The organism is Streptomyces sp. Q6 (genome assembly GCF_036967205.1).
GTDB classification, from domain to species: Bacteria; Actinomycetota; Actinomycetes; order Streptomycetales; family Streptomycetaceae; genus Streptomyces; species Streptomyces citrinus.
In genome coordinates this window covers 4146298-4203270 of the sequence record NZ_CP146022.1, presented here as the reverse complement: position 1 = coordinate 4203270, position 56973 = coordinate 4146298, and the positions used below count along the sequence as shown (strand labels likewise).

Genomic DNA, 56973 nt, shown 5'->3' with positions numbered 1-56973 from the left:
GATTCAGCGAAGGGTGGGGCGCGCGACCGCGGGGACGAACAGGCCACAGACAGGCGGCCGGACCACAGGGAAGCGACCGGGCCACAGGTATGCGGCCAGGACGCGTCCATGCCGTCTGGCACATGTATGCGGCGAGGAAGCGGTTGCGCGCGCGTGCCGCACGGCACACCTCACCCCACGCAGTACGTGGTGGAGTACGGGCGCCGTTCAGGCAGCGAGACGGAACGTGTCCGCGGCGGGCGGCCCGCGCCGGCTCACGGAGTGCTGAAGTACCGCGGCCCGCAGGACGGGGGGCGCGGCGAACCCCGTACGCGGCAGCCCGCGCGACAGCCCCCGGGCGCACCCGGGAGACCCGCGCGCAGGGCGCGTACGAGAGCGAGGGCGGCACGCAGGGAGCGGATGGGAGCCCCGGCCGCGACGCCGTGCGCCGACACCTTAGAGAGCCGCACGATCCGGCCCAGGGCGAGGTCGCCGTGGCGCATCAGCCACCCGGCGCCGACCGCGGCCAGCAGGTGTCCGATGAGCATGGGCAGCGACGGCAGCAGCGCCATCGACGGACCGGCCGCGCCTCCCATGTCGTGGTGGACGGCACCGGGCGCCACGCCCGCGTCGTCGAGGATCCGCCGCGCCTGCGCCGGGCTGAGCGCCGAAGCGCCGGCCCCGCACATCAGCCGCGCGGCCCGCTCCACGACGGAGGGTTCCGTCGCGCTCATGGTCATGGAGCCGTGCTGCCCCAGCCCGAACAGGCTGTGCAGGCCGATCTGCCCGATCCCCAGCGTGCAGGCGATGCCCGCCAGCGACCGCTCGCGGCCGGCCAGCGGGGTGGCCACACAGAAGGCGCCGAGGAAGCCCAGGACGAGCGTCCACGGGGCGACACCGGCGGTCGAACCGAGGACGTGCCCCGCCGCGGACAGCACGACGCAGACCGCGGCGAACACCGCGGCCCTCAGCAGCCGGAGATCGGCCGGGCTGTGCGTCTGGCGCTGGTGGGGGGCAGGCATGGCGGGCTCATCATCCCACTGGGCCCGCCCGCTCCGTACGGCAGGTCCGCAAGGTCCGGAATCTTCCGTACACCGCCGCCCGGGGTGCGCGCGTCGGCCGTATGGGCGGTATCACGTCAACTCCCTGATTGCGCAGGGCCGATGATGGCAATACGTATCGGTATGTCGAGCCGCGGCCAGGAGGCTGGAGCATGAGCATCTGGTGGTCCCTCCATCTGCGGCGCGAGGCTGCGAGCGTGCCGCTGGCCCGACGCCTCCTCATGGGCACCATGGAGACCGCGGGGGTCGATCCGGAGATCTCCTACGACCTGTCGGTCGCGCTCAGCGAGGCGTGTGCGAACGCGGTCGAGCACGGCGGCGCCGCGGCCGGTCCCGGGGAGACCTCGGGCGCGTACCGGGTCACCGCTTACCTGGACGGCGAGAAGTGCCGCATCGAAGTGGCCGATTCGGGCCCGGGGTTCCCGGCCCTGCGCGGCCGCGCGGTCGTCCGCCCGGCGCCCGACCAGGCGGAGAACGGGCGCGGGCTGTGTCTCATCCAGGAACTCGCGGACCACGTGCGCTTCGTGAACAGACCCGGCCGGGGCGGCGCCGTGGTCAGCTTCGACAAGATCCTCAAGTGGCGGGAGGACGCACCGCTCGTGGCGGTGTGACGAAGGGCCGCGGACATCCTTCGTCCACGGCCCCTCAGCGAACGCGTCGCTTTAAGTCGCGATCAGCCCTTCAGGCCGGCCATCCACGCCTCGACCTCGTCGGCCCGGCGCGGCAGCCCGTCCGACAGGTTCCGGTTGCCGTCCTCCGTGACGAGGATGTCGTCCTCGATCCGGACGCCGATGCCCCGGTACTCCTCGGGCACCGTCAGGTCGTCGGCCTGGAAGTACAGACCGGGCTCCACGGTGAGGCACATGCCGGGCTCCAGCGTGCCGTCCACGTACGCCTCGGTCCGCGCGGCCGCGCAGTCGTGGACGTCCATGCCGAGCATGTGGCCCGTGCCGTGCAGCGTCCAGCGGCGCTGCAGGCCGAGCTCCAGGACGCGCTCGACCGGGCCCTCGACCAGACCCCACTCGACGAGCTTCTCGGCGAGCACGCGCTGCGCGGCGTCGTGGAAGTCGCGGTACTTGCCGCCCGGCTTCACGGCCGCGATACCGGCCTCCTGGGCCTCGTACACGGCGTCGTAGATCTTCCGCTGGATCTCGCTGAAGCGGCCGTTGATCGGCAGCGTGCGCGTGACGTCGGCGGTGTAGTACGTGTGCGTCTCCACACCGGCGTCGAGCAGCAGCAGGTCGCCGGAGCGGACCGGGCCGTCGTTGCGGACCCAGTGCAGGGTGCAGGCGTGCGGGCCGGCGGCGCAGATCGAGCCGTAGCCGATGTCGTTGCCCTCCACGCGCGCGCGGAGGAAGAACGTGCCCTCGATGTAGCGCTCGGACGTGGCCTCGGCCTTGTCGAGGACCTTCACGACGTCCTCGAAGCCGCGCACCGTGGAGTCGACGGCCTTCTGGAGCTCGCCGATCTCGAACGCGTCCTTCACGATCCGCGCCTCGGAGAGGAAGACCCGCAGCTCCTCGTCGCGCTCCGCGGTGACCTTGTCGGTCAGGGCGGCCTCGATGCCGGCGTCGTAGCCGCGGACGACCCGGACCGGGCCGGTGGCGCCGCGCAGCGCGTCGGCGAGCTCGCGGACGTCGGAGGCGGGGATGCCGTACAGCTTCTCGGCCTCGCCCAGCGAGTGGCGGCGGCCGACCCACAGCTCGCCCTGGCCGTCGAGCCAGAACTCGCCGTTCTCACGGTTCGAGCGCGGCAGCAGGTAGATGGTCGCCCGGTGGCCGTCGGCCACGGGCTCCATGACGAGGACGCCGTCCTCCGTCTGGTTGCCGGTCAGGTACGCGTACTCGACGGAGGCGCGGAAGGCGTACTCCGTGTCGTTCGAGCGGGTCTTGAGGTTGCCCGCGGGCACCACGAGGCGCTCGCCCGGGAAGCGCGCGGACAGCGCGGCACGGCGGGCGGCGGTCTCGGCGGCCTGGGCGATCGGCCGCAGGTCGTGCAGCTCGGTGTCCGCCCAGCCGGACTGCATGTTCTCGGCGAGCTCGTCGGACACGCCCGGGTAGAGGCCGTTCTTGCGCTGCTTGATGGGCTCTTCGTCCGGGGTCTCCGGGGTGAGCTCCTCCGTCACGGTTCCTCCTGAATTACGGCCTGAGTACGGCAATGGACCCCCTCCATCGTACGAGCGTACGGAAGGGGGTCCAGGGCCGGAGGGCCTGTTACACACAGCTCCGGGAGGTCACTCGAAACGTGCCGCGAGCAGCACGACGTCCTCGTCGCTGTCGACCGCGTCGAGCCCGTCGGGCAGGACCGCGCGCAGCACGTGGTCGGCGATCGCGCCGGGGTCGTCGCGGAGCGGCTTGGGGACGCTCGCGGCGGCCGCGTGCAGCCGGGCGAAGGAGCGGTCCATGGGGTCACCGGTGCGGTGCAGCAGGCCGTCCGTGTAGAGCAGTACGGTCTCGCCGGGCTCGGGCGTGATCTCCACGCTCGGCGCCTCCCAGCAGGCGAGCATCCCGAGCGGCGCCGACAGGGTCGTCTCCGCGAACTCGGTGCGCCGCTCACCGATCACCAGCGGCGGGCTGTGCCCGGCGCCCGCGAGGACGATCTTCCGCTGGGCGGGCTCGCAGTAGGCGAAGAGGGCGGTCGCGCTGCGCGCGGGCTCGGTCAGGCGCAACAGGAGCTCCAGGTCGGACAGGACCGCGACCGGGTCCTCGCCCTCCATCACCGCGTACGCCCGCAGGGAGGCGCGCAGCCGGCCCATCGCGGCGACCGCGCTCGCGCCGGAGCCGGTGACCGAGCCGACCGCGAGCCCGAGCGCCCCTCGGGCAGCGGCAGCGCGTCGTACCAGTCGCCGCCGCCGCGCGGTCCCGTGCGGTGCCGCACGGCGAGCTGCACGCCCGCGACGCGGGGCAGCCGGGCGGGCAGCAGCTCGTCGGACATCGTGCGCGACCACGCGCGCGTGCGTTCGAGTTCGAGGAGGCGGGCCAGGTGCTCGGTGGCGTAGCGCGCGTACAGGCCGATGAGGTGGCGCTGGCGCTCGACGGGTTCGGCCGGCTCGTCGTAGAGCCAGACGGCGGCGCCGAGCCGGCCCGCGGCGTCGGTGGCGAGCGGCAGCGCGTAGCTCGCGGCGTAGCCCAGGCGCGCGGCGACCTCGCGGTGGCGCGGGTCGAGTCCGTCCTCGGAGAGCAGGTCGGCACGGGACTCGGGGTCGGTGGTGAGCCCGTCCAGGATCCGCCCGAACGACGTCGCGCCGCGCGGGACCGTCTCGATGTGCCCGAGGTCGGGCCGGGACAGGCCGAGGCCGACGGTGGTGTCGGGGCCGAGACCGTCGGCCGGTTCGAGCACGACAAGACCGCGCCGGGCGCCCACCAGGGCGGCTCCGGCGCGCAGCAGTTCGTGCAGTGCGTCCTCGAGTGCGGCCGTGCGGGCCAGCCGTTCCGTGAGTTCGTGCAGGGTCGTGAGGTCGGAGACCCAGCCGGCGAGGCGGTCCTGGATCACCGCGGTGGGGGCCGTGGGGGAAGGAGCGACCACGGGCGCCACAGGCGCGGGCGCGACAGTGTGTGCGGGTGGGGGAACCGTTGAATCGATTCCAGCCACTTTCGGGAGGCGTGGGGTTGTCATGGCTTCCGGCTTTCCGACCGGCCCATATTGCTCGATAGCATCGCAAACCCCCATGTCAGCCTATCCAGCGCTGCGCCGCTAGCAATGTCTCCACATCTACACGCACTGGAGAGGGGATGTCCAGCATTGTCCTGCTGGGATTCCTGGTGTCCGTGGTGTTCAAGTGCCTTCTGAGGTAATGCGATCTCTGTTCTCCCTCGCGATCTCGTCCTGATCTCGATCATCCCAAGATGGCCAAAAACTGACGCAGCGAACGGCATATTGCGGTCGACTGGCATTGTTCGACAGAGCGTCATGGCGGCCGCGATGGGTACGTACTCGGTGAAGACCAGGGGCAGTTGGGATCCACCCGGAACCTGGTGAAGGACCCGGGCGTCATAACCATCGACGACCGTGCCCCATCCTCCCGTGGGGGAGGCGGCGAGAAATACGCGGGACGGCAAACGCCAGGCGCCGCCACCCCACGCCAGGCTTTTCAAGGACGCAGCAGGCGCTCGGACTATAGGGGTTCCCCCTGTCTCAGGCCGGTGACTCAGGCTGGGTCAGGCGCTCCAAACACGTACGCGCAGTGACTGATCGACACATGATGTGATGTGGCCCACAGCGTTCTCTTCGGTCAACGGAAAGGAACGAGCGCTCATGCGCGAGATCCTCGGAAGGCGACGCAGGCTCCTGTCCAGGCGTGACAGCGGGAAGTCTGACCTGATCAGCGCGGCCCTCACGTTCGCGACAGCGTGGCAGTGGCCGGTTCTGCCGGGCATAGGGCTCGAGGCGGCGGGACGTCGCGACGGCGTCCGCTGCGCCTGCCCCGACCCGGAGTGCACGGTGCCCGGCGCGCACCCCTTCGACCCGGGGCTGCTCGCCGCGACGACCGACGAGCGCATGGTCCGCTGGTGGTGGACCAACCGTCCCGGCGCGCCCATCGTGCTCGCCACCGGTTCGCCGGCGGGGGCCTCCGGGGGGCGCGCACCCTGCGCGGTGAGCCTCCCGGCGGTAGCGGGCGCCCGTGCTCTCGCGGCACTCGACCGCACCGGCATCCGCCTCGGCCCGGTCGTCGCGACCCCGGAGCGGCTGTCGATCCTGGTGGCGCCGTACTCCATGGAGCAGCTCGGCGAGCTCCTGTACGCGCAGGACTTCGTACCGGGATCGCTGCGCTTCCACGGCGACGGCGGCTACATCGCCCTGCCGCCGTCCACCACGGGCGTCGGCCAGGTGCGCTGGGAGCGTGCGCCGCTGCCCGGTTCGGCGGCGCCGTGGGTGCCCGATGTGGAGGCCGTGGTCGGCGCGGTCGTGGACGCGCTCACTCGTACGGGTGTGAGCGCGCCCGAGTTGTAGCGGTATCGGGCGCGCGGCGCCCTGTCGCGAGGGGTGTGCGCCGATATCTTCGGCGCATGCCTGCCTCGCGCCTTCGTCTGTTCGGACTTCTCGCCGTGGTGGTGCTCACCGCCGCGCTTCCGCTGGCGGGCGCGTCCGCGGGACCCACGGACGACGATCCGGGGCGGCCGACCGCGGAGAAGGCCGAATCAGTACCCGCCGACGCGGGATCGGCGCCCGCCGGCACGCGCGACACGGTCGACGACAAGCTCGACGGCACACCCCGCGACAGGGGCGGCGACGCGGACAGCGACACGGACGGCGAGGGCGGCGAGCCGGACCGTCCGGACTCCCTGCTGAGCGGTCTGGGCCTGTCCACCGCGGCCCAGTGCGGTCCGCAACTCTCCTCCCCGGACGGCATCGAGGCGCAGACCTGTGTGCTCACTCAGGGTCGCGACACCTGGGCGCGCACCTACTACCGCAACGCGACCGGCGCGAACCTGAGCGCCGTCCTGACGCTGATGGCGCCCGGCGGACGCACGGTCCAGATCAATTGCGCGGTGGGCGCGGAGGACGAGCCGGGGATGTGCGAGACGCCGCGCGGGCGGACGCGGGGGAAGCCCGCGCGGTACGCCGCCGTGGCGGAGTACGCGACCGGCGGGGAGGGACCGCTGCTGCTGCGGTCGGGGAGCAACTCGGCGCCGTCGCACGGGGGTTGAGGCATCCGGAGCGGGCGCGGACATGAAAGCGCCCGGTTGCTGGCGACGGGGGATGCACCAGCAACCGGGCTACTTGAACGGTAACAAGAGATCGGCAGTTAGCAAATTCGATCTCTTCTATTCGGACATGGATTTACCTGCAACTACCGCGAGTTGTGACCGGAGTCACCCATTCCGAGTGGGTTTTCCGGGGCCTTTCGAGACCCCGGGCGGCTGACCGGTCGGTCAGTCCGGGCGGACGCTGTGCGTCAGCTGAGCGTCACCTGTCGGTTGGTGAGTCCGCCGCGCGCCCGGCGCTCGTCCGCGGACAGCGGCGCGTCCGTCGCGAGCGCCCCGGCGAGCCGCTCGGCGAACTCGGCGGCGGGCTTCTCGATGTCCTCGGCCTTCATGGAGCTGGGCAGGTCCCACACCGGCACCGTCAGACCGTGCGCCCGGAACGAGCCCACCAGGCGCGTGCCCTCGCCGAGCGACGACGTCCCCGCGGCGTGCAGCCGCGCGAGCGCGTCGAGGAGCTTCTCCTCCTCGTGCGGCATGACCCAGCGCAGATGGTTCTTGTCCGGCGTCTCGCACCAGTAGGCGCTGTCCACACCGGAAAGCTTCACGGTCGGGATCGCCGCGTCGTTGGCCCGCTCCAGGGAGGCGGTGACCTCCGTCGACGCGTTCTCCGAGTCGGGGACCCAGAATTCGAAGCCCGTGTGCACGACCGGCTCGAAAGCGTCCTTCGGGTCGAGCACGTCCTGAAGGCGCGGCCCGTCGGCGGGGGCGCGGCGGGCCTGCACCGGGTTGCCCGGCTCGGCCTCGAGGGCGCGCAGCAGGGTGTCGGCCAGGTCGCGGCTGATGTCGCCGGAGGGCGTGTCGTTCTGGAGGCCGATCAGGACCGAGCCGTCGTCGCGGCGCAGCGCGGGCCACGCCATGGGGAGCACGGTCGCGAGGGTGACGGACGGGATGCCCTCGGGCAGTCCGTCCTTCAGGGCCAGCTCGACGGTCGCGGCGGGCACCAGCTCGCGCAGCGCGACCCAGTCGCCCTCACCGGCGAGGCCCTCGAAGGGGCGCTGCACCAGCTCGGTCACCGCGTGCGCGGCGGCCCGGCCGTGGCAGGCCTTGTAGCGGCGGCCGCTGCCGCAGGGGCAGGGCTCGCGGGCGCCGACAACCGGGATCTCTCCACTGGTGACTTGCGACTTGCCCTTGGTCTGGGGGCGCTTCTTGGCCATCTTGGACGTCTCCCGGATACGGCTCTCGTACGTACGGGCGCGAGCCTATCCGCTCGTACTGACAAGGGTGGGATTCGGCCCAAGTGCCCCGCGCCCGGCGGCGGTCGGGCCGGATCGGTCGGACCGGTCGGGCCGGATCGGTCGGACCGGATCGTAGGTCGTGCCGGTGAGGGCGGAAAGTCGCTCGGGCCGGATCGTCGGTCAGGCCGGATCGTCGGTCAGGCCGGTTTCTCAATCAGGCCAGATCGTCGAAGGCGTCCGCGAAGTCGAGGCCCGCCAGGTCCGAGACCGGTGGTGACGCGATGCGCGACGCGAAGTCGTCCCTGCGGTGCGCGGCCGCCTCCGCGTGCACGTCCTTGTGCACGACCACCCAGACGGTGACCTCGCCGCGCGCGTCGTCCCGTACGCCCCAGTCGTCCGAGAGCGCCGAGATGATGTTGAGCCCGCGGCCGCCGTGCGCGGTGACCGAGGGGGTGGCCGGAACCGGGCGGGTCGGGCCGCCGCCGTCCGTCACCTCGACCGTGAGACAGCCACGGTCGTCGACCCGCCACGCGGCGCGTACGTCCCCGTCACCGGCCAGGTCGTCGCCCAGTGGCCTGCCGTGCCGGCAGGCATTGCTGAGAAGTTCGGAAAGGATCAGAACTGCGTCGTCCACGACCGACTCCGACACTCCGCTCATACGCAGTTGATCGCGCATACGGTGTCGTGCTTCGCCCACGCCCGCAGGGCCATGGGGAACGGCCATGCTCGACGACGCGGGCACCTCCTGTGCCACCACCAACGCCACCCCCGAGACCTCCTTTGCCCCACGCCACGGTGTGGATGCCCCAATGGACTGGACCGGAAACCGGCCAACGCACCCGCGGTGACGCACTCGTAACGATCGAACACGGAGCGAACGCGCCGGAGCACTCCCCGTGACGGCTCGGGGTGAAGGTGGCCGGATCTAGTCCCTTCCCAGGCGGCGCAGAACCGCCGCGGGCCGGTTGGTGATGATCGCGTCGACGCCGAGACGCGCACACAGGTCGATGTCCTCCGGCTCGTTCACCGTCCAGACGTGGACCTGGTGACCCGCGCGCGTGAGCTTCTCGATGTAGGCGGGGTGGTTGCGTACGATCCGGATCCCCGGGCCCGCGATGTGCACCCCCTTGGGGAGACGGCCCTCACGGTGGCGCGGCAGGACGAACTGCATCAAGTAGACCGTCGGCAGCGTCGGGGACGCCTCCTGGACGCGCGACAAGGAACGGGCCGAAAAACTCATCACGCGTACCGGCGACGGCTCGTCCGGGGGCGGCGCGTCCAGACCGAACCGCTTGAGCAGGAGCAGCAGCCGCTCCTCCACCTGGCCCGCCCAGCGCGTGGGGTGTTTGGTCTCGATGGCCAGCTCCACGCGGCGGCCCGCGTCGGCGACGAGTTCGAGGAGCCGCTCCAGGGTCAGGACCGAGGTGTCGGCGGCACCCCCGGTGGAGCCTCCCGTGCGGTCGGGCGCCTCGTCGCGGTCCAGGTCCTTCCAGGAGCCGAAGTCGAGGGCGGCGAGATCCGCGAGTTCCAGGGCCGAGACCGCGCCTCGGCCGTTCGACGTACGGTTGACGCGGCGGTCGTGCACACAGACGAGATGGCCGTCCGCCGTGAGCCGCACGTCGCATTCGAGGGCGTCGGCGCCGTCCTCGATCGCCTTCTTGTATGCGGCCAGCGTGTGCTCGGGGGCGTCCTCCGAGGCACCGCGGTGGGCGACGACCTGGATGCGTTGCTGTCGTGCGTGGGTCACCGCGTCATGGTGCCACCGCGCGGCGGGGCGCAGGGAAAACTCGGCCTAGCGGATGCGTCCGTTTCGCCGGACATAAAGGATGGCACCGGACGCACAGGAACGTCTTATGGTGCCCTGACGTCCGGTGGGAAAAGCTGACGACGTACAACTGCACAACCGGACCGTGACAGGACCATGCCGGAACGGCGGGTGACAGCGACTGTCCCGGGACCGCTGTAGAGATCGGGTTCGATCGAAACAGACCGGACCCGAGGCACCTTCCACCAGACCCGACCGGCGAAGACAGCCGTGGATCGAGGAGAGAAAGCTGTGAGCACCGAGAACGAGGGCACTTCGGTCCCCCCGGCCCCGTCCGCACCTCCCGTGCCGGTGGACGCTCCCGCTGCTCCCGCGCCGGCCCCGGCCGGACCCGCGCCGTCGGCCCCGCAGGGCGCCGGACACGACACGGTGAGCCAGGGAGCGGTGCCCGCCGGCCATGAGGCGCCCGCCGCGGCGGCCCCCGGCGAGCACTACGGAGCGGGCGGACCCGCCCCGGCCGGCGACTGGCCGCCCCCGCCGCCGGCCGTGCCGGCGTACGCGTCGGGCGGTGGCGGCGGTTCGTGGGGCTCCTCCTACCAGCAGCCGCAGCCCAAGCCGGGCGGCCGCCGCGGCGGGCTCCTCGCCGGGGTCATCGCGGCCGCGCTGATCGCGGGCGCGGTCGGCGGCGGCGTGGGCTACTGGGCCGCCGAGCGCGGCGACGACGCGGGCACCGGCTCGACGACCGTCTCCGCCTCCAACCCGGCCGACCTCAAGCGCGACCCGGGCACCGTGGCGAACATCGCCGCCAAGGCGCTGCCCAGCACGGTCACCATCGAGGCCGAGGGGTCCAACGGCGAGGGCGGCACCGGCACGGGCTTCGTGTACGACAAGGAAGGCCACATCCTCACCAACAACCACGTGGTGGCGGAGGCCGTCGACGGCGGCAAGCTGTCGGCGACCTTCTCGAACGGCAAGAAGTACGACGCCGAGGTGATCGGCCACGCGCAGGGCTACGACGTCGCGGTCATCAAGCTGAAGAACGCGCCGGACAACCTCAAGCCGCTCACGCTCGGCAACTCGGACCAGGTCGCGGTCGGCGACTCGACCATCGCGATCGGCGCGCCCTTCGGCCTGTCGAACACGGTGACCACGGGCATCATCTCCGCCAAGGACCGCCCGGTGGCCTCCAGCGACGGCTCGGGCAGCAGCAAGGCCTCGTACATGAGCGCCCTCCAGACCGACGCGTCGATCAACCCGGGCAACTCCGGCGGCCCGCTGCTCGACGGCAACGGCAGCGTGATCGGCATCAACTCCGCCATCCAGTCCGCCTCCAGCGGTGGCCTGGGCGGTTCGGGCCAGTCCGGTTCGATCGGCCTCGGCTTCGCCATCCCGATCAACCAGGCCAAGATGGTCGCCCAGCAGCTCATCAAGACCGGCGAGCCGGTCTACCCGGTGATCGGTGCCTCGGTCTCCCTGGAGGAGGGCACCGGCGGCGCGAAGATCACCGAGCAGGGCGCGAGCGGCTCCGCGGCGGTCACGCCGAACGGTCCGGCCGCCAAGGCGGGACTCAAGTCCGGCGACGTGATCACCAAGCTGGACGACCAGGTCATCGACTCGGGACCGACCCTGATCGGCCAGATCTGGACGCACAAGCCGGGCGACACCGTGAAGCTCACGTACACGCGCGACGGCAAGGAGCGCACGGTCGACGTGACCCTCGGCGAGCGCAAGGGCGACAGCTGACGGACCCCGCGACCGGACCCGCTACCCTGGTCCCGCGCTCACGACGGTCGGCACGACCGTCGAGGGGGCGCGGGGTGGGTTGCCCGAGCGGCCTAAGGGAACGGTCTTGAAAACCGTCGTGGCGCGAGTCACCGTGGGTTCAAATCCCACACCCACCGCACGCAGGTCAGCGTAGACGCTGGTCAGAAGGGGTGCCCCGGTCTCCGGGGCACCCCTTTCGCGTTGAGCCTGTCTCACCCTTTCTCGCCGGTATCCCACCGTTGACCAGTACGTATGGGCCATCTGTGGGCCAGGATCAGGGCGCTTCGTCCTCGTCGAGCGCGCGGGCGATCAGGTTGTTGGAACGCTGCTGACCGCCCTTCAGGATCTTTGCGTAGAAGCGGTACAGCACAGCGATGCTGTGGCCGGCGCGCGCGGCGACCTCCGCAGGGTCGACCCCGGATTTGATCCAGAGGGACACGCAAGCGTGCCGCAGGGAGTAGGGAACCTCGGCCAGGGGGGACTCGACCTCAGCTTCGGTGAGCACGGCCTCCCGCGCTCTGTCCCAGATGAAGCAGTACTCAGTGGACGCGACACGGCCACCCCGGGAGGCATGGAAGAGCCGGCCGTCCTCTGCGATGCCGTATCGGGCGATGTGCTCGCGGAGCAGGTGAACGAGCACGGGCGGAATGGGGACGGTGCGCGTGGCACCACTCCGGCGGTGCTTGAGACCGCGCTTCTCATAGGCCGTGCCCTCGTCCGTCCAGCCCCTGCCGACTTCCGGGCGGCTCTCACCCAGCAGCAGCTCCCCCCACTCGTCCACGCTGTCGGGAGAGTTGGGAGGCAGGACGCAGTCCGACCGCTTGAGAGCGACGATCTCGCCAGGGCGCATCGCCGCGTAGTAGAGGCACCCGAAGAACGCATGCAGATGCGCGCCGCGCGCGCTGTGGTCGCGGACGGCTCCAAGGAGAGCGCGTGCCTGAGAAGGGCCGGGCACGAACCGGAAATCGATCTCGGCATCGGTCTCGGGCGGAGTCCAGTCGATGCGGAGCAGCGGGTTCGCTCCGAGGAGCCCCTTCTCGTCCACGGTGTAGCGGAGCAAGTTGCTCAGCACCATGCGCTTTCGCCTCACGGTGTTCTCGGCAGCGTCCTTGCCGTCCAGTCGAAGGGCGAGAGCTTCAAGGCCGGGCCGGAGGAGCGCGGGGTCTTCGAGGTCTTTGACCTTGCGCGAGTTCTCGGCGATCCAGTCGAGCGCGGCCCGTATTTCGGCCGGCGGTTCCTCGGCGAGGTGCCGCGGGACCCAAGTTCCTTCAGTTCCCCGCATGGCGCGGAAGGCCCATTGGTACAACGCCGCGCGGAGTACGGCGGGTTGGGGAAAACCCCGCTTGCTGGTGACAAGCGTGGGGGTCACTACGGCGAGCGATTCCGCGATGCTCGCTCGGTGCTTCGCGGCGGCGCGGGGCCACTTCATGAGTACGTACTCGGTGGCGTGCTCGAACCACGTGGGGGACGTACGTGCCATCAACTCGGCTGCCGGGAGACCTGTCTCCTCGTCGAATTGCTGGTGCTCGCGGAGCGCGGTCATCAGCTCTGCTCGACGTCCGTCGGCTTGCGGCTTGCGGCTTGAGCTTGAAGCTCCGGGAGTGCGGACGCTCGCCGACGCGCCACCAGAGCTCACAGTCGCCGACTGTCACGTAGATAGGTCGACGAAAGTTCGGACCCCTGAGGTTCTTCCAATCTGTAGGCGGAGCCCGCCAGCCGGTTGCCCCCGGGGCGCGACGCTGCATCATTGCGATCGCGCAGGCCACCGTCGCCCCTTCATCTCGCCGCAGCCCCAGAATGGAAAAGCCACCGAACCGCCTAGACGAAATCTGGAACCTCACGTTCCCCTCAAGGAATTCCAAGAGATCTTGCTTCTTGGTGAATATCGCTACAGGATCAGCAACCGCGACCGGGGGATCGCTTCGGGCACCCCCCCACGCCCGACCAACAGGGGGAATTTAATGCGCATCACACGATCGGCTGCACTGCTGCTTGCGCCAATTACTGCAATAGCCGCACTGGCTACGGCCGGCCAGCATTTTCCGCGGACGGTACGCCGGAGCCAGTGATTGTCGAGACGGCACCTCCGGCGGAGCCTGAGGAGGCGGACCTCGATGAGGCGGGGGCCAGCGAGGCGGACCAGGTGCCCACAGAAGCGCCGCCGAAGGCCCCAGAGGTTCCGCCCAAGGAGGCGTGCGAGGACGACTATTTTTGGGAGTCCACAGCAAAGTACAAGGACTACCGCAAGGGTGTAGGTGCTACGCAGGTGAACACCAACGCCACATCGCGCACCGGCAAGTCGTCATTCACCTCTGAAGCGACTGGGACTGTCACGGTTGGCGTCAGTGGCAAGCTAAAGACCAAGGCATCCATAGCGGTTGCCGAGATCGAGACGGAGTACAGCGTCAATCTCTCCGTCAGCCTTACCGCCAAGATCGGAAATACGTACACGATTGACACTCCGCCCCACACCACAACAAATGCCCGGTGCGGGGTGTACCGCTTGAAGACGGCCGGTTACAGCCAGTATCATTACGCAAACTGCACCAAGGGCGTAAAGCACAACGCGACTCTTTATTCGCCTCATGAAATTAGCTGGTATGTATGGGAGGCGAAGGCATAATGCCCCGAAAGGCTCTCGCGGGAGTCAGCCTCATCGTTGCAGCCTCTCTGCCAATGGCCACCGCGTGCTCGTCAGATCATTCCAGCACTAGCCGTACGCCTTCAAAATCCAGTGAGACGGCCACTCCCGGCGAGCCGAAAGCTGAAACGCCTACCGGCCCCCCTGTTAGCGTCCCACCAGAATTGGATCGGGGCGAGTCATTCGCCGCTCGCCGTGGCGAGACCCAGGGAAACAAAACCTTTCCATTTTCCAGCGGAAAAAAGGGTGATGCCCTCATTGTCGCCGTACGATGTCAAGGCGCGGGAACGCTGAAGGTAGCGGTCACCACGAGGCACACTAGTTTCCCCCTTGTATGCGCAGACGGGGAAGTGAAAACCACCTACAACATGCTCAACGTGCCAGGAGCAGAAAAGAGCGGAAAGGTCACGGTGGCGGCCCCCTCAGGGGTGCATTGGTCCATGACCATAGGACGTGGCGATCCACCGCAAAGCGAAGGTTAGGGCTCAGCCCGGGGTGTGCATTAGCCGAGAATCGTTCCATTCCAAGGACGCCGGCACCACGGGCTACGCCGAGGTCATGCGAAGCCGAAGCTGTTTGAGGAGCCCTGATTCCCGGCGTGTGGGCCAGAAGGCGTCACTGAGTGGTCGCTTCCTCCCCTGACCTGCGCATACGCACGGCCTCCTCGCCGGTCGTGAAAACCGTCGTGGCGCGAGTCACCGTGGGTTCAAATCCCACACCCACCGCAGCAGGTTGAAGGCCCCCGACCGGGAATCGGTCGGGGGCCTTCGCCGTGCCGGGGCGGCGGGAGTCAGCCGCCCGTCGTGAGGCGGGCCGCCGAGGCGATCGTCGAGCGGGCCTCGCGTTCCGTCAGGCCCGTGCGGACCGCCGCGTCGGTCAGGGCGTCGGCGAGGGTGTCGCCGAGGCCGCTCTCGTAGGCGCGGCAGGCCGCCCAGAAGAGGCGGGTGTTGCGCTGGCCCTCGTGGGCGCCCAGGACGAACTGGACGAGGCCCGCGCCGTGGTGGCCGGGCGGTCCGGGCGTGGGATGGTGCGTGCGCGGTGGGGGCGTGAGCAGGCGCAGAAGCGCCGGGGGGCACGGCGCGGGCGGCAGGTGGGCGGTGCCGGGGACCGTGCTGTAGACGCCGTGCTCGGTGCGGGAGCCGGGGCCCACCAGGTAGCCGCCGGCGCCGCGGATGTCGATGCCGGGGGCGAGACGGCCCGCCGAGTTGGGCACCACCACGTCGGGCGGACCGGAGAGCCACAGATGGCGGCCGCCGCTGGGGGTGGCCACGACCACGGTCTCCGGGATGGTGAAGAGGTGCCGTAAGGCCAGCTCACGCAGTGAAGCGGAGGAATCCGTACCGGACTTGGTGTCGAGGTCGACGCCGATCAGGTGGTGCGGGGGCAGGCCGCACGCGATGCCGTAGCCGGTCGCCCGGGGCGCGGCGGCGAACAGTGCGCGGATGCGGCGCGGATCGGTCGTCGCGTCGTACACGCCATGGCCGGGAAGCCCGCACTCGCCGTGGCAGCGCGGCTTCCAGGGAGGGTCGTCGCGGTGGGGGGACGGCAGCGCGGGGAGCTTCGTGCGGGAGAGCGGGATGACCGCGAGCCCGCGTTCCGCGGCGGACAGCGCGTGCGCGAGGGCCAGGGTCGTCAGGGCCGCGGAGGACGCGGCGGGGACGGAGAAGGGCGGGTGCCGGTCGGTGGTGGCCATACCCCTATGTTCGTACGAGTGTTCGAAAGAGGGAAGGGGGGTGGTCCGTACGAGGAGGCTATTTACCAAAAATGTGCCGAAACGCTTCATCCCGTGGGGGGACCGGACGGTGATCGTCCGCAAGTGGCGCACTCACGGCTGAGCTGGGGGTTTGTGGGCGTGAAGCAGGTTTATCGACTTGTCCTCACGCTTGCGAGGGAATGGGAGCTTCCGGGGTGGTTCGCCGGGGATTCGGTGGGCAACTCTGGTCTCGCGACGTCGTGAACATCACCGAGGCGGTCGGCCAACTGCCTTGGAACTACCCGTAATTCCCCGGGGCGCCGGACCCCCCGTCCGGTCACCCGGTGCGTACTTCCTTCTGGAGGAACAGACATGGCTTCCATCCGTACCGCCCGCGTCATCGCCGCCGTCTCCGCCCTGCCCCTCGCCGCCGCTCTCTTCTCCGGGGTGGCGATGGCCGACAATGGCTCGTTCGCGGACAACGGATCGAACGCGGGTGTGGCGACGGTCAGCGGCAGCGGCGTCGGGCACGACAACAACGGCAACTCGTCCACCACGCAGCAGCAGGCCGTGGGCAACGGCGCCTCGAACCAGAACAACACGGCTCAGGTGAACGGTTCCGCGTTCACCGCCATCGAGCAGGGGAACTCGAACATCCAGGTGAACTTCACCGAGCTCTGGTAGCCCTGGCACCCTCGCCCGGCGGGGGACTTCCGTGGGGTGTGTGACCGTCCGCGCGGCGGCGCTTCGGCGCCGCCGCGCAGGCGTGTCCGCGGCCGCCCGGCCGGCCGCGCGCGGTGCGGTCGATCTCTTGACACCCAACAGTATCTGACGGACAGTCAGAAACCCTTGGGCGTACGAGCCGACCTCGTACGCGGTCCGTCCGGGAGGTCGTCGCCGTGCACCTCGCCCCCACCGCGCGCCAGCGCGAGCTCCGTGCCCGACTGCGCGCGCGTTTCCGTACGTTGATGCCGGACGGGCCGCCCGCGAGCGACGACGTCGCCGGTCAGCGCGCGGTGCTGCGCAGGCTCGGCGCGGAAGGGCTCCTCGGGCTCGGCTGGCCCGTCGAGTACGGCGGCCAGGGGCGCGGCGCCGACGAGCAGTTCGTCTTCTTCGACGAGGCGTACCGCGCGGGCGCACCGGTCTCCATGGTCACGCTCAACACCGTCGGTCCTACGTTGATGAAGTACGGGAGCGAGGAGCAGAAGGCCTTCTTCCTGCCCCGCATCCTCAGCGGCGATCTCGTCTTCGCCATCGGCTACAGCGAGCCGTCCGCCGGTACCGACCTCGCCGCGCTGCGCACGCGCGCGGTGCGGGACGGCGCGAGCGGCGACTGGGTCGTCGACGGCCAGAAGGTCTTCACGTCCAACGCCCAGAACGCCGACTGGATCTGGCTCGCCTGCCGTACCGACCCGGACGCGCCCAAGCACCAGGGCATCTCGATCATCCTCGTGCCGACCGACGCCCCCGGGTTCTCGTGGACGCCGATCGAGACCGTCGGCGGGCTCACCACGACGGCCACGTACTACGACGGGATCCGCGTGCCCGGCTCGAACCTGGTCGGGGAGGAGCACGGCGGCTGGGGTCTGATCACCAACCAGCTCAATCACGAGCGGGTCGCGCTCGCCGCGATCGGGATGCAGGCCGAGGACTTCTACGCGCGGGTGCTCGCCGCCGCCCGTACCCCCGATCCGGTGACGGGCGAGCGCCGCGTTGACTCGACTTGGGTCCGTTCTCAGCTGGCCGAGGTGCATGCCCGGCTGGCGGCGACGCGCCTGCTCAACTGGCGTCTGGTCCAGGACGTGGGGGCCGGCCGACTGGCCCCGGGGGACGCCAGCGGCGTGAAGTTCGCGGGAACGGAATCGGCGATCGAGACGTATCGCATGTGTCAGCGGATCGCGGGCGATGCTGGATGGGTGCGGGCCGGATCGCCGGGGGCGTTCGGGGGGACGGGTGACGGGGACGACGGGGGGAGCGCCGTGGGGGACGGCGAGTTGGAGCGGATGAACCGGGCGGCGCAGATCAACACGTTCGGGGGCGGGGTGAGCGAGGTGCAGCGGGAGATCGTGGCCACCATGCGGCTCGGGATGAAGCGGGGGAGGCGATGAGCGTGGTGTCGTCGGCGCGGCAGGGGGAGCTGTCGTACGAGGAGTTGCGGGGGTTCGAGGGGCGCGTCGCCGCCACCGCGAGTCCGGGCAAGGACCCGGTGAACGCGCCGATGATCCGGCACTGGTGCGAGGCCATGGGCGACACCGGTCCGGCCTACCAGGGGCCGGACGCCATAGCGCCGCCGACCATGTTGCAGGCCTGGACGATGGGCGGCCTGTCGGGGTACGAGGGGCGCTCCCCCGCCCACGACGAGCTGTTCGCGCTGCTCGACGGGGCGGGATACACCTCGGTCGTCGCGACCGACTGCGAGCAGGAGTATCTGCGGCCGCTGCGGCCCGGGGACGAGATCACGTACGACTCGGTGATCGAGTCGGTCTCCCCGCTGAAGACGACGAAGCTGGGGACGGGGCACTTCGTCACGACCCGGATGGACGTCCGGGCGAACGGCGAGCTCGCCGGGACGCATCGGTTCCGGATCCTCAAGTACGCGCCCGCGGGGAGGGCTGGTTCGCGTACGGCGACGGCCGGTTCCGCCGTGGCCGGCGCCGAGAGGAAGCTGCGGCCGCGGCCCGTCGTGAACCGGGACAACGCGGGGTTCTGGGAGGGCGTCGCGGAGCACCGGCTGCTCATCCAGCGCTGCCGGACCTGCGAGACCCCCCGCTTCCCGTGGCTGCCGGGGTGCAACGCGTGCGGGGGGCAGGAGTGGGACGCCGTCGAGGCGAGCGGCCTGGGCACGGTCTTCTCGTACGTGGTCATGCACCACCCGCCCTTCCCCGCCTTCGACCCGCCCTACGCGGTCGGGCTGGTGGAGCTGGCCGAGGGGGTGCGGATCGTGAGCAACGTCGTCGGGGTGCCGTACGACAAGGTGCGCATCGGGATGCCGGTGCGGCTCGAATTCCTGCGCGTGGACGACGAGTTGGAGCTGCCCGTGTTCCGCGCCGTCGAGGGCGGTGAGGCGTGACATGGACTTCACCCCCACCCCGGAGCAGGAGGCGGTACGGGACCTGGCCGCGCGGATCTTCGGCGACCTGTCCACACCGGAGCGGCTCGCGCGGCTCGACGGCGGCACGGACGGCGAGCTGTGGAAGGCGCTGGGCGGCGCGGGCCTGATCGGCGCCGTGGAGGAGACGGGACTGCTCGGGCTCGTCCTGATGCTGGAGGAGCAGGGCAGGACGACGGCCCAGGTGCCGTTCGCGGCGAGCTGTGTGTTCGGGCTGCTCGCGGTGGCCGCGCACGGTGACGCCGAGCAGCGGGAGCGGCTGCTGCCGGGGTTGCGGGACGGCTCGGCCGTGGCGGCGGGGGCGTTTCCCGCGCGCGGTGGGATCGCGGTGGCCCACGGTGAGCATGGTGGGGATGGCGATGCCGGTGGGGATGCCGGTGGGGATGGCGGGGTCGGCGATGGCGGTGGGGATGGTGGGGACGGTGAGGGCAGCGGGGGCGGCAGGGCGCGGCTGACCGGAGTCGTGCCGTGGGTGCCGTGGCTGCGGGACGCGACGCACGTACTGGTGGCGGTGCGTGAGCCGGGTGCGGGGCCGGTGGTCGTGCGTGAGCGGGTTGGGGAGCCGGGCGCGGTGGGCGAGCCGGTTGGGGGAGATGCCGTGCGTGAGCCGGGTGCGGGGGCGCGAAAAGTTGCCCACAGCCTGTGGATGGCGCGCGCGGACGACATCCGGTGCGAGCCGGTCGAGCTCACCGCGCCCTGGTCGGCGGGGCGGCTCGTGCTCGACGGCACGCCGGCCGAGCGGATCGGGGGCCCGCGGGCGTACACGGAGGTGCTCGCGGCGGCGCGGACCGCGTTCGCCGGACTCCAGGCCGGGGTCGGTGCGGGGTCGCTGGCCAGGGCGGTGGCGTACACGAACGAGCGGGAGCAGTTCGGTCGGCCCCTCGCGGTCAAGCAGGGCGTCCAACTCCGCGCGGCGGAGGCGCACATGGACGTCGAGGCGATCCGGGTCACCGCCTACGAGGCGGCCTGGCGGCGGGACGAGGGACTCGCGTACGAGAGCCACGCGCTGACCGCGGCCTGGTGGGCGGCCGAGGCGGGCAAGCGCGTCGTGCACACCGGCCAGCATCTGCACGGCGGCATGGGCGCCGACCTGGACCATCCGGTGCACCGTCACTTCCTGTGGGGTCGGCAGCTCGACGGATATCTGGGGTGCGGGCCCGAACTCCTGCAAGAGCTGGGTGAGTTGGTCGCCGCGAGAGAAGACGTGCCTGTGGGAGGCGAGGTCGCATGAAGACGGGCGAGGAACTGCCGCCGCTGGAGATCCCGATCACCCGGACCCTGATCGTCGCCGGAGCGATCGCCTCGCGCGACTACCAGGACGTGCACCATGACGCGGAGCTCGCCCGGCAGAAGGGCTCGCCGGACATCTTCATGAACATCCTGACGACGAACGGCCTGGTGGGGCGCTACGTCACCGATCACTTCGGCCCCACCGCGACGCTCCGCAAGGTCGCGATACGGCTCGGTGCGCCCAACTATCCGGGAGACACCATGGTGTTGAGCGGACAGATCGCCGAGGTGGACGGGGACACGGCCCGGATACGCATCACCGGCAGGAACGGCATCGGCAACCACGTCACCGGCACGGTCACGGTCACCGTCCCCCAGGGGAGCCCGTCATGAGCGTACGAACCAGGGACTCGCTCGGCGGCCGCGCGGCCATCGCCGGGATCGGCGCCACCGAGTTCTCCAAGGACTCCGGGCGCAGTGAGCTGAAGCTCGCGGTGGAGGCGGTGCACGCGGCGCTCGACGACGCGGGCCTCGCCCCCGCCGACGTGGACGGCATGGTCACGTTCACGATGGACACCAACCCGGAGATCACCGTGGCGCAGGCGGCGGGCATCGGGGAGCTCTCCTTCTTCTCGCGGGTGCACTACGGGGGCGGCGCGGCCTGCGGCACCGTGCAGCAGGCGGCCCTCGCGGTGGCGAGCGGTGTCGCCGAAGTGGTCGTCTGCTACCGGGCGTTCAACGAGCGGTCGGGGCGGCGCTTCGGGTCGGGTGTGCAGCGGCGGGAGCCGTCGGCGGAGGGCGCGGCCCTCGGCTGGAACCTGCCGTTCGGGCTGCTCACCCCCGCGTCCTGGGTGGCGATGGCGGCGCAGCGCTATCTGCACACGTACGGGCTGACCCCCGAGGCGTTCGGTCACGTCGCGGTGGTCGACCGCAAGTACGCGGCGACCAACCCGGCCGCGTACTTCTACGAGAAGCCGATCACGCTCGCCGACCACGCCGCCTCGCGCTGGATCGTCGAACCGCTGCGGCTGCTCGACTGCTGCCAGGAGACGGACGGGGGTCAGGCGATCGTCGTCACCAGCGTCGAGCGGGCCCGCGATCTGGCGCGGCCGCCCGCCGTGATCGTGGCGGCGGCCCAGGGCGCGGGCCGCGCGCAGGAGCAGATGACCAGCTTCTACCGGGACGACCTGACCGGTCTGCCCGAGATGAGCGTCGTGGCACGGCAGTTGTGGCGCACGGCCGGGATCGGTCCAGGGGACATCGACGTCGGCATCCTCTACGACCACTTCACGCCGTTCGTGCTGATGCAGCTGGAGGAGTTCGGGTTCTGCGCGCCCGGTGAAGCGGCCGGCTTCGTCGCCGAGGAGCGGCTGCCCGTCAACACGCACGGCGGGCAGCTCGGGGAGGCGTATCTGCACGGGATGAACGGCATAGCGGAGGCGGTGCGCCAGGTGCGGGGCACGGCCGTGAACCAGCTGCCCGGCGCGGCCACGGCCCTGGTCACCGCGGGCACCGGAGTCCCCACATCGGGTCTGATTCTGGGGTCGGACGGCTGAACCGGAAGCGTGTCCGCGGCCCGGCGACGACGCGGGCCCCTTCACTCGGCCCATGCGCCGACAAAAGATGATCATGGGACTTGTGTCGCTCCTGCTCGGGGTGGGCGTCCTGCCGACCTCGGCGGCGGACCGCCCGGCGCGGGCGCCGACGGAGGCGGCGGGGGCGGCGGGATCGGCGGGGGCCGTCCGTGGCGCGGCCGCCGCACCGTGGGGGCCGAGGTGCGCACCTTCCACGGCAAGGCGTTCGACGTCTGCCAGGCGCCGTCGCGGGACATCATGCGCCGCTGGCGCGACTCCGACTACCGGGCGGTGGGCGTCTACTACGGGGGCCGCGGCCGGGCCTGCCGCGCCCAGCCCGGACTGACCCGCGGCTGGATGCGGGCGGTCGACCGCATGGGATGGCGGGTGCTCCCGGTGTACGTCGGCTCGCAGGCGCCCTGCGTCACCGCGCGGCACAAGAGGGGCGTGCGCATCGGGCGGCACCCGTGGCGCCAGGGCGTGCGCGAGGGCCGGGACGCGGTGCGGCGCGCCAAGAAGCTCGGCATCCGGGGCCCGAGCCCGCTCTACCTCGACATGGAGGCCTACACCTTCCGCAAGCGGGCCTGCGCCCGGACCACGCTGTCCTTCGTGCGGGCGTGGGACAGGGAGGTGCGCAGGCGGGGGTACGTCCCCGGGTTCTACAGCAGCGCCGACTCGGGCGTGCGGCACATGGCGGAGGCCCGGCGGGCGGGGGTGCGGGACCTGCCGTCGGTCATCTGGTTCGCGCGCTGGCACACCCGGCCCCATCTGTACCGGGAGCGCGCCCTGGAGGGGCACGTCTGGCACCCACAGCGCCGGATCCACCAGTACGCGGGGAACGTGAAGGAGCGGCACGGCGGCCGTACCCTCGTCGTCGACCGGAACCTGGTGCACGCGCCCGTCGCCCGGATCGGCTGAACCCGGGCCCCGGGCAGTGGCCTTCGGGGACGGGGCGCCGGGGCCCGGGAAGCGGGGGCTCCGAGCGCCGAGCGCCGAGCGCCGGGACCGGGCCGCCGCACCGCAGGTCCGGGTCCCCTTCTCGGGGCCGAACCCTCAGGGGCCCTCATCCCCTCCTCCACCTTCAGGAGGTGGGGCTACCACCCCGCGTACAACCTGAGGCGGACGCCGCTTCAGGACCTCCGGCCGATCCGCGGTGGTAGGGGGCGCTCATAGCGTGGAGCCATGACCGCAACCCTGGCGTCTGTCCGCACCGGCGCATCGGAGCCCGCCGTGCGTGCCGCGTCCGCCGCGTCATCGGCGTACCCGTCGTTCGCGTCGTACGTCCGCGCCCGCCAGCCCGTGCTGCTGCGCACCGCCCGGTCGCTGACCGCGAACCCGTGCGATGCCGAGGACCTCCTCCAGACCGCGCTCACCAAGACGTATGTCGCGTGGGACAGGATCGAGGACCACCGTGCGCTCGACGGCTATGTGCGCAGGGCCCTGCTGAACACACGGACCTCGCAGTGGCGCAAGCGCAAGGTCGACGAGTTCGTCTGCGACGAGCTGCCCGAGCCGAACGTGCTGCCCGCCGGGGACCCGGCCGAGCAGCAGGCGCTGCACGACGCGATGTGGCGCGCCATCACGAAGCTGCCCGCGCGGCAGCGCGCGATGGTCGTCCTGCGGTACTACGAGGACCTGAGCGAGGCCCAGACGGCCGAGGTGCTCGGCGTGTCCATCGGCACCGTCAAGAGCGCCGTGTCGCGGGCGCTGGGGAAGCTGCGCGAGGACCCGGAGCTGCGGCCCGTCCGCAGCTGAGCGGGGTGCCCGAGCAGGGAACCGTCTGATCGATCATTCCCGGGAGTAGTGACATACCGATCGGTATGCGGTGAGAATCGGCGCAACCCTACTGCTCCGTAGCGCCCACCGGGAGGACGCCGTGCTGAGCACGATGCAGGACGTACCGCTGACAGTCACCCGCATCCTGAACCACGGGATGCGTGTCCACGGCACCTCGAAGATCATCACGTGGACGGGTGAGGGCGAACCGCACCGCCGTACGTTCGCCGAGGCGGGAGCCCGCGCGGCCCAGCTCGCCCACGCGCTCCGCGACGACCTGGGCGTCAGCGGCGACGACCGGGTCGCCACTTTGATGTGGAACAACGCCGAGCACGTCGAGGCCTACTACGCCGCGCCGTCCATGGGTGCCGTCCTGCACACCCTCAACCTCCGCCTCCCCGCGGACCAGCTGACGTGGATCGTGAACCACGCGGCCGACCGCGTGATCATCGTGAACGGCTCGCTGCTGCCGCTCCTCGCGCCGCTGCTGCCCGCGCTGGGCACGGTCGAGCACCTCGTCGTCTCCGGTCCCGGCGACCGTTCCCTGCTCGACGGCGCCGCTCAGCAGGTGCACGAGTACGAGGAGCTCATCGCCGGCAAGCCGACCACGTACGACTGGCCGGAGCTGGACGAGCGCCAGGCCGCGGCCATGTGTTACACCTCCGGCACCACCGGCGACCCCAAGGGCGTCGTCTACTCCCACCGCTCCATCTACCTGCACTCGATGCAGGTCAACATGACCCAGTCGATGGGGCTCACCGACGCCGACACCTCGCTGGTCGTCGTCCCGCAGTTCCATGTGAACGCCTGGGGCCTGCCGCACGCCACGTTCATGACCGGCGTGAACATGCTGATGCCGGACCGCTTCCTCCAGCCCGCGCCGCTCGCCGAGATGATCGAGTCGGAGCGGCCCACGCACGCCGCCGCCGTCCCCACCATCTGGCAGGGTCTGCTCGCCGAGCTCACGGCGAAGCCCCGCGACGTCTCCTGCGTCACCCAGGTCACCATCGGTGGCTCAGCCTGCCCGCCCTCTCTCATGAAGGCCTTCGACGACCTCGGCATGCGTGTCTGCCACGCCTGGGGCATGACCGAGACGTCCCCGCTCGGCACGGTCTCCCGGCCCCCGGCCGGCGTCGAGCCGGGCAGCGACGAGGAGTTCGCGTACCGGCTCACGCAGGGCCGCTTCCCGGCCGGTGTCGAGGCCCGGCTCAGCGGCCCCGGCGGCGATTACCTGCCCTGGGACGGCGAGTCCGCGGGCGAGCTGGAGGTGCGCGGCCCCTGGATCGCGGGCGCGTACTACGGAGGCGGCGGCGCGGACGCCGAGCCGCTGCGCCCCGCCGACAAGTTCAGCGAGGACGGCTGGCTGAAGACCGGCGACGTCGGCACGATCAGCCCCGACGGCTTCCTCACCCTCACCGACCGCGCCAAGGACGTCATCAAGTCCGGCGGCGAGTGGATCTCCAGCGTCGACCTGGAGAACGCCCTGATGTCCCACCCGGACGTCGCCGAGGCCGCCGTCGTCGCCGTCCCCGACGAGAAGTGGGGCGAACGCCCGCTCGCCACCGTGGTGTTGAAGGAGGGCGCGAGCGCGGACTTCGCGTCCCTGCGGTCCTTCCTCGCCGAGAAGATCGCCAAGTGGCAGCTGCCGGAGCGCTGGACGATCATCGAGTCGGTCCCGAAGACGAGCGTCGGCAAGTTCGACAAGAAGGTGCTGCGCAGGCAGTACGCGGACGGAGAGCTGGACGTCACGAAGCTCTGACCGCTGTGCGGTGCGACGGTTTCACGTGAAACAGGGGCGGCCCGAACGGGCCGCCCCTGTTTCGTGGTCGGTACGGATCAGTTGGTGCCGATCTTCGCCAGCAGGTCCACGATCCGGCTCTGCACCTCGTTGCTCGTCGAGCGCTCCGCGAGGAACAGCACCGTCTCCCCCGCGGCGAGCCGCGGCAGGTCGTCGTGGTCGACGGCGGCGGTGTAGACGACGAGCGGGGTGCGGTTCAACTGCCCGTTCGCCCGCAGCCAGTCGATGATCCCCGCACGGCGGCGGCGCACCTGGAGCAGATCCATGACGACCAGGTTCGGTCGCGTCTGCGCCGCTGCCGTCACCGCTTCCGCGTCGCTCGCGGCCCGCGCGACCTGCATCCCGCGCCGCTCCAGCGTCGCCGTCAGGGCGAGCGCGATCTCCTCGTGCTCCTCGATCAGGAGCACGCGCGGCGGGTGCTGCTCGCTGTCGCGCGGCGCCAGCGCCTTCAGAAGCACCGCCGGGTCGGCCCCGTACGCCGCCTCGCGCGTCGCCTGCCCCAGACCTGCGGTCACCAGGACCGGCACCTCGGCCGCGACGGCGGCCTGGCGCAGCGACTGGAGCGCGGTGCGGGTGATCGGCCCGGTCAGCGGGTCCACGAACAGCGCGGCCGGGAACGCCGCGATCTGCGCGTCCACCTCCTCGCGGGAGTGGACGGTCACCGGGCGGTAGCCGCGGTCGCTCAGCGCCTGCTGCGTCGTGACGTCGGGCGCGGGCCACACCAGGAGCCGGCGCGGGTTGTCCAGCGGCTCCGGGGGCAACTCGTCGTCCATCGGCTGCGGTTGCGGCCGGTTGGCGACCTCGACCGCGCCGCCCGGACCGTCCAGCGGCTCGGGGCCCTCGTCGGCGCCCCGGGCGGGCGCGCCGATCGCGTAGGCGCGGCCGGTGCCCTCCGACGTGCTGCCCGTGAGCCGCGGGTGCGGCCGGGCCGTCGTGGTCCCCTGCGCCGGGGTCTGCGCGGCGGTCTCGGTGCCGTCGGGCTGTTCCTGCCGGGTGGACAGCTTGCGCCGCCGCCCCGAACCGCCGAGCGTCTGCCCCTCCTGGTGCTGGGGCTGGGACGGCGTCTGCGGGATGCCTCGCGCGGGCGTCTGCGGCTGCGGCCTGCGCTGCGGCTCGGTCACCTGCCGCCCGAACGGCACGCCCTGGCCCAGCGTCCGCACGCTGAAGGCGCGGCCCTGGGTGGAGTCGGGGTCGACGGCCGGGCTCTGCGGCGCCTCCGCGGGCAGCGGCTGCGCGGCACGCGGTCGCGGCGCGCCCTCCGGCGGCAGCGGGCGCGCGGGCCCGGTCGGGGTGCCCTGCGGCGGCGTGGTCTGCGCCGGGTGCGGCTGCGGAGGCGTGTGGTCCTCGGCAGGGTGCCGCCCGGCGGCGTCGTGCCGCTGCTCGTCGTCCTGGATGTCGTCGACGGGCGCGGTCTGCGCCGGGGCGGCTTGCTGTACGCCCTGCTGTACGGGAAGGGGCGCGGGTACGGGCTCGGTGGCAGCCGCGACGGGCGCCTCCTGGGCCACCGGCCCGGCCACCGGCATCTCCTGGGCCACAGGCGCCTCGGCCGGTGCCGGAGCCGGGGTCTCGGGCGTCACCGGCGTGCGGTCGCTCTGCGCGGGCGGCAGCGCGAACACCTCGCGCGGCGCCGCGTCTTCGGTGGCCGCGGCCGCCTGCGCGGTGCCGAGCGCGCGCCGCGCCCGCCGCCCCGAAGGCTGCCCGGTGGCACCGGCCCCGGCCAGCTCCAGCTCGCCGTGTCCCGACGCGCCGTTCTCGCCCGCACCGGGCCCGGACGGCAGCGCGGGCAGCGCCGCCTGCTCCGAGCCGTCACGCCTGGCGCGACGCCCGGTCGGCGTGGGCACGCCCTGCGGCGGCACGGTCCCGCCGAGGCCCGACGCCGGCGATCCCGCCGCGTGTTCGGCCGCGGTCACCACGGCGCCCTCGGCCGCCGGACCGCTGTCCGTGGGGCGCGCCCGGCGTCGTCCGGTGCCCCCGGACGGTCCTTCGGGTGTGGCGGCCGCCGGAAGCTGCGGCTGCGCGGGGGCGTCCGTGGGGACGGCCCCGGTCTCGTCGGCCGCACGGCGCCCGCGCCGCCGGCCCGTACCACCGGAGCCGGACGTGGCCGCGGCGGCCGTCCCGCCCGGCAGCCCGCTCTCCAGGAACGAGTCCACCGAAGGCCCGGCCGCCCGTCGTGCCCGGCGACGCCCGCCACCGGTGGTCGCGCCCGCCTGCTCGGGAAGGTTCGGGGTGGGCTCAGGGACCTCGACGGCCGCGGGAGCGGGCGGCGTGACCGCCCCGGCGCCGCCCCCGAGCGGCAGGTCGAGCACGTACGCGCTGCCGCTCATGCCCGGCACCTCATGCGTCTGGAGCACGCCGCCGTGCGCCCGCACGATGCCCCGCACGATCGGCTCGTGCACCGGGTCGCCGCCCGCGTAGGGCCCGCGGACCTCGATCCGTACGCTCTCGCCGCGCAGCGCCGCCGCCACGACGATCGTCGAGTCCACGTATCCGGCGCCCGCGACGGCCGCGCGCGCGTTCCCGGTCGCGTCGATCCCGGCGACGTCGGCGATCAGGTGCGCGAGCGCGGTGGCGAGCCGCCCCGCGTCGACCTCGGCCTCGATCGGCGGCGCGTGCACGGCGAACTGGGCGCGGCCGGGCCCGATCAGCTCCACGGCCCCGTCGACACCGGCGGCGACGACGGCGTCCAGCATCACGTTCGTACGGAAAAGATCCGCGCTGCCCGAATCGAGCAACTGGTAGGCCAGGACGTTGTCGACGAGGGTCGTCATCCGTGAGTAGCCGGCGGCCAGGTGGTGCAGGACCTGGTTGGCCTCGGGCCACAACTGACCGGCGTCGTCGGCGGCGAGATGCCCGAGCTCACGGCGCAGCTCGTCGAGCGGGCCGCGCAGCGACTGGTCGAGCACCGCGAGCAGCTGCGAGTGGCGCGCGGCGAGCTCCTCGTAACGGTCCTTCTCGCGCTCGGCGAAGGCGGCGCCCCGCTCCCGCTCGGCGGACAGCTCCTCGGCGTGCTGCTCGCGCAGCGCGGCGAGCTCACCGGTGAGTTCCTCGCGCACCCGCTCCAGTTCGGCGGCGCGCTCCTCGCGCTCCCGCTCGGCGGCCTCGTCGCGCCGGGCGATCTCCTCGGCGTGCTCGGCGACGAGCTTGTCGTACGGCCTGCGGTCGGTGAAGGTCATGACGGCGCCGACGAGTTGGTCCCCGTCGCGCACCGGCGCCGTCGTCATGTCGACGGGCAGCTGCTCGCCGCTCTTGGACCACAGGACCTGCCCGCGCACCCGGTGCTTGCGCCCGGAGCGCAGGGTGTCGGCGAGCGGCGACTCCTCGTACGGGAACGGCTCGCCGTCGGCGCGCGAGTGCAGCACGAGGGCGTGCAGCTCCTGGCCGCCGAGGTCGCTGGCGCGGAAGCCCAGGATCTGCGCGGCGGCCGGGTTGACCAGGACGATCCGCCCGTCGGTGTCGGTACCGACCACACCTTCGGCGGCGGCCCGCAGGATCATCTCGGTCTGCCGCTGCGAGCGGGCCAGTTCGGCCTCGGTGTCGACGGTCCCCGACAGGTCGCGCACGACGAGCATGAGCAGCTCGGAGCCGCTGTATCCCGGGCCGCCGTGCGTCGCGTACGGGTCCACGACCTCGCGGGCGCCGTCGGCGAGATTGGCGGAGGTGACCTCGACGGGGAACTCGCTGCCGTCGGTACGGCGGGCCGTCATCCGGGTCGGCTTGGTGCGCCCGCGCTCGTCGGTGACGGTGTCGGGGCGGCGCATGGAGCCCGGGATCAGCCGGGAGTCGAACTCCGGCAGCAGATCGAGCAGTCCACGACCCACCAGCGCGGTGCCCGGCGCCTCGAAGGCCTCGAGGGCGATGGAATTGGCGTTGACGACGGTCCCGTTGGTGTTGACCAGCACCAATGCATCCGGGAGCGCATCGAGTATGGCTGCGAGGCGAGCAGCGCCTCGGGATGGCCTGCTGCTCACGACGACGCTTCCTCCCTGATTACCGCAACTTGCCGACTGCGCAGGCCATCTTGCCGCGCGGCCCGCAACGTGTCACGGGAGGGAGTCTACGGGCAGAGGTTGCGCGCGCGGCGCCGGATGAGAGGGAGCCCACGTAGAGGATGTGACGATCCGGCGCGGGCACGGTCGCGGCGGTGTGACCGATGGACCCACCGTCACGGAGCCGTCGCAGGCAGCACGGGCACCAGCTGCCGCCACCGGGAGATCTCGCAGCCGTCGGTCAGCTTGTACGAGGCGTCGACGGGCCGCCCGTGCCAGGTGCCGGTGACGTGCGCGGTGGCGGACCCTCCGTACTGCATCGTGCAGTACGTGCCGGCGGGCACGGGGGCGAACGGGTCCTGGCCGCCCGCCGTGAGCTCGTCGAGCCGGTCACAGGCGGCGGCCGGCTCCGGGTGGCTTCCGCCGGCGGGCCCGCAGTCCAGCTCGCGCGTCCCGTCGTTCCCGGTCCCCGAGTCGGCGACGGAGATGGTGAGGCGGTCGGTGCCCGGCCCCTCCGGGGAGCCGAACGGGGGCGGCGGCATCCGGTACGGGCCGGTGTCCGCGTGTCCCGCGACGGGCACGGCCCCGAGGACGGCGACGGAAGCGGCGGCGGTGAACAGCAGACGGGTCAGCGACATGCCGTGCCTAACGCCCGGCCCGGCACGACGTTGCGCCCGGCGTTACGCCTTTGCCCTCCGGCCTGCCCTCCTAGTACCGTGGGGGGCGATTGGTGACACGGCGTTCAGCTGTGTCATCATCTGCACGCAACCCACTCGCTCGCGCGGGCGGGACTGTGCTGGAGGCGTCGCCTAGTCCGGTCTATGGCGCCGCACTGCTAATGCGGTTTGGGACTTAAATCCCATCGAGGGTTCAAATCCCTCCGCCTCCGCCACACGATCCGAAGCCCCGGTCCACCAGGACCGGGGCTTCGGTGCTTCCCGGGGCCCCCGCGGCTCCAGAGGCTCGTTTCCGCAGGTCACAACGGGTGCGGCAAACGGATTTCACATGGCGGCGGCAGTCATGTAATGTTCTTCCTGTCGCCGGGATAGGCCGAAAGGCCGGGAGCGGAGACAAGAAAAAACAACAAAACAAGCACTCGTAGCTTAACGGATAGAGCATCTGACTACGGATCAGAAGGTTGCAGGTTCGAATCCTGCCGAGTGCACACAGTCGAGAGGCCCCGGACGAAGAGTCCGGGGCCTCTTGCGTTGGGTTGTACCGCAGAGCAGGACGACAACCGGGTCAACCGGAGGGGGAAACCATGACCGAGGACACCGAGCCGCTCGAGTTGGTCCGCCTGGACGACGGAACACAGAGTGTCGTCGTGCGGGTGCTGTCGACGCAGCCCCACCGGCCCGACCACTACGACGCCGAGATCGTCATCCGCAGCGACTTCGTGAACGCCGTGGTGCGAACCGACTTCGATGCCGACGACATCGGCGAGTGGGGCGACCTCCTGGACGCCGTCGAGGACGACGACGCGGACATCCAGCAGGACGACGACGTGCTCGCCGAGAGCTGGCCGAGTGAGGGACGCGCCGCGTACCTCACGTTCGTGGCCGATGACCCGTACGTGGTCGAGGTTCACGACGCGCCCGGCACGCAGATCTGTGTCCGCGTCCCCCTCGACCTCAAGCCCGACTGGATCGCCGATTCCCGGGCCCGGCTCGCGGCCGTCCGGCGAGCGCTCGGGGTGTAGCCGCGGGCCCCTCGCGTTGTCAGTGGGGTGCGTCATCCTGGCTCGTATGACGTGGTGGAGCACCGGGATGCGGTGGCGTGGGGGGAGGCCGGCGTTCGGGTGGGTCGGGGGCGGGGGATCGAGCGGTGGAGTGAGGTCCGGTTCGGGGAGCCGGTGGCCTTCCGGGTCGCGGGGGCGCGGCGGTGTCTCGGGGTGTGGCGCGGCGGGCGGCGGACCGTGTGCCCGGGGCGGGATCCCGTGCCGGTGCGGGGGACGCGGGCGCAGTGCGCGGAGTGCGCCGGGATCGACCGGGCGCGTTCGGTGGCCGCGGACACCGTCGCCGACGATCCGCGGCCGTACCACGTGTACCTGGCGTGGTTCGGGGACGGACTCGTGAAGGTGGGGATCACGGGGGTGGGCAGGGGGAGCGCCCGCCTTCTGGAGCAGGGGGCCGTCGCCTTCACCTGGCTGGGGCGGGGGCCCTTGATGGCGGCCCGGCGGGCCGAGGAGCTGTTGCGGGTGGCGCTCGGGGTGCCCGACCGGATCCCGTACGAGAGGAAGCGGATCGTGCGCGCCGGGGTCGGGGACGGGGTCGCGGAGCTGGTGCGGGCCCACGCGGTGGTGTCGGGGCGGGAGAGCGGCTCCTCGAGCCAGGAGGGGCGGGTGCTCGGAGACGGGTGGCCCGAGTCGTTGGAGCGGATGCCGTGCGAGGTCGTCGGGCACGCGGAGGCGTTCGGGCTGGCCGCCGTCGACCGGGTGGACGCGGTGGTCGGGGGCTCGCCGAGGGGGCCGTGGTGGCGGGGACCGTCGTGGCGGCGGCCGGGCCCGATCTGCATCTCGTCGAGGCGGCCGGGCGGCGGCTCGTGGTCGACACGCGCGTGCTGGCCGGCTGGCCGCTGGAGCGCACCGGGGAGGACGCGCGCGTGGTCGGCGTCGCGGTGCGGGAGGTCCCCGGGGTGCAGGGCGGGCTGTTCTGAGCAGGGCGGCACGGGCTCTGGCTGACCGGAAGGTCAAGGGAGGGATCCCGTTGGGCAAGGAGTGGGGCGGGAGGGTGGACAGGGGTGGTGGGGGCGGGTGACCGTAAGGGACATGAGCGATCGGAGCGTTGCGCCTGTCGGGGCCGTCGAGCCCCTGCCCGCCTTTGAACTGCCGTACTACGTCGTCGTGTTCAGTTCCGTACGGACCGAGGGGGATCGCGGGTACGGGGAGACGTCCGACCGGATGGACGAGCTGGTGAAGGAGATGCCGGGGTATCTCGGGCACGAGTCCGCGCGGACGCCCGGCGGGCTCGGGATCACCGTGTCGTACTTCCGGGACATCGACGCGATCGAGGAGTGGCGGTCCGTCGGCGAGCACCGTGCCGCGCAGAAGCAGGGGCGTGCCGAGTGGTACGACCGGTACACCGTGCACGTCGCCAAGGTGGAGCGCAGCCACGGGTTCGCGCGTGGGTGAGGCCGAGCGGGTCGGTGAGTTCCTCGCCCGGTACGGGCTGCCCGGCCTCGTCGACGTGCACACGCACTTCATGCCCGAGCGGGTGCTGCGCAAGGTGTGGGCGTACTTCGACGCCGTCGGGCCGATGACGGGCGTCGCCTGGCCGATCACGTACCGGGAGGAGGAGGACCGGCGGGTCGAGCTGCTGAGGGAGTTCGGCGTCACCGCCTTCACCTCGATGCTCTACCCGCACAAGGCCGGGATGGCCGAGTGGCTGAACGGATGGGCCGCGGAGTTCGCCGCCCGTACGCCCGGCTGTCTGCACACCGCGACCTTCTTCCCCGAGGCGGGCGCGCCGGCGTACGTGCGGCGGGCCCTGGAGGACGGGGCGCGGGTGTTCAAGGCACATGTGCAGGTCGGCGCCTACGACCCGAACGACCCGCTGCTCGACCCCGTGTGGGGCCTGCTGGCCGAGGCGGGCGTCCCCGTCGTGACGCACTGCGGATCGGGGCCCGCGCCCGGCAAGCACACGGGTCCCGGGCCGATGGGGCGGGTGCTCGCGCGGCATCCGCGGCTGCCGCTGGTCGTCGCGCACATGGGGATGCCCGAGTACGCGGACTTCCTGGACCTCGCCGAGCGGTACCCCGAGGTGCGGCTCGACACGACGATGGCGTTCACCGACTTCAGCGAGGCGCAGTCGCCCTTCCCGAAGGGCGAGTTGCGGCGCCTCGCCGACCTGGGGGACCGGGTGCTGCTCGGGAGCGACTTCCCGAACATTCCGTACCCGTACGTCCACCAGCTGGAGGCGATCGAGCGGCTCGGGCTGGGGGACGCCTGGGTGCGGGCCGTCTGTCACGAGAACGGGCGGGACCTGTTCCGGCTGCCCTGACCCGCGGTCGCGGGGAAGGCGGCGGGCTTCCTGAGAGGCGCCTGTGGATTTCTCAGGTTTTTCACAGGTACGGGAAAGGGTGCTCTCAGAGGCGGGTCGCAAGGTTGCACCATGACCGCGACCTCGCCCCAGGGGCGTACCGAACTGCTGAGGCCGGACGGGAGCCCCGTCCGGGTGCTTGTCGTGGACGACGAGCAGTCCATCACCGAGCTGTTGTCCATGGCCCTGCGCTACGAGGGCTGGCAGATCCGCGCCGCCGGTGACGGTGCCGGAGCCGTGCAGACCGCGCGTGAGTTCCGTCCCGACGCCGTCGTCCTGGACATGATGCTGCCGGACATGGACGGGCTGAGCGTGCTCGGGCGTCTGCGCCGCGAACTGCCGGACGTCCCCGTGCTCTTCCTGACCGCCAAGGACGCCGTCGAGGACCGTATCGCCGGCCTGACCGCGGGCGGCGACGACTACGTCACCAAGCCGTTCAGCCTGGAAGAGGTCGTCGCGCGGCTGCGCGGGCTGATCCGGCGCACGGGGGCCGCCGACCGCCGTAGCGAATCCGTGCTCGTCGTCGGCGACCTCATGCTCGACGAGGACAGCCACGAGGTCTCCCGGGGCGGGGCCAACATCCATCTGACCGCCACGGAGTTCGAGCTGCTGCGGTTCCTCATGCGCAATCCGCGGCGCGTGCTCAGCAAGGCGCAGATCCTCGATCGCGTGTGGTCGTACGACTTCGGCGGGCAGGCCAATGTCGTCGAGCTGTACATCTCCTACCTGCGGCGGAAGATCGACGCCGGGCGTGAGCCGATGATCCACACGCGGCGCGGGGCGGGATATCTGATCAAGCCGGCCGCCACCACGGTGTCGTGACCCGGCGGGCGCGGCGGGGACACCGGCCCAGGTCGCTGCGGAGCCGGCTCGTCATCACCGTCGTGGGCCTCATCGCGCTGGTCAGCGTCGTCATCGGCACGGTGACGACGCTGGCGCTGCACTCCTACCTGTACGGGCAGTTGGACGACAAGGTCCGGCAGACGGTGCGGCTCGCCGAGGGCGGCGGTCCTGGCGACCAGGGCCCCGAGCAGCAGCGGCGCCCGGCGAACCTCCAGTTCCTCGGCGGTCCCGGCCGGGACCGGCCGGTGGGCGCGACCTTCGGTACCGACGGCACGATCACCCAGGCGTCCCGCGGTGTCTGGGACCCCGACAACGCCACCAACACGGTCGATCTGACCGAGGCCCAGAAGGACGACCTCGCCTCCGTCGCCCGCGACGGCAAGGCGCACAGCGTCAGCCTGTCCGGGCTCGGTGACTACCGCGTCCAGTCGTCGAGCGACGGCACCGTGCTCGTGGGGCTTCCCGCCGCGGACGTCGAGTCCACGCTGAACACCCTGATCGTCATAGAGCTGGCCGTCACGGCCGCCGGCCTGCTCGCCGCCGGAGTCACCGGCGTCGTCATGGTCGGCGTCACCCTGCGCCCCCTGCGCCGGGTCGCCGCGACCGCGACCCGCGTCTCCGAACTGCCGCTGCACAGCGGCGAAGTCACCCTCTACGAACGCGTCCCCGACACCGAGGCCGACCCCAGGAACGAGGTCGGGCAGGTCGGGGCCGCGCTCAACCGGATGCTCGACCATGTGCACGGCGCGCTCCAGTCGCGCCAGCAGAGCGAGACGCGCGTCCGGCAGTTCGTCGCCGACGCCAGTCACGAGCTGCGCACCCCGCTCGCCTCCATCCGCGGGTACGCCGAACTGACCCGGCGCGGCCGTGAGGAGACCGGCCCCGACACCCGGCACGCCCTCGGCCGCATCGAGTCCGAGGCGCATCGCATGACGGGCCTGGTCGAGGACCTGCTGCTGCTCGCGCGGCTCGACGCGGGACGCCCGCTGTCGTACGAGCCGACCGATCTGTCGCCGCTGGTCATCGACGCGCTCAGCGACGCCCGCGCCGCCGGCCAGGACCACGCCTGGCGCCTGGAGCTGCCCGACGAACCGGTCACCGTGCTCGCCGACGCCGCGCGGCTGCACCAGGTCCTCGTCAACCTGCTGGCGAACGCCCGGACGCACACGCCACCGGGCACGACCGTCACCGCCCGCGTCCACGGGCGCGGGCCCTGGGTCTGCTTCGACATCCAGGACGACGGGCCCGGCATCCCCGCCGAGCTGCTGCCGCACGTCTTCGAGCGGTTCGCGCGCGGCGACTCGTCGCGGTCGAGGAAGGCGGGCTCCACGGGGCTGGGCCTGGCCATCGTGCAGGCCGTCACGGCCGCGCACGGCGGCGCCGTGACCGTGGACTCGACGCCCGGCAGGACCGTGTTCACCGTGCACCTGCCGGCGTACGTCGAGCCGGTCGGTCACGCACAGCCGTACTCACAGGCCGGGCAAAGCCTCACCACACAGCGCTGACAGGGCAGTTGGCGAATGTCGATGGCATGCGAACCGACTCTTCTCCGGGCATCGACCCCACCACCGCGAGGTTCGGGGCGCTGCCGGCGCGGGAGCACCTCCCCGCCGGCAGCGGCGATGTGCCGGTCCTGGACGTTGTCATCCCCGTCTACAACGAGGAGAAGGACCTCGGCGCGTGTGTGCGCGGACTGCACCAGCACCTGGTCCGCACCTTCCCCTACCGCTTCCGCATCACCGTCGCGGACAACGCCTCCACCGACACCACCCCCCAGGTGGCGCACAGGCTGACCACCGAACTGCCGGGAGTCTCGTACGTCCGTCTGGAGCAGAAGGGGCGCGGGCGCGCCCTGCGTACCGTCTGGTCGGCGTCCGACGCGCCGATCCTCGCGTACATGGACGTGGACCTGTCCACCGATCTGAACGCGCTCCTGCCGCTCGTCGCCCCGCTGATCTCGGGTCACTCGGACCTCGCCATCGGGTCGCGGCTCGCCCGCTCGTCGCGGGTCGTGCGCGGCCCGAAGCGGGAGTTCATCTCGCGCGCCTACAACCTCATCCTGCGCGGCTCGCTCCAGGCCCGGTTCTCCGACGCCCAGTGCGGGTTCAAGGCGATCAGGCGCGATGTGGCGCAGGCGCTGCTGCCGCTGGTGGAGGACACCGGGTGGTTCTTCGACACGGAGATGCTGGTGCTCGCCGAGCGCGCGGGGCTCCGTATCCACGAAGTGCCCGTCGACTGGGTCGACGACCCGGACTCGACGGTCCACATCGTGCGGACGGCGACCGAGGACCTGAAGGGCGTCTGGCGGGTCGGCAAGGCCCTCGCCACCGGTTCGCTCGCGCTCGACCGGCTGGCCCGCCCGTTCGGCGACGACCCGCGCGACCGGCAGCTCGCCGGGGTCCCCAGGGGGCTGGCCCGCCAGCTGGTCGGGTTCTGCGTCGTCGGTGTCCTGTCGACGCTGCTGTACCTCCTGCTCTACTCCGGCTTCCGCACGTTCTCGGGGGCGCAGAGCGCCAACGGGCTCGCCCTGTTCGTCTCGGCGCTCGCCAACACGGCCGTCAACCGGCGCCTCACCTTCGGGGTGCGCGGCCGTGACGGAGCGGTGCGCCATCAGGCGCAGGGCATCGTCGTCTTCGGCATCGGCTGGGCGCTGACCAGCGGATCGCTGGCCGCGCTCGACGCCGCGACCGGCGACGCCTCGCACTCCACGGAGCTGGCGGTGCTGATCGCGGCCAACCTCGCCGGGACCGTCCTGCGCTTCCTGCTCTTCCGCGCGTGGGTGTTCCCCGAGCGGAGCACCACCACCGCCGTCACACCCGCACCGCGGCCACCTCAGGTTCCGCACGGCTTGGACGACGCGACCGCACAGCTGCACGCGGTACGCGACCACGACCGTGACCTCGACCCCAGGACCCCGCGATGACCACTGACCTCCATCCTCCGCAGGGCGCCGCCGGGGCGGCCCCGGCCGCCGGGCCGCCTCCCACGAGCGGCGGCCACGGCCGTGCGAAGCCCCGTCTCGCGCACCGCGTGTGGCGCGGGCGGCCCGAGGACGCCCGCTGGGTGCGCCCCGCGTTCCTCGGCCTGCTCCTCGTCATCGGCCTCGCCTATCTGTGGAACCTGTCCGCCTCCGGATACGCCAACTCCTTCTACTCGGCGGCCGTCCAGGCGGGCAGCGAGAGCTGGAAGGCGTTCTTCTTCGGCTCGTCCGACGCGGCGAACGCCATCACCGTCGACAAGCCGCCGGCGGCGCTGTGGCCGATGGCCCTGTCCGTACGCCTCTTCGGCCTGAACGCGTGGGCGATCCTCGTCCCCGAGGTCCTGATGGCCCTGGCCACGGCCGGTGTCCTGTACGGGGCCGTGCGGCGCCGGTTCGGTGCCGCCGCGGGCCTGATCACGATGCTCGTGTTCGCGACGGTCCCGGTCGCCGCGCTGATGTTCCGCTTCAACAACCCGGACGCGCTGCTCGCGCTGCTGATGACCGTCACGGTCTCCTGCGTGCTGCGCGCCATCGAGCACGGCCGGACGAAGTGGCTGCTCTGGGCGGGTGTCGCGGTCGGCCTCGCCTTCCTCGCCAAGACGCTCCAGGCCTTCCTGATCCTGCCGCCGCTGGCCGTCCTGTACGCCGTCCTCGCGCCGGTGGGGGTCCGCAGGCGGTTCGGGCAGCTGGCCCTCTCCGGGCTCGCGATGATCGTCGCGGGCGGCTGGTGGGTCGCGATCGTCGAGCTGTGGCCCGCGTCGTCGCGGCCGTACATCGGCGGCTCCCAGAACAACTCGTTCCTCGAACTCACCTTCGGCTACAACGGGCTCGGCCGGATCAACGGCGACGAGACCGGCAGCGTCGGCGGCGGTGGCGGCACGGGCGGCACCGGGCAGTGGGGCGAGACCGGCATCGGCCGGATGTTCAACTCCGAGATCGGCGGCCAGATCGCGTGGCTGATCCCGGCCGCGCTGATCCTCTTCGTCGCCGGTGTCGTCCTGACCCGGAAGGCGAACCGTACGGACACGGCGCGCGCCGCGTTCCTCGCCTGGGGCGGCTCGCTGCTGATGACGGGGCTCGTCTTCAGCTTCATGGCCGGCATCTTCCACCAGTACTACACGGTGGCCCTGGCCCCCTCCATCGCGGCGCTGGTCGGCATGGGCGCCTCGGTCCTGTGGGAGGAGCGGTCGCGGATCACGGCGTCGGCGACGCTCGGCGCGACCGTCGCGGTCACGGCCGTGTGGGCGTACGCGCTGCTCGGCCGGACGGCGGACTACCTGCCGTGGCTGCGGTGGGCCGTGCTCATCGGCGGGCTCGTGGCGGGCCTCGGGCTCGCCTTCGCGGGGCGCCTGAACCGTCAGTTCGCGCTCGGCGCCGCCGGTCTGGGCCTGGTGACGGCCCTCGCGGCGCCCACCGCGTACACGATCAGCACGCTGAACACCGGGCACACCGGGTCGATCGTCACGGCGGGGCCCTCCGGGGCGAGCGCCCTGGGGATGGGCGGCGGGCCGGGCGGCGGTCGGGGCGGAGGCGGCCAGGGTGGTCAAGGCGGGCAGATGGGGCAGCCCCCGACCGGTACCGGTAACGGCAGCCAGCAGGGCGGCGGCTTCCCGGGCGGTGGGATGCCCGGCCGGAACCAGGGCACCGGCGGCACCCAGAAGCAGGGCACCATGCCCGGCGGCAGGGGCGAAGGCGGTGCCGGTGGCGGCGGTGGCGGCGGTATGGGCGGCCTCCTCAACGGCGCGACCGTCAGCGCCGAGGCGAAGAAGCTGCTCCAGGCCGACGCCGACGACTACACCTGGGTCGCGGCCACGGTCGGCTCGCAGAACCAGGCGAGCTACCAACTCGCCACCGGTGACCCGGTGATGGCGGTCGGCGGCTTCAACGGCACGGACCCGTCCCCGACATCGGCCCAGTTCAAGCAGTACGTCGAGGACGGAAGGATCCACTACTTCATCGGCAGCGGGTCCGGGTCCGGCGGCACGGGCGGATCGAGCTCCGGCTCGTCCTCCGAGATCGCGTCGTGGGTCGCGGACCACTTCACGAAGGTGACGGTGGGCAGCGCGACCTTCTACGACCTGACCCGGCCGACGACCTGACCCTTCCGCCACGCGGCCCTTCGCCCCTCCCCGGAACGCGCGCTCCGCGCTCGGGGAGGGGCGAAGGCCGCTCCCTGGCTCCCTAGCGGCGCACGGACAGCTCCGCGACCACCGGCCGGTGGTCCGACGCCGCCGCCTCGCCCGGCACCTGGGCGGACCGCACCCGGATCCCCTCCCCCGCCGCGACGAAGTCGATCCGCTTCACGGGTACGTTCGCCGGGTACGTGCCCTCCCCGTTCACCGGACCCGCGTCCGTCAACTCCCGCCACAACGGCGCCAGTTCCGGTGCCGTGCGCTCGGCGTTGAAGTCGCCGAGGAGCACCTGCCGCGCCCCCGGCTCGGCCGCCCGCTCGGCCGCCATGACGCGGCGCGTGTCCGCGACCTGCGCCACCCGCACCGACGGGTCGGCCCGGTAGTCGAGGTGCGTCACGAACACCTGCACGGGGACTCCCCGCACCTTCAGCGTCACCTCCCCGAACCCGGGGGCCGGGGCCGGCACCGGGTTCGGGTCCTGCGTGGACAGCCGGGTGATGTCGTGGTTGGCGGCCGACCGGATCGGATACCGGGACAGGACCGCCACCCCGTACTCGCGCCGCGGTCCCCCGGTCGTCACCGGGTCGAGGCTGTAGATCGGCGCGAACGACACCCGCATGCCGAGCCGGTCCGCCAGTTCCTGGGCCACGTCGAGGTTCCGGCTGCGCTCGCCCCAGTGGACGTCGACCTCCTGGAGGCCGATCACGTCCGCGTCGAGGGCCCGCAGCGCGGCGGCCTGACGGTCGAGATCGAAGACGTTGTCCATGCCGGACCCGGCGTGGATGTTGTACGTGGCGATCCGGAGGGGGACGGCTCCGGGCGTCCCGGCCGCGGCGGGCGGCGCGGCCGCTACCAGGCTCAACAGTGCGGCGGACAGGGCCAGTTGGGGAAGTGCGCGGACTCGTATCGGCATGTCGGGAACCGTATGCGGAAAACCTTCTTGTACAGCGTACGAGTCTTCCCTTACGGTGTATGGGAGTCGCTGGCGGCGTCGGCGACCTCCCTGTCCAGGCATCCACGTGAAGAAGGCGAGACCAGATGACGGCGACGACCGCCGAGCACGCGAACAACCCCCACCCGGACGGGCCCGCCCCGGCCGGAGGCCACCCGCAGCGCTGGCTCATCCTCGGCGTCATCTGCCTCGCCCAGCTGACCGTGCTGCTCGACAACACCGTCCTGAACGTCGCGATCCCCTCCCTCACCACGGAGCTGCACGCGTCGACGTCCGACATCCAATGGGTGATCAGCGCCTACTCGCTCGTGCAGTCCGGGCTGCTGCTCACCGCGGGCTCCACCGCCGACCGCTACGGCCGCAAGAAGATGCTCGCGGCCGGGCTCGTGCTCTTCGGCGTCGGCTCGCTGGTGGCCGGACTCGCCGACTCCACCGGCCAGTTGATCGCCGCGCGGGCCGGCATGGGCGTCGGCGGCGCGCTCCTGATGACCACCACCCTCGCCGTCGTCGTGCAGATCTTCGACGACGCGGAGCGGGTCAAGGCCATCGGCCTGTGGGCCACCGTGAACTCGCTCGGGTTCGCCGTCGGCCCGCTGCTCGGCGGCGTGATGCTCGACCACTTCTGGTGGGGCGCGATCTTCCTGATCAACATCCCGGTCGCGGTCATCGGTCTCGTCGCCGTGCTCGCGCTGGTCCCCGAGTCCAAGAACCCGCGGGGCGACCGGCCCGACCTGCTCGGCGCACTGCTCTCCACGGTCGGCATGACCGGTGTCGTCTACGCGATCATCACCGGGCCCGGCGACGGCTGGACGGCCGGGTCCACGCTCGCCCCGGCCGCGATCGGCGCCGTCTTCCTCGCCGCGTTCGTGGCGTGGGAGCTGCGCATCCCGTACCCGATGCTGGACATGCACTTCTTCCGCGACCAGAAGTTCACGGGCGCGGTCGCCGGGGCGATCCTCGTCGCGTTCGGCATGGGCGGATCGCTGTTCCTGCTCACCCAGCACCTGCAATTCGTCCTGGGATACGGGCCGTTGGAGGCCGGTCTGCGCACCGCGCCGCTCGCGCTGACCGTCGTCGCGCTCAACCTCACCGGGGTCGGCGCCCGGCTGCTGCCCCGGCTCGGCACCCCGCTGACCATCGCGGCCGGCATGACCTGTCTGGCGGCGGGCCTCGCGGCGATCGCGCTGCTCGGCGGGGACAGCTACGGCGGCATGCTCGCCGGTCTGATCGTGATGGGCGCGGGCATCGCCCTGGCCATGCCCGCCATGGCCAACGCCATCATGAGCGCGATCCCGCCGGAGAAGGCGGGCGTGGGCGCCGGGGTCAACGGCACCCTCGCGGAGTTCGGCAACGGGCTCGGCGTCGCCGTCCTCGGAGCCGTCCTGAACGCCCGCTTCGCGGCGCTCGTATCCGTCTCCGCGGCCTCGCTGCCGGCGGCGCTCGCGGCAGCGGATTCCGGTGCGGAGAAGGCCCGTATCGCGGATGCCTTCTCCTCGGGTCTGGAGACCAGCCAACTCGTCGGCGCCGTCGCCGTCCTCGTCGGCGGACTGCTCGCCGCGGCGTTGCTCCGGCGGGCCGAGAGGGCAGACTCAGCGGTGGTGGCTTCCGCATAGCATCGGTGCGGGCCAGCGGGCGGACGGGCGGATTCCGCGAGGGGTGCGCCGCCGCCGCTGTCCCCGCCCGTGAACGAGGAACTCCTGGGAAGGTGCGCCATGGTGAAGGCAGCGCGGATGAGCATCTGGCTCGAGGACTCCGGGTCGAAGCCGTCCCGCAGTCGTCGCAGCGAGCAGCCGAGCGGCCTGGACCGGGAGCGGATCACCGACGCCACCGTGAAACTCCTCGACGCCGAGGGCCTCGCGAAGTTCTCCATGCGCCGCCTCGCGAGCGAACTCGGCGTCACCGCGATGTCCGTGTACTGGTACGTCGCCACCAAGGACGACCTGCTCGAACTCGCCCTCGACCGGGTCTTCGGCGAGCCCCGGCTGCCCGCGACGGACGCGACGGAGGAAGGGGACGCCCCGGACTGGCGCGAGCAGCTCAGGGAGCTGGCCGCCGAGTACCGGGCGCTCATCGTCCGCCACCCGTGGACCTCGACGCTGACCGGCAACTTCCTCAACGTGGGCCCGAACTCGCTGCTCTTCTCCCACGCCGTGCAGAAGGTCATCGCCGGTACCGGGCTCTCGCTGCCGCGCCAGCGCGGCGCGATCGCGTCCGTCTTCCAGTTCGTCTACGGGTACAGCACCATCGAGGGCCACTTCGTGCAGCGGTGCGCGGAGGCGGGGATGACGCAGGACGAGTACTTCCGTGAGGCGATGTCCGCCTTCCGGGCTCCGCCGGAGCTGGCCGACACCTTCCAGCACACCGAGGAGATGATGTCGGCGATCGAGGGCGGCGAATCGGTCGAGCAGATGCGCGACCTGGACTTCCAGGCCGCGCTCGATCTCCAGATCGCGGGCATCGAGGCCCTGGTGGCGCAGGAGGCGAAGCAGGCCGGTCGCTGAGGGCCGGCTACGCGAGGCGCGCCGGGAAGCCGCCGGTGGCGACCGGGCCCCACTTCTCGGGCGTGACGCGGATGATCGACTTCCCCTGCTTGATCATCGCCTCCCGGTACTCGTCCCAGTCCGGGTGCTCGCCGGAGATGGTGCGGAAGTACTCGACCAGCGGCTCGACCGAGTCGGGGGAGTCGATGACCTCCGCCGTCCCGTCGACCTGCACCCACGGCCCGTTCCACTCGTCGCTGAGGACGAGCACGCTGACGCGGGGGTTCCGCTTGGCGTTGCGGGTCTTGGCGCGCTCCGGGTACGTGGAGATGACGATCCGCCCGGCGTCGTCGACCCCGCAGGTCAGCGGTGAGGCCTGCGGGGTGCCGTCGGCACGGGCGGTGATCAACAGGGCGCGGTGGCGTGGGCGTACGAAGTCGAGCAACTCGTCCAGCAAGACGCGGGTGTTGGTCGCGATGTTCGGAGCCATGCGCCCAGCCTAATCATGCGGCGGGCAGCGAATCGCCCTGCACCGCCTGGATGTCGAGCTCCACCTTGAGCGTCGCGCCGATCGCCGCGATGCCGGCCTGGACGACCTGGTTGTAGTTCATGGCGAAGTCCTCGCGCTTCAGCTCGGCCGTCGCCTTGAACGCCGCGCGCGTGCCGCCCCACGGGTCGGCGCCGGTGCCCAGGTAGCTCAGGTCCAGGTCGACCGGGCGGGCGACGCCGCGCATGGTCAGCTCGCCGTGCACCGTCCAGCGGTCGGGGCCCGCCGGGCTGAGGCCGGTCGAGCGGTAGGTGAGCTCCGGGTAGGTCTCCACGTCCAGGAAGTCGGGCGACTTCAGGTGGCCGTCCCGCATGCCGTTGCCGGTGTCGATCGACGCCGCCCGGATGACCGCCTCGACCCGCGACTTCTCCACGTCCTGGGCGATGTCCACCCGCGCCCGGAAGTCCGTGAACCGCCCGTGCACCGAGGTGATCCCCAGGTGCTGCGCGGTCGCCGCGACCGCGGAGTGCGCGGGGTCGACCGTCCACGGTCCCGGCGGCGGCAGCTCGGCGCCGCCCTGCCGGGCGAGCACCACGGTGCCGACCTCGGCGCGGCCCGTCGCCGTCACCAGCGCGGTGGACGCGGCGGGCGCGTACCCCACGGCGGTCACGATCACGGTGTAGGGGCCGGGCGTCAGGGCGGACGCGTCGTGCACGGCCCCCTCGTCGTCGGCCTCGGCGCGCAGCACCTGCGCGCCCGTCATGTCGGTCACCGTGACGACGGCGTGCGGCAGAGCCCACCCGTCCCGCGTACGGATCCGCGCACTCAGTCCCATCGCTCACATCTCCTAGCTCAAGTTCTCACACACGTAAGGGAATCGAGTGCTCCCGCTACGTGAACGGGCCCCGGCCCGTGACGTCTCCGGCCGTCCCCTGCCGTTAACGACGCCACCGGGTCCGGGGCCCCTTTCCCACAACCGGACCGGTGCGGCTCCCGTCTCCGCTCGAAGCGGGAGCCGCGTACCTCACCCGGTCCGGGGTCTCGACTACTCGCCCGGGTGGGCGAGTTCGATGTCGTGGCCGTCCACGCCGCTGCCCTGCACGCTGAGGTGCGTGGCCACCGGCGGGTATCCGGTCGCGATGACCGTGTAGTCGCCGCCGTCCAGGTCGGTGAAGGCGTACGCGCCGTCCTCACCGGTGGTGGAGGTCGCGACCACGTTGCCCGCGGCGTCGATCAGCGTGACCCGCGCGTCGTTCAGGCTCTTGCCCGCGGCGCGCACGGTGCCCTGCACCTGGGAGCCGGAGTTGAGGTCGATCTCGACGCGGGTGACACCCGTGCCGCCGACCTCGACGGGCAGCGCCAGCGGACGGTGTCCGGCGGCGTTCACGGCCACCGTGACCTGACCGGGCACCAGCTCGGCGAAGGTGAACTCGCCCTCCTCGCCGGAGAGCCCGGTGGCGAGCACGTCACCGCGCACGTCCGTCACGATCACCATGGCGCCGACGACCGGAGCCTTGGTCTCCGCGGCCCTCACGACACCGCTGAGCCCGCTCGTCCCGCTGAGCAGGATGTCGTACGTGACCGGGTCCTCGCCGACGACCACCGTGGAGGCCTGCGGCTGGTAGCCGTCCGCCGAGGCGATCAGGACGTACGAGCCGGTGCCGGGGGCGTCGATCGCGTACGCGCCGTCGCCCTGGGCGACCGCGCGGCCCAGCTGCCGTCCCCCGAGGGAGATCAGCGTGACCGCGGCGCGCGGTACGGGAGCGGACTCGGCGCCGCGGACGAAGCCGTGCACCGGGGTGCCGCCCCCGGCGACCTGCGCCGGGATGTCGGACCCCGCGACGGACGCGACCGCCGCGAGCCGCTGCGTCTGCTGGTCGGCGGCGGGCTCGCCCGCACCGACCAGGCTCGGCACCTTCTCCGTGTCGACGACGGGAGCGGCGGCGGCCACGGGGGCGGCCGGGGCCGCGCTCTCACCGTTCGCGGCCTGCTCCAGAGCACCGGACGTACGCAGCGGAACCTCCTTGATGAAGAGCGTGACGATCAGCGCGAGGAACGCGACCGGGGCCACGTACAGGAAGATGTCGCCGATGCCGTGCCCGTACGCGCTCTCCAGCCACGTGCGGACGGGGGCCGGAAGGGCGTCCATGACCGGCAGCGAGCCACCGCCCGCGGCCTTCGCCGCGGCGGCCTGCGACTGCGGGTCGAGCGTGCCGATGGTGTCCTTCGCGTAGTGCGAGATACGCGTGGTCATGACCGAGCCGAGCGCCGAGACGCCGACCGCGCCACCGAGGGACCGGAAGAAGGTCACGACGGACGAGGCGGAACCGAGGTCCTTCGGCGCGACCTGGTTCTGCGTGCTCAGCACGAGGTTCTGCATCATCATGCCGACGCCGAGACCCATCAGCGCCATGAAGATCGCGAGGCGCCAGTACGGGGTGTCGTACCGCATGGTGCCGAGCAGCCCCAGACCCGCGGTCAGGAAGACACCGCCCGCGACCAGCCAGGCCTTCCACTTGCCGGTCTTGGTGATGACCTGGCCGGAGACGGTCGACGAGACGAACAGACCGGCGATCATCGGGATCGTCATGACACCCGACATCGTCGGCGTCTTGTCGCGCGCCAGCTGGAAGTACTGCGAGAAGTACACGGTGCCCGCGAACATCGCGACACCGACGAACAGGGAGGCGATCGAGGCGAGCGTGATCGTGCGGTTCCGGAACAGACGCAGCGGGATGATCGGCTCGCTGGCCTTGGACTCGACGAGCAGGAAGATCAGCGTGAGCACGACCGCGCCGCCGACCATGACACCGGTCTGCCACGACATCCAGTCGTACTTGTCGTCGGCGAAGGTGACCCAGATCAGGAGCAGGCAGACCGCGGCGGTGATGAAGAAGGCGCCGGCCCAGTCGACCTTCACCTTCCGCTTGGTCACCGGCAGGTGCAGCGTCTTCTGGAGCACGATCAGCGCGATGAGCGCGAAGGGCACACCGACGAAGAGGCAGTAGCGCCAGCCGAGCCAGTCGGTGTCGGTGATCACGCCGCCGAGCAGCGGGCCGCCGACGGTGGCGACGGCGAACGTCGCACCGAGGTAGCCGGAGTAACGGCCGCGCTCACGCGGGGAGATCATCGCGGCCATGATGATCTGCGCCAGGGCGGACAGACCGCCGGCGCCGATGCCCTGGATGGCACGCGCGGAGATCAGCATCGCGGGGTTCTGCGAGAACCCGGCGATCACCGATCCGACCACGTACACGACGAGGGCTATCTGGACCAGGGCCTTCTTGCTGAACAGGTCGGCCATCTTGCCCCACAGGGGCGTGGTGGCCGTCATGGCGAGCAGCGACGCGGTGACGACCCAGGTGTAGGCCGACTGTCCGCCGCCGAGGTCACCGATGATCTTCGGCAGGGCGTTGGAGACGATCGTCGACGAGATGATGGCGGCGAACATGCCGAGCAGCAGCCCGGACAGCGCCTCCATGATCTGCCGGTGCGTCATCGGCGCGCCGGAGTCGGGAGCGCCGCCTGAATGCTTGGCATGGCTGCCCCGCACACCGGCCGGTGTGGATGTTGCCATGGGAATCCTTTTCTCTTACGTCTGTTGCGGCTTGAGCAGGTGTGCGTGCATGAACGGTCTGTGGCTCAAGCGGGGGTACGCGTGGCGGTGGCCCGGCAGTCGCCGAAGCTGTCGCGCAGCCTGGTCATGAGGGCGATCAGCTGGTTCACCTCGTCGTCCGACCAGTCGCTCAGCCGGTCGGCCAGCAACTGGGTGGTGAGCTGGTTGAGCAGCTCCAGTTGCCGGTGTCCCTCGTCGGTGAGGGTCAGGATGCGTGAGCGCTTGTCGGAGGGATCGGCGTTCCGCTCGATCCAGCCACGGTCCGCGACATGGGCGACGTGTCGGCTGGCCACCGACATGTCGACGGCGAGCAGCTCGGCGAGCTTGCCCATGCGCATGTCGCCGTACCGCTTGAGAAGGGTGAGCACCGCGGCCGATCCGGCCGGGCAGTCGTGCGGCAGGATCCGCGCCATGTCTCTTTTGACGGCGCCGAAGGCGCTGAGCTGTCGTGCCAAGTCGTCGTAATGACGCTGTCCGGCCACAGCACCTCCTGACGTGGACCTTATTTGTTGCTTAGGGCAACCATAGAATCAGTTGGTTGCCGCAGGCAAACTAAAAGGGGCGTTCAAGCCTAAAAACACGGCAAAGGCAAGGTGTGAAGGGGTAAAGCCGCAGCTCAAGGGGGTTATGTGCTGGCTGTGGCGCCTGTGCCGGGGATTCGCTAGGGTCCTGGGCCATGGCACACAACCCCCAGGGCCCGGGCCCCGAAGGCAACTACGACCCCGCGGGCAGCACCCAGATGTTCCGCGCCTTCGTCGACGAGGGCGGCACCCCCACCCCGCGCGCGCAGGCGGCTCCGGTGAAGTCCGGACCCGGCGCGGGCCTGATCATCGGCATCGTCGTCGCGATCGTCGTGGTGGCCGCAGTGGCGTGGCTGGCGCTCAAGTAGGCGTCAGCCCGCAGGACTCAGCCCCACTGGACGTCGACGTCCCGTGTCTCGACGTGCATGCCGAGCGGTACGCGCCAGGAGTCGACGCACACGGTCCACGTCTTCTCCTTCTTCTCCCCGGCGCCGATGGGCACGGGAAGCTTCTGGGTGGTCACGACCGTCGCCCAGTCGACGCCCAGTGCGCCGATGACGTGCGTCCGGAACGTGACGGTGCCCGAACGCACGGCGGTGCCACCGGAGTTGACCAGTCTCAGCGTCACGTTCTGGCACCAGCGCTGATCGGCGTCCTTGAGGACGGGCTCGCTCACTGCGAGGGCGGCGGGCCCGGCCGGGGCCGAACTCCCCGGCGTACTGGGCGACTTGCTTCCCGTCCCGCTCCCCGGCCGCGTCGCCGACGACGACGGTCCGCGGGAGCCGGACGACCCCGACGATCCGGACGGCCGGGACGAGTCCGATGACGAGGACGAGCCGCCGGACGTGCCGGATGCCCCTGAAGAGTCTGCCGCGTCCGACGAGCCCGACGTGTCCGGCGACGAAGCGGACGAGGCGGACGACGGTGACGAAGGATCTCCATCCCCGGAGCCCCGCCGCTCCCCGGAGCGCCCCGCACCGGGCTGATCCAGCGGTACGAGCGTGACCTCGCCGGTCGGCGCGACCCCGCTCCCCGGTTCCGTGGGCGTGCCGCCGGCGGCGCCGACGGCCACGTAGCTCTCCCGTGCGTCGCCTCCGTCGAGCGCGACCACACCGGCCGCACCGAGACACACCACCACTACCGAGGCACCGCCCACAGCGACCCCGCGGCGCCCGCGCACCCACGTCCGTAGCATCGCGCCAGTGTGTCTGACGGTCCGTCAATTAGGAAGCCCGCGCGGCGAATCCGCCCCGCGGGCCCCAGGAGTGTGCGGCAGCGTCAGTCCGCGATCAGACCCTCGCGCAGCTGGGCCAGCGTCCGGGTGAGCAGCCGGGAGACGTGCATCTGGGAGATGCCGACCTCCTCGCCGATCTGCGACTGCGTCATGTTCGCGAAGAACCGCAGCATGATGATCCGGCGCTCGCGCGGCGGCAGCTTGGCGAGCAGCGGCTTGAGCGACTCGCGGTACTCGACGCCCTCCAGCGCGGTGTCCTCGTACCCGAGACGGTCCGCGAGGGAGCCCTCGCCGCCGTCGTCCTCGGGGGCGGGGGAGTCCAGGGACGACGCCGTGTAGGCGTTCCCCACCGCGAGGCCGTCGACGACGTCCTCCTCCGATACGCCGAGGACCGCGGCGAGTTCGGGGACGGTCGGCGAGCGGTCCAGCTTCTGCGCGAGCTCGTCGCTCGCCTTCGTCAGGGCCAGCCGCAGCTCCTGGAGGCGGCGCGGCACCCGCACCGACCAGGACGTGTCACGGAAGAACCGCTTGATCTCGCCGACCACGGTCGGCATCGCGAACGTCGGGAACTCGACCCCGCGCTCGCAGTCGAACCGGTCGATCGCCTTGATCAGGCCGATCGTGCCGACCTGGACGATGTCCTCCATCGGTTCGTTGCGGCTGCGGAAGCGGGCCGCCGCGTACCGCACCAGCGGCAGGTTCAACTCGATGAGGGTGTCGCGCACATAGGCCCGCTCGGGGCTGTGCTCGTCGAGCGCGGCAAGGCGCAGGAACAGGGAGCGGGACAGGGTGCGGGTGTCGATGGGCCCGGATGTCCCGGACGCGCCGGACGTCCTCGGGGCCTCCGGGGCCGGAGCCAGGGCCTGGGCCGGAACAGGAACAGGCGTGTCGGGCGTGAGCGTGAGCACCTTCGAGCTGCCCTGGTCTGCGGACATGCCACCCCCTTGAGGTCGCGGACGGTCGCGGCGGACGCTCCCGTCAGGTAGGAGCGCAGCCTCCACCTGAATACCGGACGTGGGGCTGCGCCAAACGCGCTTCCAGCAGAATGTCACATGTCGGCAACACGCTGTAGTGACATGTCGACATGGAAGGGGTGAAAACGCGCAGTTAACAGGGGGTGTGGCCGGAGTTGGCCGCGTTTCTGTCGGGAAATTGCCCCGTGGTCGGTCTACCCGATTCAGCTACGCGTCGATCCTATTTGCGGATCGAAGTCGCGCGAAGCTGCGGGCGAGGAGCCTTGACACATGCATCTGTGAGACACCGAGTTCGGCGCTGATCTGCGACTGCGTCAGGTTGCTGTAGTACCTGAGCAGCAGGATCCGCTGCTCCCGCTCGGGCAGCTGGACGAGCAGATGCCGTACGAGGTCGCGGTGTTCGACCCCGTCGAGCTCCGGGTCCTCGTAGCCGAGCCGGTCGAGCAGGCCCGGCATCCCGTCGCCCTCCTGCGCGGCCTCCAGCGACGTCGCGTGGTACGAGCGGCCCGCCTCGATGCAGGCGAGCACCTCGTCCTCGCCGATGCGCAGCCGCTCGGCGATCTCCGCCGTCGTGGGCGAGCGGCCGAAGGCCGTGGTGAGGTCCTCGCCGGCGGCGTTCACCTGCACCCACAGCTCGTGCAGGCGGCGCGGGACGTGCACCGTGCGGACGTTGTCCCGGAAGTAGCGCTTGATCTCGCCGACGACGGTCGGCATCGCGAAGGTCGGGAACTGCACGCCGCGGTCCGGGTCGAACCGGTCGATGGCGTTGATCAGGCCGATCGTGCCGACCTGGACGACGTCCTCCATCGGCTCGTTGCGGCTGCGGAAGCGGGCCGCCGCGTAGCGCACGAGCGGCAGGTTCGCCTCGATCAGGGCGCCGCGCACCCGGGAGTGCTCCGGGGTGCCCGGCAGCAGGTTCTTGAGCTGCCCGAAGAGCACCTGGGTGAGGGCCCGGGTGTCCGCGCCCCGGGTCGACTTCGCGGGTGCGGCCTGTGCGGCCTGTGCGGCCTGCTGGGGCTGTGCGTCCTGGGGAGCCTGTGCGGCCTCGGGAACCTGGGGGGCTTGCGGGGCCTGCGGGGCTTGAGGCGCAGTACTGGCCGGCACGGTCAACGCCACCTCTGTTTCCGTCAACTCATCGGTCAAAAGCGGTCATAGCATCACAAGACATGTGCACTGTGTGCAAGCACCGCATAACTACGTGTTGAAGGGCAAGTTGGGGCAGAAGACGTGGAACAGCCCCTCGCCGTTCCCGGCGAAGGGCTGTTCGGTGGTACCTCGATCGAGCGGCCGGCCCGGACGGGACGGAGGCGCGGAACGCGCGGCTGAGGGGCGCGCGCGGCCGACTCAGAACGCGTAGTCGGCGATGACCCACGTGGCGAACTCGCGCCACAGCGCTACGCCCGCCTGGTGTGCGGGGTGCTCGATGTACCGCTTCAGCGCATCGGTGTCCTCGACCGCCGAGTTGATCGCGAAGTCGTACGCGATGGGGCGGTCGGTGATGTTCCAGTCGCACTCCCAGAACGTCAGCTCCGGGATCTGCCCGCCCAGCGCGCGGAAGGCGGCCACGCCCTCGACGACGCGCGGTTCGTCGCGGCTCACACCGTCGTTGAGCTTGAAGAGGACCAGATGGCGGATCACGGCTGTGCTCTCCCGGGGGGCTGCTGGGGCTGGGTGCCTACTCGCCGCCGTTGACGACCCAGGTCATGAAGTCGCCGATGGACTGAGCGGCGGTCGAGACGCCCTCGAACCCTATCTGGACGTAGTCGGCGGCCTTGGCGGGGTCGGTGATGACCACATAGAGCACGAACACGATCCCGACGTAGAGCGCGATCTTCTTCGTCTGCACCACGTTCGGCCTCCCCGTGCCCGCTTCTGCCCACATCTGTTCCCCGTGTGGCCCCTGTTGCCGGGCGCGAGTCTATCCCGGGCGATCTCTCACCTGACCTTTAAGGACCAACGGCCCCCGAGGACAGGTCTTTTGCGGCTCCGGGGCGGGGCGGGAGGGGCGCAGCATTAGTGGTGAGCCCGGAGGGTCTGGCAGGAATCCGAAGGGCAGGGACGAGACCCCGACTGCGGGGTTCGCGCCGCGGCTTCCCCCCAAGGAGCGGCGCGGGCTTACGGGAGTCCGTCCTCATCGGGGGAAGCGGCTTGTCCCCCCGATGCCGCTTCCCCCGTCCAAGTGGGAGACGAGCCCCGGCGCCTCTGGTCAGGCGCCGGGGCTCCTTGCGTACGCGTGGACGGGCCGCCGCTGGACCGGGCATGCGGAACGCGACTGGGCACGCGGAACGCAACTGGACATGCAGAACGCCCCTCTTCCTCGGGAGACCCGTGGAAGAGGGGCGTTGTCAGCGGTAGCGGAGGGATTTGAACCCTCGGTGAGTTTCCCCACACTCGCTTTCGAGGCGAGCTCCTTCGGCCGCTCGGACACGCTACCGAGAGGAACTCTAGCCCAAAGATGGCCGTGGTCTGAAATCCGTTTCTCTGAAGAAGCGGGTCAAGGGTCGCGCGCACTCCTCGGCGAGCACTCCGGAGATCACTTCGGGGCGGTGGTTGAGCCGCCGGTCGCGGATCACGTCCCACAGGGATCCGGCGGCGCCGGCCTTCTCGTCGCGGGCGCCGTAGACGACACGGTCGAGGCGGGACTGGACGATCGCGCCCGCGCACATGGTGCACGGCTCCAGGGTCACGACGAGCGTGCAGCCGGTCAGCCGCCAGGAGCCCGCCCGGCGCCCGTCGGTGCCGTCGTCGTCGCCGGAGGCGGCGTGCAGGGCCTCGGCGGCCCGGCGGATCGCCAGGATCTCGGCGTGGGCGGTGGGGTCGCCGGTCAGCTCGCGTTCGTTGTGCGCGGTGGCGAGCACGGTGGTCCCGTCCGGCGCCAGGACCACGGCGCCGACGGGCACGTCGCCGGCCTGCGCGGCGAGCCCGGCCTCGGCCAGGGCCCGCCGCACGGACGGCTTCCAGGGATCCCGTACGAGATCACGTACGGACTCGTGATCGGGAACGGGATCGGGGGCGGGAGTGGGATCGGGTTCGGGGGGTGTCACGGCCTGGAATCTATCTCCGGGCGGTCAGCGCACCGTTTCGAGCACCTCCGCGGCACCCAGCGCGTCGGCGATCTCGCTCAGCGCGTCCGCCCCGTCGAGGGCGAGCAACTCCTTCTCGGAGACGCCCAGGTCGACGAGGATCACGGTGTCGCCGAGCGGGCCCGAGGGGACCGCGTCGGCGCCGGTGACGACGGCCTCGTCGTCGGCTTCCGCCTCGGTCGAGTCCTCCGGTTCACCGTCCTCGGTGCCGTCCAGGTCCAGGGCGTCGAGTTCGTCGGCGCCCACCGGATCCTTGCCGAGCAGCTCGTCGGTGAGCAGGATCTCGCCGTAACTGCTGCGGGCTGCTGCCGCGGCGTCCGAGACGTAGATGCGAGGGTCGTCCTCGCCGTCCACGCGGACGACGCCGAACCACGCGTCCTCCTGTTCGATGAAGATGAGGATCGTGTCGTCCTCGGCGCCGGCCTCGGCCGCCGCCTCGCGGGCCAGGTCGGACAGGTCCGACAGGGTCTCCACGTCGTCGAGCTCTGTGTCGCTCGCTTCCCACCCGTCTTCGGTGCGCGCGAGCAGTGCGGCGAAGTACACCGTGACTCTCCCACTGGTCTCAGGTGTGCCGGTTGGAGGTCCCCCCGGCGGAGTCTTGGATGCGGGCGGCGCAGTTCAAGCCCCGCCCACTCGGAATCGTGGCAGAAACTACGCCTTCAGGAGAGGTCTTCCGTGCGCTGTGTTGGCGTCGCGTCCTCACAGCCCGTGTCTGGTGTGAGGCGCGTCACCCGCACGTCACCGGTGTGTCACCAGCGAAAGGTGCGCATCCGCATCTGCTGACGCATCCGTGCGGCCCGCGCGCGCCGCGGCTGGACGCGGGCGCGCAGCTCGCGGGCTTCGGTGAGTTCGCGCAGGAACAGGGCGCGGCGGCGCCTGCGTTCGGCGTCCGTCTCCGCCTCATGATCCGCGGATCCCGGATCCCGGTCGGGCTGTTCTCGGCGCTGTTGGTCCGGCATGAGCCACACCACCACCCCAGGTCCCCTCGGCCGACAGGTTCCTTCCACTTTCCCTCCGCGCGGGCCTTTGATGCGAGCGGGAGCCGGGGTGGTGGGGCCCGGTTACTGTTGAGGACATGCGGATTCACGTCGTCGACCACCCGCTGGTGGCGCACAAACTCACCACGCTGCGCGACAAGCGCACCGACTCCCCGACCTTCCGGCGCCTCGCCGACGAGCTGGTCACCCTGCTCGCCTACGAGGCGACCCGGGACGTGCGCACCGAGCAGGTCGACATCGAGACCCCGGTGACGGCGACGACCGGCGTGAAGCTGTCGTACCCGCGTCCGCTGGTGGTGCCGATCCTGCGCGCCGGTCTCGGCATGCTCGACGGCATGGTGCGGCTGCTCCCGACCGCCGAGGTCGGCTTCCTCGGCATGGTCCGCAACGAGGAGACGCTCCAGGCCTCCACGTACGCGACCCGCATGCCGGACGACCTCTCCGGCCGCCAGGTCTACGTCCTCGACCCGATGCTCGCCACGGGCGGCACGCTCGTCGCGGCCATCCAGGAGCTGATCAAGCGCGGCGCGGACGACGTCACGGCCGTGGTCCTGCTCGCCGCCCCCGAGGGCGTCGAGATCATGGAGCGCGAGCTGGCGGGCACCCCGGTGACCGTCGTGACCGCGTCGGTCGACGAGCGGCTCAACGAGAACGGCTACATCGTCCCCGGCCTCGGTGACGCGGGCGACCGGATGTACGGCGCCGCCGAATAGCCACGCGAAGGCCGCGGCCGCGACTGCTCGGGGTGTTCCTGAGCAGTCGCGGCCGCGGCCTTTTCACGTCCGTCGTGTGCCGGTTCCTCGGCGCTGTCGGGTCCTAGGCGCAGCTCGGCGAGGAGGACGGCGCCGGCTTCGGATGGGTCAGGGCCGTCAGGGCCTTGTCAGCGTCCGCCTTGGGCGTCAGGTTCTTGAACTGCGTGCCGAGGATCAGGTCGACCTCGGTGAGCTTGTCCCGGGTGTCCGCCTTGAGCTCGGCGCCGGTCAGCTGCGTGCCGAGGACGGGCAGCGCCGCGTCCGTCGCCTTCGTCGCGCCCAGCAGTATCCCGGTGCCCTTGACCTTCTTGTCGTACGCCTTCGTGGCGTTCCCCACATCGCCGATCTTGAAGCCGCGCTTCTTCAGCTCGTCGGCGGTCTCCTTGGCCAGGCCGCTGCGGGGCGTGGCGTTGAAGACGTTCACCGTGATCTGGGCCGGGGCGGGGAGCTTCTTGGGATCGGCGGCCCTGGCGGCGGACGGCGACGCGCTCGGCGACGTGGTGCAGTGCGCGGGGCCCGGGCCCGCCGCGCTGGCCTTGTCGCCGCCGGTGAAGACGTGGACGAGCTGGAGCGTGCCCCAGCTGATCAGGCCGATCGCGGCGACGGACGCCACGACGGCGAGCACGATCCTGCTGCGCGGACGACCTCGCCGCATACGGGGGTATTTGTCTCCCGTGATGCGGTATTTGCCGCCCATGCCGGGGGGAGTGAGCATGCTCATGGGCGCAGCGTAGTGCGGCTCGGCGACGATGCCTATTAAATGATCACGGGCAGTCGCCCAGTCCAACCCGAAAGGGCCAATGCGGACAGCGGCGGGTGGCGTCAGCCCAGCTCGAGGACGCGGGCGTGCAGCACCTGGCGCTGCTGGAGCGCGGCGCGGACCGCGCGGTGCAGTCCGTCCTCCAGGTACAGGTCGCCCTGCCACTTCACGACGTGCGCGAAGAGGTCGCCGTAGAACGTCGAGTCCTCGGCGAGCAGGGTCTCCAGGTCGAGCTGCCCCTTGGTCGTCACCAACTGATCGAGGCGGACCGGGCGCGGCGCGACGTCCGCCCACTGCCGGGTGCTTTCCCGGCCGTGGTCGGGGTACGGCCGGCCGTTTCCGATGCGCTTGAAGATCACACGGAAAGCCTACCGGGCAAGGCTCTCCGGGCGCAGCCATGAAGACGGAGTGCAACCCTGGGAAATACCGCCCTGAAATGGGGCGTAATGGGAACACTCAAGCCGGGGACAGGGGCCTGAAATGAGTGACAGCGAGCCGATCGCGGGCGGGCCGGAGAGCGGGGAGGTCTCGTCCGGGGTACGGCGAGGCGCCGCGTTGACGCCGGGGGCGGAGCGGCCCCGCGGCCGGTTCGTGCCGCCGAGCGCTCCGGCGACCGCGGTCGCCGCCCCCGAGGACCCGCCGCCCGCCGCCGCCGATCCGGACCAGGCCGCCGCGCCGCACCCCGAGGCCGTGACCGGGGCCCCCGCGCTGTCCGCCGAGGCGCTGGAGATCGCCGCCGGGTACGCGTTCACCGGCCCGGCGCTCGACCTCGGTGCCCTGCTGTGGGACGGGCGGTGCCACGCGGACGCGCAGATCCGCATCCCGCTGCCCATGCTCAACCGGCACGGGCTGGTCGCCGGCGCCACCGGCACCGGCAAGACGAAGACGCTGCAACTCATCGCCGAGCAGTTGTCCGCGCAGGGCGTGCCCGTGTTCCTGGCCGACATCAAGGGCGACGTGTCCGGGATCTCGGCGCCCGGCGAGGACGGCGCGAAGGTGCGGGAGCGGGCCGGGCAGGTCGGCCAGGAGTGGTCGGCCACCGGATTCCCCTGCGAGTTCTACGCGCTGGGGGCGGCCGGCGGCGGCATCCCGCTGCGGGCGACCATCACGAGTTTCGGCCCCGTTCTGCTGTCGAAGGTGCTTCAGCTGAACCAGACCCAGGAGCAGTCGCTGGGGCTGATCTTCCATTACGCGGACCAGAAGGGCCTGGAGCTCGTCGACCTGAAGGACCTGCGGGCGGTCGTCACGTTCCTGACGTCCGACGAGGGCAAGCCGGAGCTGAAGGGGATCGGCGGTCTGTCGACGGTGACGGCCGGGGTGATCCTGCGGGCGCTGACGTCCTTCGAGGCGCAGGGCATGGGCGACTTCTTCGGGGAGCCGGAGTTCGACACGAGCGAGCTGCTGCGGGCGGCGCCCGACGGCCGCGGGCTGGTGTCCGTACTGGAGCTGCCGGGGGTCCAGGACAAGCCGCAGCTGTTCTCGACGTTCCTGATGTGGCTGCTCGCCGATCTGTTCCAGCGGCTGCCCGAGGTCGGGGACGTGGAGAAGCCGAAGCTGGTCTTCTTCTTCGACGAGGCGCATCTGCTGTTCAACGGTGCGTCGAAGGCGTTCCTGGAGGCCATCACGCAGACCGTGCGGCTGATCCGGTCGAAGGGCGTCGGGGTCTTCTTCGTGACGCAGACGCCGAAGGACGTGCCCGGCGACGTGCTCGCGCAGCTCGGCAACCGCGTCCAGCACGCGCTGCGCGCCTTCACGCCCGACGACCAGAAGGCGCTGAAGGCGACCGTGAAGACCTTCCCGAACTCGGCGTACGACCTGGAGGAGCTGCTCACCTCGCTCGGCACCGGCGAGGCCGTGATCACCGTGCT

At 71.4% G+C, this 56973-nt stretch carries 50 protein-coding genes, 4 tRNA genes and 3 pseudogenes (1 of these 57 only partly in view); 31 read left to right on the top strand and 26 right to left on the bottom strand.

From position 1 onward, the window contains the following. Nucleotides 1–207: 207 nt before the first annotated feature. Nucleotides 208–1001, bottom strand: a pseudogene (locus V2W30_RS19655) (hypothetical protein). 191 nt (nt 1002–1192) lie between these two features. Here V2W30_RS19655 and V2W30_RS19650 point away from each other — a divergent pair. Beyond that, nucleotides 1193–1651, top strand: coding sequence for an ATP-binding protein (locus V2W30_RS19650; protein WP_338698282.1), 459 nt, complete (start codon nt 1193–1195; stop codon nt 1649–1651). Between the two features lie 62 nt (nt 1652–1713). Here the strand turns inward: V2W30_RS19650 and V2W30_RS19645 are convergent, their stop codons facing one another. Both V2W30_RS19645 and V2W30_RS19640 read right to left on the bottom strand, forming a co-directional pair. Then, entirely contained in the window at nt 1714–3165 is a 1452-nt protein-coding gene (locus V2W30_RS19645; protein ID WP_338698280.1) for an aminopeptidase P family protein, read from the bottom strand. A gap of 108 nt (nt 3166–3273) precedes the next feature. Then, nucleotides 3274–4655: pseudogene (locus tag V2W30_RS19640) on the bottom strand (PP2C family protein-serine/threonine phosphatase). A 639-nt stretch (nt 4656–5294) separates the two neighbouring features. Between V2W30_RS19640 and V2W30_RS19635 the strand changes: the two are divergent. Both V2W30_RS19635 and V2W30_RS19630 read left to right on the top strand, forming a co-directional pair. Further along, a complete protein-coding gene (locus tag V2W30_RS19635; protein WP_338698278.1) occupies nt 5295–5990 on the top strand; it encodes a bifunctional DNA primase/polymerase in 696 nt (231 codons plus the stop codon). A gap of 56 nt (nt 5991–6046) precedes the next feature. Next, the gene (locus V2W30_RS19630; protein WP_338698276.1) at nt 6047–6688 is read left to right on the top strand and encodes a hypothetical protein; all 642 of its coding nucleotides are present in this window, start codon (nt 6047–6049) and stop codon (nt 6686–6688) included. A 248-nt stretch (nt 6689–6936) separates the two neighbouring features. Here the strand turns inward: V2W30_RS19630 and V2W30_RS19625 are convergent, their stop codons facing one another. The 3 genes from V2W30_RS19625 to V2W30_RS19615 all read right to left on the bottom strand — a co-directional run bounded on the left by V2W30_RS19625 (nt 6937) and on the right by V2W30_RS19615 (nt 9667). Continuing rightward, the gene (locus tag V2W30_RS19625; RefSeq protein WP_338698274.1) at nt 6937–7899 is read right to left on the bottom strand and encodes a DUF5926 family protein; all 963 of its coding nucleotides are present in this window, start codon (nt 7897–7899) and stop codon (nt 6937–6939) included. 235 nt (nt 7900–8134) lie between these two features. Next, nucleotides 8135–8773: an ATP-binding protein gene (locus tag V2W30_RS19620; protein WP_338698272.1), complete on the bottom strand. Its 639-nt coding sequence runs from the start codon at nt 8771–8773 to the stop codon at nt 8135–8137. A 72-nt stretch (nt 8774–8845) separates the two neighbouring features. Further along, nucleotides 8846–9667: a glycerophosphodiester phosphodiesterase gene (locus tag V2W30_RS19615; RefSeq protein ID WP_338698270.1), complete on the bottom strand. Its 822-nt coding sequence runs from the start codon at nt 9665–9667 to the stop codon at nt 8846–8848. A 309-nt stretch (nt 9668–9976) separates the two neighbouring features. On the opposite strand from V2W30_RS19615, the gene V2W30_RS19610 reads away from it, so the two are divergent. Continuing rightward, nucleotides 9977–11428: a S1C family serine protease gene (locus V2W30_RS19610; RefSeq protein ID WP_338698268.1), complete on the top strand. Its 1452-nt coding sequence runs from the start codon at nt 9977–9979 to the stop codon at nt 11426–11428. 73 nt (nt 11429–11501) lie between these two features. Next, nucleotides 11502–11586, top strand: a tRNA-Ser gene (locus V2W30_RS19605). Between the two features lie 137 nt (nt 11587–11723). Here the strand turns inward: V2W30_RS19605 and V2W30_RS19600 are convergent. After that, nucleotides 11724–12992 carry a tyrosine-type recombinase/integrase gene (locus tag V2W30_RS19600; protein ID WP_338698266.1) on the bottom strand — a complete coding sequence of 423 codons (1269 nt, stop codon included), beginning with the start codon at nt 12990–12992 and terminating at the stop codon, nt 11724–11726. Nucleotides 12993–13514: 522 nt separating this feature from the next. Here V2W30_RS19600 and V2W30_RS19595 point away from each other — a divergent pair. Next, the gene (locus tag V2W30_RS19595) at nt 13515–14072 is read left to right on the top strand and encodes a hypothetical protein (protein WP_338698265.1); all 558 of its coding nucleotides are present in this window, start codon (nt 13515–13517) and stop codon (nt 14070–14072) included. Between the two features lie 808 nt (nt 14073–14880). Here the strand turns inward: V2W30_RS19595 and V2W30_RS19590 are convergent. Then, nucleotides 14881–15783, bottom strand: coding sequence for a bifunctional DNA primase/polymerase (locus tag V2W30_RS19590; RefSeq protein ID WP_338698263.1), 903 nt, complete (start codon nt 15781–15783; stop codon nt 14881–14883). Between the two features lie 372 nt (nt 15784–16155). Here V2W30_RS19590 and V2W30_RS19585 point away from each other — a divergent pair, with 372 nt between their 5' ends. The 9 genes from V2W30_RS19585 (at nt 16156) to V2W30_RS19545 (ending at nt 25231) form a co-directional block, all read left to right on the top strand. After that, complete coding sequence (locus V2W30_RS19585) at nt 16156–16467, top strand: hypothetical protein (protein WP_338698262.1); 312 nt, start codon at nt 16156–16158, stop codon at nt 16465–16467. 215 nt (nt 16468–16682) lie between these two features. Further along, nucleotides 16683–17891, top strand: a complete 1209-nt coding sequence (locus tag V2W30_RS19580; protein ID WP_338698260.1) for an acyl-CoA dehydrogenase family protein — start codon at nt 16683–16685, stop codon at nt 17889–17891. Beyond that, nucleotides 17888–18853, top strand: a complete 966-nt coding sequence (locus tag V2W30_RS19575) for a bifunctional MaoC family dehydratase N-terminal/OB-fold nucleic acid binding domain-containing protein (protein ID WP_338698259.1) — start codon at nt 17888–17890, stop codon at nt 18851–18853. Before V2W30_RS19580 ends, V2W30_RS19575 begins: the two co-directional genes overlap by 4 nt. Nucleotide 18854: 1 nt before the next feature. Continuing rightward, nucleotides 18855–20123 (top strand): acyl-CoA dehydrogenase family protein, encoded by a 1269-nt coding sequence (locus V2W30_RS19570; RefSeq protein ID WP_338698258.1) that lies wholly within the window; start codon nt 18855–18857, stop codon nt 20121–20123. Then, the gene (locus tag V2W30_RS19565) at nt 20120–20515 is read left to right on the top strand and encodes a MaoC family dehydratase (RefSeq protein WP_338698256.1); all 396 of its coding nucleotides are present in this window, start codon (nt 20120–20122) and stop codon (nt 20513–20515) included. Before V2W30_RS19570 ends, V2W30_RS19565 begins: the two co-directional genes overlap by 4 nt. Then, nucleotides 20512–21678, top strand: a complete 1167-nt coding sequence (locus tag V2W30_RS19560) for a lipid-transfer protein (protein WP_338698254.1) — start codon at nt 20512–20514, stop codon at nt 21676–21678. The genes V2W30_RS19565 and V2W30_RS19560 overlap by 4 nt, the downstream gene beginning before the upstream one ends. A 219-nt stretch (nt 21679–21897) precedes the next feature. Next, on the top strand, nt 21898–22614 hold the full coding sequence (locus tag V2W30_RS19555; RefSeq protein WP_338698253.1) for a DUF1906 domain-containing protein: 717 nt from the start codon (nt 21898–21900) through the stop codon (nt 22612–22614). Between the two features lie 264 nt (nt 22615–22878). Further along, nucleotides 22879–23451, top strand: coding sequence for a SigE family RNA polymerase sigma factor (locus V2W30_RS19550; protein ID WP_338698252.1), 573 nt, complete (start codon nt 22879–22881; stop codon nt 23449–23451). A gap of 121 nt (nt 23452–23572) precedes the next feature. Then, nucleotides 23573–25231: a long-chain fatty acid--CoA ligase gene (locus V2W30_RS19545; RefSeq protein WP_338698251.1), complete on the top strand. Its 1659-nt coding sequence runs from the start codon at nt 23573–23575 to the stop codon at nt 25229–25231. A gap of 77 nt (nt 25232–25308) precedes the next feature. On the opposite strand, the gene V2W30_RS19540 is transcribed toward V2W30_RS19545, so the two are convergent. Both V2W30_RS19540 and V2W30_RS19535 read right to left on the bottom strand, forming a co-directional pair. Further along, nucleotides 25309–29238: a PAS domain-containing protein gene (locus V2W30_RS19540; protein WP_338698249.1), complete on the bottom strand. Its 3930-nt coding sequence runs from the start codon at nt 29236–29238 to the stop codon at nt 25309–25311. 194 nt (nt 29239–29432) lie between these two features. Further along, nucleotides 29433–29894 carry an SSI family serine proteinase inhibitor gene (locus V2W30_RS19535; protein WP_338698247.1) on the bottom strand — a complete coding sequence of 154 codons (462 nt, stop codon included), beginning with the start codon at nt 29892–29894 and terminating at the stop codon, nt 29433–29435. A gap of 160 nt (nt 29895–30054) precedes the next feature. On the opposite strand from V2W30_RS19535, the gene V2W30_RS19530 reads away from it, so the two are divergent. The 10 genes and pseudogenes from V2W30_RS19530 (at nt 30055) to V2W30_RS19485 (ending at nt 39215) form a co-directional block, all read left to right on the top strand. Next, nucleotides 30055–30148 (top strand) — tRNA-Ser (locus V2W30_RS19530). 200 nt (nt 30149–30348) lie between these two features. Beyond that, nucleotides 30349–30421: transfer RNA gene (locus V2W30_RS19525), tRNA-Arg, on the top strand. Nucleotides 30422–30517: 96 nt separating this feature from the next. Continuing rightward, nucleotides 30518–30955 (top strand): DUF5959 family protein, encoded by a 438-nt coding sequence (locus tag V2W30_RS19520; protein WP_338698245.1) that lies wholly within the window; start codon nt 30518–30520, stop codon nt 30953–30955. Nucleotides 30956–31022: 67 nt separating this feature from the next. After that, nucleotides 31023–31911: pseudogene (locus tag V2W30_RS19515) on the top strand (DUF2797 domain-containing protein). Nucleotides 31912–32023: 112 nt separating this feature from the next. Next, nucleotides 32024–32386: an antibiotic biosynthesis monooxygenase gene (locus V2W30_RS19510; RefSeq protein ID WP_338698243.1), complete on the top strand. Its 363-nt coding sequence runs from the start codon at nt 32024–32026 to the stop codon at nt 32384–32386. Then, nucleotides 32379–33254: an amidohydrolase family protein gene (locus V2W30_RS19505; RefSeq protein ID WP_338698241.1), complete on the top strand. Its 876-nt coding sequence runs from the start codon at nt 32379–32381 to the stop codon at nt 33252–33254. The genes V2W30_RS19510 and V2W30_RS19505 overlap by 8 nt, the downstream gene beginning before the upstream one ends. A gap of 111 nt (nt 33255–33365) precedes the next feature. Next, nucleotides 33366–34115, top strand: coding sequence for a response regulator transcription factor (locus tag V2W30_RS19500; RefSeq protein ID WP_305128485.1), 750 nt, complete (start codon nt 33366–33368; stop codon nt 34113–34115). Further along, nucleotides 34112–35641: a HAMP domain-containing sensor histidine kinase gene (locus V2W30_RS19495; RefSeq protein WP_338698238.1), complete on the top strand. Its 1530-nt coding sequence runs from the start codon at nt 34112–34114 to the stop codon at nt 35639–35641. The genes V2W30_RS19500 and V2W30_RS19495 overlap by 4 nt, the downstream gene beginning before the upstream one ends. A gap of 26 nt (nt 35642–35667) precedes the next feature. Beyond that, a complete protein-coding gene (locus tag V2W30_RS19490; protein ID WP_338698236.1) occupies nt 35668–37059 on the top strand; it encodes a bifunctional glycosyltransferase family 2/GtrA family protein in 1392 nt (463 codons plus the stop codon). Further along, the gene (locus V2W30_RS19485) at nt 37056–39215 is read left to right on the top strand and encodes an ArnT family glycosyltransferase (RefSeq protein WP_338698235.1); all 2160 of its coding nucleotides are present in this window, start codon (nt 37056–37058) and stop codon (nt 39213–39215) included. The genes V2W30_RS19490 and V2W30_RS19485 overlap by 4 nt, the downstream gene beginning before the upstream one ends. Nucleotides 39216–39297: 82 nt before the next feature. Here the strand turns inward: V2W30_RS19485 and V2W30_RS19480 are convergent, their stop codons facing one another. Next, on the bottom strand, nt 39298–40161 hold the full coding sequence (locus V2W30_RS19480; RefSeq protein ID WP_338698234.1) for an endonuclease/exonuclease/phosphatase family protein: 864 nt from the start codon (nt 40159–40161) through the stop codon (nt 39298–39300). A 125-nt stretch (nt 40162–40286) separates the two neighbouring features. Here V2W30_RS19480 and V2W30_RS19475 point away from each other — a divergent pair, with 125 nt between their 5' ends. Together V2W30_RS19475 and V2W30_RS19470 are read left to right on the top strand one after the other, a co-directional pair. Next, nucleotides 40287–41813, top strand: a complete 1527-nt coding sequence (locus V2W30_RS19475; protein WP_338698232.1) for an MFS transporter — start codon at nt 40287–40289, stop codon at nt 41811–41813. 117 nt (nt 41814–41930) lie between these two features. Then, nucleotides 41931–42701 (top strand): TetR/AcrR family transcriptional regulator, encoded by a 771-nt coding sequence (locus tag V2W30_RS19470; protein WP_338698230.1) that lies wholly within the window; start codon nt 41931–41933, stop codon nt 42699–42701. Between the two features lie 7 nt (nt 42702–42708). Here V2W30_RS19470 and V2W30_RS19465 read toward each other — a convergent pair whose 3' ends face one another. The 4 genes from V2W30_RS19465 to V2W30_RS19450 form a co-directional block, all read right to left on the bottom strand. Then, nucleotides 42709–43170 (bottom strand): PPOX class F420-dependent oxidoreductase, encoded by a 462-nt coding sequence (locus V2W30_RS19465; RefSeq protein WP_338698228.1) that lies wholly within the window; start codon nt 43168–43170, stop codon nt 42709–42711. A gap of 13 nt (nt 43171–43183) precedes the next feature. Then, nucleotides 43184–44002: a YceI family protein gene (locus tag V2W30_RS19460; protein ID WP_338698226.1), complete on the bottom strand. Its 819-nt coding sequence runs from the start codon at nt 44000–44002 to the stop codon at nt 43184–43186. A 210-nt stretch (nt 44003–44212) separates the two neighbouring features. After that, nucleotides 44213–46744, bottom strand: a complete 2532-nt coding sequence (locus V2W30_RS19455; RefSeq protein WP_338698225.1) for an MFS transporter — start codon at nt 46742–46744, stop codon at nt 44213–44215. 65 nt (nt 46745–46809) lie between these two features. Continuing rightward, complete coding sequence (locus tag V2W30_RS19450; RefSeq protein WP_338698223.1) at nt 46810–47265, bottom strand: MarR family winged helix-turn-helix transcriptional regulator; 456 nt, start codon at nt 47263–47265, stop codon at nt 46810–46812. Nucleotides 47266–47459: 194 nt separating this feature from the next. On the opposite strand from V2W30_RS19450, the gene V2W30_RS19445 reads away from it, so the two are divergent. After that, nucleotides 47460–47672 (top strand): hypothetical protein, encoded by a 213-nt coding sequence (locus tag V2W30_RS19445; RefSeq protein WP_338698221.1) that lies wholly within the window; start codon nt 47460–47462, stop codon nt 47670–47672. Between the two features lie 17 nt (nt 47673–47689). Here V2W30_RS19445 and V2W30_RS19440 read toward each other — a convergent pair whose 3' ends face one another. After that, a complete protein-coding gene (locus tag V2W30_RS19440; RefSeq protein WP_338698219.1) occupies nt 47690–47980 on the bottom strand; it encodes a hypothetical protein in 291 nt (96 codons plus the stop codon). A gap of 52 nt (nt 47981–48032) precedes the next feature. Between V2W30_RS19440 and V2W30_RS19435 the strand changes: the two genes are divergently transcribed. Continuing rightward, complete coding sequence (locus V2W30_RS19435) at nt 48033–48290, top strand: hypothetical protein (protein ID WP_338698217.1); 258 nt, start codon at nt 48033–48035, stop codon at nt 48288–48290. 292 nt (nt 48291–48582) lie between these two features. Here V2W30_RS19435 and V2W30_RS19430 read toward each other — a convergent pair whose 3' ends face one another. The 8 genes from V2W30_RS19430 to V2W30_RS19395 all read right to left on the bottom strand — a co-directional run bounded on the left by V2W30_RS19430 (nt 48583) and on the right by V2W30_RS19395 (nt 53554). After that, nucleotides 48583–49473 (bottom strand): RNA polymerase sigma factor SigF, encoded by an 891-nt coding sequence (locus V2W30_RS19430; protein WP_338698214.1) that lies wholly within the window; start codon nt 49471–49473, stop codon nt 48583–48585. 246 nt (nt 49474–49719) lie between these two features. Further along, nucleotides 49720–50616, bottom strand: a complete 897-nt coding sequence (locus V2W30_RS19425; RefSeq protein ID WP_425244566.1) for an RNA polymerase sigma factor SigF — start codon at nt 50614–50616, stop codon at nt 49720–49722. Between the two features lie 240 nt (nt 50617–50856). After that, on the bottom strand, nt 50857–51150 hold the full coding sequence (locus tag V2W30_RS19420; protein WP_338698212.1) for a Dabb family protein: 294 nt from the start codon (nt 51148–51150) through the stop codon (nt 50857–50859). Between the two features lie 37 nt (nt 51151–51187). Then, entirely contained in the window at nt 51188–51394 is a 207-nt protein-coding gene (locus tag V2W30_RS19415; RefSeq protein ID WP_338698211.1) for a hypothetical protein, read from the bottom strand. Between the two features lie 467 nt (nt 51395–51861). Further along, a tRNA-Ser gene (locus tag V2W30_RS19410) sits at nt 51862–51946 on the bottom strand. 10 nt (nt 51947–51956) lie between these two features. Continuing rightward, nucleotides 51957–52556: a nucleoside deaminase gene (locus tag V2W30_RS19405; protein WP_425244565.1), complete on the bottom strand. Its 600-nt coding sequence runs from the start codon at nt 52554–52556 to the stop codon at nt 51957–51959. Between the two features lie 24 nt (nt 52557–52580). Further along, nucleotides 52581–53138 carry a hypothetical protein gene (locus tag V2W30_RS19400; RefSeq protein WP_338698210.1) on the bottom strand — a complete coding sequence of 186 codons (558 nt, stop codon included), beginning with the start codon at nt 53136–53138 and terminating at the stop codon, nt 52581–52583. A 206-nt stretch (nt 53139–53344) separates the two neighbouring features. Beyond that, nucleotides 53345–53554 (bottom strand): hypothetical protein, encoded by a 210-nt coding sequence (locus tag V2W30_RS19395; RefSeq protein ID WP_338698209.1) that lies wholly within the window; start codon nt 53552–53554, stop codon nt 53345–53347. 116 nt (nt 53555–53670) lie between these two features. Here V2W30_RS19395 and upp point away from each other — a divergent pair, with 116 nt between their 5' ends. Then, nucleotides 53671–54306: a uracil phosphoribosyltransferase gene (gene upp, locus V2W30_RS19390; RefSeq protein WP_255977784.1), complete on the top strand. Its 636-nt coding sequence runs from the start codon at nt 53671–53673 to the stop codon at nt 54304–54306. A 103-nt stretch (nt 54307–54409) separates the two neighbouring features. On the opposite strand, the gene V2W30_RS19385 is transcribed toward upp, so the two are convergent. Beyond that, a complete protein-coding gene (locus tag V2W30_RS19385) occupies nt 54410–55066 on the bottom strand; it encodes a LytR C-terminal domain-containing protein (protein ID WP_338698208.1) in 657 nt (218 codons plus the stop codon). 101 nt (nt 55067–55167) lie between these two features. Next, on the bottom strand, nt 55168–55464 hold the full coding sequence (locus tag V2W30_RS19380) for a type II toxin-antitoxin system VapB family antitoxin (protein WP_003955420.1): 297 nt from the start codon (nt 55462–55464) through the stop codon (nt 55168–55170). Between the two features lie 121 nt (nt 55465–55585). On the opposite strand from V2W30_RS19380, the gene V2W30_RS19375 reads away from it, so the two are divergent. Next, nucleotides 55586–56973, top strand: the 5' portion of a protein-coding gene (locus V2W30_RS19375; RefSeq protein WP_338698207.1) for a helicase HerA-like domain-containing protein. Its footprint extends 388 nt past the window's final position; the window shows 1388 of its 1776 coding nt (coding positions 1–1388); its start codon is at nt 55586–55588; its stop codon lies beyond the right edge, outside the window.

Bases quoted from the DNA above. Each gene is read 5' to 3' on its own strand.
- V2W30_RS19385 (WP_338698208.1), bottom strand. From the start codon at position 55,066: ATGAGCATGCTCACTCCCCCCGGCATGGGCGGCAAATACCGCATCACG.
- V2W30_RS19510 (WP_338698243.1), top strand. From the start codon at position 32,024: ATGAGCGATCGGAGCGTTGCGCCTGTCGGGGCCGTCGAGCCCCTGCCC.
- V2W30_RS19630 (WP_338698276.1), top strand. From the start codon at position 6,047: ATGCCTGCCTCGCGCCTTCGTCTGTTCGGACTTCTCGCCGTGGTGGTG.
- V2W30_RS19565 (WP_338698256.1), top strand. From the start codon at position 20,120: ATGAAGACGGGCGAGGAACTGCCGCCGCTGGAGATCCCGATCACCCGG.
- V2W30_RS19395 (WP_338698209.1), bottom strand. From the start codon at position 53,554: ATGCCGGACCAACAGCGCCGAGAACAGCCCGACCGGGATCCGGGATCC.
- V2W30_RS19650 (WP_338698282.1), top strand. From the start codon at position 1,193: ATGAGCATCTGGTGGTCCCTCCATCTGCGGCGCGAGGCTGCGAGCGTG.
- V2W30_RS19415 (WP_338698211.1), bottom strand. From the start codon at position 51,394: ATGTGGGCAGAAGCGGGCACGGGGAGGCCGAACGTGGTGCAGACGAAG.
- V2W30_RS19600 (WP_338698266.1), bottom strand. From the start codon at position 12,992: ATGACCGCGCTCCGCGAGCACCAGCAATTCGACGAGGAGACAGGTCTC.
- V2W30_RS19460 (WP_338698226.1), bottom strand. From the start codon at position 44,002: ATGGGACTGAGTGCGCGGATCCGTACGCGGGACGGGTGGGCTCTGCCG.
- V2W30_RS19520 (WP_338698245.1), top strand. From the start codon at position 30,518: ATGACCGAGGACACCGAGCCGCTCGAGTTGGTCCGCCTGGACGACGGA.
- V2W30_RS19590 (WP_338698263.1), bottom strand. From the start codon at position 15,783: ATGGCCACCACCGACCGGCACCCGCCCTTCTCCGTCCCCGCCGCGTCC.
- V2W30_RS19560 (WP_338698254.1), top strand. From the start codon at position 20,512: ATGAGCGTACGAACCAGGGACTCGCTCGGCGGCCGCGCGGCCATCGCC.
- V2W30_RS19575 (WP_338698259.1), top strand. From the start codon at position 17,888: ATGAGCGTGGTGTCGTCGGCGCGGCAGGGGGAGCTGTCGTACGAGGAG.
- V2W30_RS19625 (WP_338698274.1), bottom strand. From the start codon at position 7,899: ATGGCCAAGAAGCGCCCCCAGACCAAGGGCAAGTCGCAAGTCACCAGT.
- upp (WP_255977784.1), top strand. From the start codon at position 53,671: ATGCGGATTCACGTCGTCGACCACCCGCTGGTGGCGCACAAACTCACC.
- V2W30_RS19635 (WP_338698278.1), top strand. From the start codon at position 5,295: ATGCGCGAGATCCTCGGAAGGCGACGCAGGCTCCTGTCCAGGCGTGAC.
- V2W30_RS19430 (WP_338698214.1), bottom strand. From the start codon at position 49,473: ATGTCCGCAGACCAGGGCAGCTCGAAGGTGCTCACGCTCACGCCCGAC.
- V2W30_RS19485 (WP_338698235.1), top strand. From the start codon at position 37,056: ATGACCACTGACCTCCATCCTCCGCAGGGCGCCGCCGGGGCGGCCCCG.
- V2W30_RS19500 (WP_305128485.1), top strand. From the start codon at position 33,366: ATGACCGCGACCTCGCCCCAGGGGCGTACCGAACTGCTGAGGCCGGAC.
- V2W30_RS19535 (WP_338698247.1), bottom strand. From the start codon at position 29,894: ATGTCGCTGACCCGTCTGCTGTTCACCGCCGCCGCTTCCGTCGCCGTC.
- V2W30_RS19585 (WP_338698262.1), top strand. From the start codon at position 16,156: ATGGCTTCCATCCGTACCGCCCGCGTCATCGCCGCCGTCTCCGCCCTG.
- V2W30_RS19490 (WP_338698236.1), top strand. From the start codon at position 35,668: ATGCGAACCGACTCTTCTCCGGGCATCGACCCCACCACCGCGAGGTTC.
- V2W30_RS19550 (WP_338698252.1), top strand. From the start codon at position 22,879: ATGACCGCAACCCTGGCGTCTGTCCGCACCGGCGCATCGGAGCCCGCC.
- V2W30_RS19475 (WP_338698232.1), top strand. From the start codon at position 40,287: ATGACGGCGACGACCGCCGAGCACGCGAACAACCCCCACCCGGACGGG.
- V2W30_RS19480 (WP_338698234.1), bottom strand. From the start codon at position 40,161: ATGCCGATACGAGTCCGCGCACTTCCCCAACTGGCCCTGTCCGCCGCA.
- V2W30_RS19570 (WP_338698258.1), top strand. From the start codon at position 18,855: ATGGACTTCACCCCCACCCCGGAGCAGGAGGCGGTACGGGACCTGGCC.
- V2W30_RS19470 (WP_338698230.1), top strand. From the start codon at position 41,931: ATGAGCATCTGGCTCGAGGACTCCGGGTCGAAGCCGTCCCGCAGTCGT.
- V2W30_RS19445 (WP_338698221.1), top strand. From the start codon at position 47,460: ATGGCACACAACCCCCAGGGCCCGGGCCCCGAAGGCAACTACGACCCC.
- V2W30_RS19465 (WP_338698228.1), bottom strand. From the start codon at position 43,170: ATGGCTCCGAACATCGCGACCAACACCCGCGTCTTGCTGGACGAGTTG.
- V2W30_RS19455 (WP_338698225.1), bottom strand. From the start codon at position 46,744: ATGGCAACATCCACACCGGCCGGTGTGCGGGGCAGCCATGCCAAGCAT.